The sequence below is a fragment of the Chitinimonas sp. genome (assembly GCF_036568685.1).
Classification (GTDB): domain Bacteria; phylum Pseudomonadota; class Gammaproteobacteria; order Burkholderiales; family Chitinimonadaceae; genus Chitinimonas.
On the sequence record NZ_DATCSC010000021.1, the window covers coordinates 1 to 56,928 of the forward strand.

51 protein-coding genes (1 of these 51 only partly in view) are annotated in these 56,928 nt (G+C 62.1%); 28 read left to right on the forward strand and 23 right to left on the reverse strand.

Annotated elements, in window-relative coordinates; translation table 11 throughout:
• Together VIM95_RS03435 and VIM95_RS03440 are read left to right on the forward strand one after the other, a co-directional pair.
• The coding region (locus VIM95_RS03435) for a methyl-accepting chemotaxis protein (RefSeq protein WP_331983034.1) at positions 1–1,848 on the forward strand (1,848 nt) is incomplete at its 5' end.
• A 184-nt stretch (positions 1,849–2,032) separates the two neighbouring features.
• Positions 2,033–2,812: a hypothetical protein gene (locus VIM95_RS03440; protein ID WP_331983036.1), complete on the forward strand. Its 780-nt coding sequence runs from the start codon at positions 2,033–2,035 to the stop codon at positions 2,810–2,812.
• A gap of 75 nt (positions 2,813–2,887) precedes the next feature.
• Here the strand turns inward: VIM95_RS03440 and VIM95_RS03445 are convergent, their stop codons facing one another.
• Entirely contained in the window at positions 2,888–4,033 is a 1,146-nt protein-coding gene (locus VIM95_RS03445; protein WP_331983038.1) for a PLP-dependent aminotransferase family protein, read from the reverse strand.
• A gap of 112 nt (positions 4,034–4,145) precedes the next feature.
• Positions 4,146–5,603 carry a wax ester/triacylglycerol synthase family O-acyltransferase gene (locus tag VIM95_RS03450; protein ID WP_331983040.1) on the reverse strand — a complete coding sequence of 486 codons (1,458 nt, stop codon included), beginning with the start codon at positions 5,601–5,603 and terminating at the stop codon, positions 4,146–4,148.
• Between the two features lie 214 nt (positions 5,604–5,817).
• On the opposite strand from VIM95_RS03450, the gene VIM95_RS03455 reads away from it, so the two are divergent.
• A complete protein-coding gene (locus VIM95_RS03455; RefSeq protein ID WP_331983042.1) occupies positions 5,818–7,806 on the forward strand; it encodes an SDR family oxidoreductase in 1,989 nt (662 codons plus the stop codon).
• Between the two features lie 68 nt (positions 7,807–7,874).
• On the opposite strand, the gene VIM95_RS03460 is transcribed toward VIM95_RS03455, so the two are convergent.
• Positions 7,875–8,147 (reverse strand): polyhydroxyalkanoic acid system family protein, encoded by a 273-nt coding sequence (locus tag VIM95_RS03460; RefSeq protein ID WP_331983044.1) that lies wholly within the window; start codon positions 8,145–8,147, stop codon positions 7,875–7,877.
• A gap of 104 nt (positions 8,148–8,251) precedes the next feature.
• On the reverse strand, positions 8,252–8,917 hold the full coding sequence (locus VIM95_RS03465; RefSeq protein ID WP_331983046.1) for an FFLEELY motif protein: 666 nt from the start codon (positions 8,915–8,917) through the stop codon (positions 8,252–8,254).
• 345 nt (positions 8,918–9,262) lie between these two features.
• On the opposite strand from VIM95_RS03465, the gene VIM95_RS03470 reads away from it, so the two are divergent.
• Positions 9,263–9,787: a phasin family protein gene (locus VIM95_RS03470; RefSeq protein ID WP_331983048.1), complete on the forward strand. Its 525-nt coding sequence runs from the start codon at positions 9,263–9,265 to the stop codon at positions 9,785–9,787.
• A 131-nt stretch (positions 9,788–9,918) separates the two neighbouring features.
• Positions 9,919–11,154 (forward strand): patatin-like phospholipase family protein, encoded by a 1,236-nt coding sequence (locus VIM95_RS03475; protein WP_331983050.1) that lies wholly within the window; start codon positions 9,919–9,921, stop codon positions 11,152–11,154.
• Between the two features lie 82 nt (positions 11,155–11,236).
• Here the strand turns inward: VIM95_RS03475 and VIM95_RS03480 are convergent, their stop codons facing one another.
• Complete coding sequence (locus VIM95_RS03480) at positions 11,237–11,896, reverse strand: GntR family transcriptional regulator (protein WP_331983052.1); 660 nt, start codon at positions 11,894–11,896, stop codon at positions 11,237–11,239.
• Positions 11,897–12,390: 494 nt separating this feature from the next.
• Here VIM95_RS03480 and VIM95_RS03485 point away from each other — a divergent pair, with 494 nt between their 5' ends.
• Positions 12,391–12,711 carry a helix-turn-helix domain-containing protein gene (locus tag VIM95_RS03485; RefSeq protein WP_331983054.1) on the forward strand — a complete coding sequence of 107 codons (321 nt, stop codon included), beginning with the start codon at positions 12,391–12,393 and terminating at the stop codon, positions 12,709–12,711.
• Between the two features lie 66 nt (positions 12,712–12,777).
• Here VIM95_RS03485 and VIM95_RS03490 read toward each other — a convergent pair whose 3' ends face one another.
• Together VIM95_RS03490 and VIM95_RS03495 are read right to left on the reverse strand one after the other, a co-directional pair.
• Positions 12,778–13,650, reverse strand: a complete 873-nt coding sequence (locus VIM95_RS03490; RefSeq protein WP_331983056.1) for a radical SAM protein — start codon at positions 13,648–13,650, stop codon at positions 12,778–12,780.
• Positions 13,651–14,103 carry a universal stress protein gene (locus VIM95_RS03495; RefSeq protein ID WP_331983058.1) on the reverse strand — a complete coding sequence of 151 codons (453 nt, stop codon included), beginning with the start codon at positions 14,101–14,103 and terminating at the stop codon, positions 13,651–13,653. It lies immediately after the preceding gene.
• 145 nt (positions 14,104–14,248) lie between these two features.
• Here VIM95_RS03495 and VIM95_RS03500 point away from each other — a divergent pair, with 145 nt between their 5' ends.
• From VIM95_RS03500 to VIM95_RS03545, 10 genes are all read left to right on the forward strand, one after another.
• Complete coding sequence (locus tag VIM95_RS03500; protein ID WP_331983060.1) at positions 14,249–14,698, forward strand: thioesterase family protein; 450 nt, start codon at positions 14,249–14,251, stop codon at positions 14,696–14,698.
• Positions 14,695–15,111, forward strand: a complete 417-nt coding sequence (locus VIM95_RS03505) for a hypothetical protein (RefSeq protein WP_331983062.1) — start codon at positions 14,695–14,697, stop codon at positions 15,109–15,111. The genes VIM95_RS03500 and VIM95_RS03505 overlap by 4 nt, the downstream gene beginning before the upstream one ends.
• A gap of 89 nt (positions 15,112–15,200) precedes the next feature.
• Positions 15,201–17,003 (forward strand): methyl-accepting chemotaxis protein, encoded by a 1,803-nt coding sequence (locus VIM95_RS03510; RefSeq protein WP_331983064.1) that lies wholly within the window; start codon positions 15,201–15,203, stop codon positions 17,001–17,003.
• A gap of 128 nt (positions 17,004–17,131) precedes the next feature.
• Positions 17,132–17,983, forward strand: coding sequence for a MoxR family ATPase (locus tag VIM95_RS03515; RefSeq protein ID WP_331983066.1), 852 nt, complete (start codon positions 17,132–17,134; stop codon positions 17,981–17,983).
• The gene (locus VIM95_RS03520) at positions 17,976–18,737 is read left to right on the forward strand and encodes a substrate-binding periplasmic protein (protein WP_331983068.1); all 762 of its coding nucleotides are present in this window, start codon (positions 17,976–17,978) and stop codon (positions 18,735–18,737) included. The genes VIM95_RS03515 and VIM95_RS03520 overlap by 8 nt, the downstream gene beginning before the upstream one ends.
• Positions 18,738–18,739: 2 nt before the next feature.
• A complete protein-coding gene (gene dinB / locus VIM95_RS03525; RefSeq protein WP_331983070.1) occupies positions 18,740–19,825 on the forward strand; it encodes a DNA polymerase IV in 1,086 nt (361 codons plus the stop codon).
• Positions 19,822–20,346, forward strand: coding sequence for a DNA-deoxyinosine glycosylase (locus VIM95_RS03530; protein ID WP_331983072.1), 525 nt, complete (start codon positions 19,822–19,824; stop codon positions 20,344–20,346). Before dinB ends, VIM95_RS03530 begins: the two co-directional genes overlap by 4 nt.
• Positions 20,347–20,508: 162 nt before the next feature.
• Positions 20,509–21,885: an AAA family ATPase gene (locus VIM95_RS03535; RefSeq protein WP_331983074.1), complete on the forward strand. Its 1,377-nt coding sequence runs from the start codon at positions 20,509–20,511 to the stop codon at positions 21,883–21,885.
• Positions 21,882–22,364: a hypothetical protein gene (locus VIM95_RS03540; protein ID WP_331983076.1), complete on the forward strand. Its 483-nt coding sequence runs from the start codon at positions 21,882–21,884 to the stop codon at positions 22,362–22,364. The genes VIM95_RS03535 and VIM95_RS03540 overlap by 4 nt, the downstream gene beginning before the upstream one ends.
• Positions 22,352–22,978, forward strand: coding sequence for a cysteine hydrolase family protein (locus tag VIM95_RS03545; RefSeq protein ID WP_331983078.1), 627 nt, complete (start codon positions 22,352–22,354; stop codon positions 22,976–22,978). Before VIM95_RS03540 ends, VIM95_RS03545 begins: the two co-directional genes overlap by 13 nt.
• A gap of 4 nt (positions 22,979–22,982) precedes the next feature.
• Here VIM95_RS03545 and VIM95_RS03550 read toward each other — a convergent pair whose 3' ends face one another.
• Positions 22,983–23,900 carry a LysR family transcriptional regulator gene (locus VIM95_RS03550; RefSeq protein WP_331983080.1) on the reverse strand — a complete coding sequence of 306 codons (918 nt, stop codon included), beginning with the start codon at positions 23,898–23,900 and terminating at the stop codon, positions 22,983–22,985.
• A 156-nt stretch (positions 23,901–24,056) separates the two neighbouring features.
• Here VIM95_RS03550 and VIM95_RS03555 point away from each other — a divergent pair, with 156 nt between their 5' ends.
• From VIM95_RS03555 to VIM95_RS03570, 4 genes are all read left to right on the forward strand, one after another.
• Positions 24,057–25,046: a glutathione S-transferase family protein gene (locus tag VIM95_RS03555; protein ID WP_331983082.1), complete on the forward strand. Its 990-nt coding sequence runs from the start codon at positions 24,057–24,059 to the stop codon at positions 25,044–25,046.
• 101 nt (positions 25,047–25,147) lie between these two features.
• A complete protein-coding gene (locus VIM95_RS03560) occupies positions 25,148–25,816 on the forward strand; it encodes a glutathione S-transferase family protein (protein WP_331983084.1) in 669 nt (222 codons plus the stop codon).
• Positions 25,817–26,091: 275 nt separating this feature from the next.
• Entirely contained in the window at positions 26,092–26,841 is a 750-nt protein-coding gene (locus VIM95_RS03565; RefSeq protein WP_331983086.1) for an SDR family oxidoreductase, read from the forward strand.
• Between the two features lie 116 nt (positions 26,842–26,957).
• Complete coding sequence (locus VIM95_RS03570; protein WP_331983088.1) at positions 26,958–28,391, forward strand: amidohydrolase family protein; 1,434 nt, start codon at positions 26,958–26,960, stop codon at positions 28,389–28,391.
• 13 nt (positions 28,392–28,404) lie between these two features.
• Here the strand turns inward: VIM95_RS03570 and VIM95_RS03575 are convergent, their stop codons facing one another.
• Positions 28,405–28,575, reverse strand: coding sequence for a hypothetical protein (locus tag VIM95_RS03575; protein WP_331983090.1), 171 nt, complete (start codon positions 28,573–28,575; stop codon positions 28,405–28,407).
• Positions 28,576–28,776: 201 nt separating this feature from the next.
• On the opposite strand from VIM95_RS03575, the gene VIM95_RS03580 reads away from it, so the two are divergent.
• The gene (locus VIM95_RS03580) at positions 28,777–30,204 is read left to right on the forward strand and encodes a PLP-dependent aminotransferase family protein (protein WP_331983092.1); all 1,428 of its coding nucleotides are present in this window, start codon (positions 28,777–28,779) and stop codon (positions 30,202–30,204) included.
• Positions 30,205–30,295: 91 nt separating this feature from the next.
• Positions 30,296–30,460 carry a DUF3149 domain-containing protein gene (locus VIM95_RS03585; RefSeq protein ID WP_331983094.1) on the forward strand — a complete coding sequence of 55 codons (165 nt, stop codon included), beginning with the start codon at positions 30,296–30,298 and terminating at the stop codon, positions 30,458–30,460.
• Positions 30,461–30,466: 6 nt separating this feature from the next.
• Here VIM95_RS03585 and ccoS read toward each other — a convergent pair whose 3' ends face one another.
• Both ccoS and VIM95_RS03595 read right to left on the reverse strand, forming a co-directional pair.
• Positions 30,467–30,640, reverse strand: coding sequence for a cbb3-type cytochrome oxidase assembly protein CcoS (ccoS, locus tag VIM95_RS03590; RefSeq protein WP_331983096.1), 174 nt, complete (start codon positions 30,638–30,640; stop codon positions 30,467–30,469).
• A 4-nt stretch (positions 30,641–30,644) separates the two neighbouring features.
• Entirely contained in the window at positions 30,645–33,101 is a 2,457-nt protein-coding gene (locus tag VIM95_RS03595; protein ID WP_331983098.1) for a heavy metal translocating P-type ATPase, read from the reverse strand.
• Between the two features lie 189 nt (positions 33,102–33,290).
• On the opposite strand from VIM95_RS03595, the gene VIM95_RS03600 reads away from it, so the two are divergent.
• Entirely contained in the window at positions 33,291–34,460 is a 1,170-nt protein-coding gene (locus VIM95_RS03600) for an HD-GYP domain-containing protein (protein WP_331983100.1), read from the forward strand.
• Positions 34,461–34,570: 110 nt separating this feature from the next.
• On the opposite strand, the gene VIM95_RS03605 is transcribed toward VIM95_RS03600, so the two are convergent.
• The 3 genes from VIM95_RS03605 to VIM95_RS03615 form a co-directional block, all read right to left on the reverse strand.
• The gene (locus VIM95_RS03605) at positions 34,571–35,503 is read right to left on the reverse strand and encodes a hypothetical protein (RefSeq protein ID WP_331983102.1); all 933 of its coding nucleotides are present in this window, start codon (positions 35,501–35,503) and stop codon (positions 34,571–34,573) included.
• 35 nt (positions 35,504–35,538) lie between these two features.
• The gene (locus VIM95_RS03610; RefSeq protein ID WP_331983104.1) at positions 35,539–35,991 is read right to left on the reverse strand and encodes a YiiD C-terminal domain-containing protein; all 453 of its coding nucleotides are present in this window, start codon (positions 35,989–35,991) and stop codon (positions 35,539–35,541) included.
• A gap of 135 nt (positions 35,992–36,126) precedes the next feature.
• Entirely contained in the window at positions 36,127–37,545 is a 1,419-nt protein-coding gene (locus VIM95_RS03615) for a DEAD/DEAH box helicase (protein ID WP_331983106.1), read from the reverse strand.
• Between the two features lie 200 nt (positions 37,546–37,745).
• Here VIM95_RS03615 and prmB point away from each other — a divergent pair, with 200 nt between their 5' ends.
• A complete protein-coding gene (gene prmB / locus VIM95_RS03620; protein ID WP_331983108.1) occupies positions 37,746–38,651 on the forward strand; it encodes a 50S ribosomal protein L3 N(5)-glutamine methyltransferase in 906 nt (301 codons plus the stop codon).
• 76 nt (positions 38,652–38,727) lie between these two features.
• Here the strand turns inward: prmB and VIM95_RS03625 are convergent, their stop codons facing one another.
• The 9 genes from VIM95_RS03625 to VIM95_RS03665 all read right to left on the reverse strand — a co-directional run bounded on the left by VIM95_RS03625 (position 38,728) and on the right by VIM95_RS03665 (position 51,142).
• Positions 38,728–39,273, reverse strand: coding sequence for an adenine phosphoribosyltransferase (locus tag VIM95_RS03625; protein ID WP_331983110.1), 546 nt, complete (start codon positions 39,271–39,273; stop codon positions 38,728–38,730).
• Positions 39,274–39,343: 70 nt separating this feature from the next.
• Positions 39,344–40,633, reverse strand: coding sequence for an NCS2 family permease (locus VIM95_RS03630; RefSeq protein WP_331983112.1), 1,290 nt, complete (start codon positions 40,631–40,633; stop codon positions 39,344–39,346).
• Between the two features lie 231 nt (positions 40,634–40,864).
• A complete protein-coding gene (locus VIM95_RS03635; RefSeq protein WP_331983114.1) occupies positions 40,865–41,341 on the reverse strand; it encodes a low molecular weight protein-tyrosine-phosphatase in 477 nt (158 codons plus the stop codon).
• A gap of 188 nt (positions 41,342–41,529) precedes the next feature.
• Positions 41,530–42,096, reverse strand: coding sequence for a chalcone isomerase family protein (locus VIM95_RS03640; RefSeq protein ID WP_331983116.1), 567 nt, complete (start codon positions 42,094–42,096; stop codon positions 41,530–41,532).
• A gap of 124 nt (positions 42,097–42,220) precedes the next feature.
• Positions 42,221–43,426 carry an acetyl-CoA C-acyltransferase gene (locus VIM95_RS03645; RefSeq protein WP_331983118.1) on the reverse strand — a complete coding sequence of 402 codons (1,206 nt, stop codon included), beginning with the start codon at positions 43,424–43,426 and terminating at the stop codon, positions 42,221–42,223.
• Positions 43,427–43,564: 138 nt separating this feature from the next.
• A complete protein-coding gene (locus tag VIM95_RS03650; RefSeq protein ID WP_331983120.1) occupies positions 43,565–45,934 on the reverse strand; it encodes a 3-hydroxyacyl-CoA dehydrogenase/enoyl-CoA hydratase family protein in 2,370 nt (789 codons plus the stop codon).
• Positions 45,935–46,271: 337 nt separating this feature from the next.
• The gene (locus VIM95_RS03655; RefSeq protein WP_331983122.1) at positions 46,272–47,738 is read right to left on the reverse strand and encodes an OmpP1/FadL family transporter; all 1,467 of its coding nucleotides are present in this window, start codon (positions 47,736–47,738) and stop codon (positions 46,272–46,274) included.
• 265 nt (positions 47,739–48,003) lie between these two features.
• Positions 48,004–50,454 carry an acyl-CoA dehydrogenase gene (locus tag VIM95_RS03660; protein ID WP_331983124.1) on the reverse strand — a complete coding sequence of 817 codons (2,451 nt, stop codon included), beginning with the start codon at positions 50,452–50,454 and terminating at the stop codon, positions 48,004–48,006.
• 19 nt (positions 50,455–50,473) lie between these two features.
• Complete coding sequence (locus VIM95_RS03665; protein WP_331983126.1) at positions 50,474–51,142, reverse strand: TetR/AcrR family transcriptional regulator; 669 nt, start codon at positions 51,140–51,142, stop codon at positions 50,474–50,476.
• 347 nt (positions 51,143–51,489) lie between these two features.
• On the opposite strand from VIM95_RS03665, the gene flhA reads away from it, so the two are divergent.
• The 4 genes from flhA to VIM95_RS03685 form a co-directional block, all read left to right on the forward strand.
• A complete protein-coding gene (flhA, locus tag VIM95_RS03670) occupies positions 51,490–53,574 on the forward strand; it encodes a flagellar biosynthesis protein FlhA (RefSeq protein WP_331983128.1) in 2,085 nt (694 codons plus the stop codon).
• Between the two features lie 65 nt (positions 53,575–53,639).
• Positions 53,640–55,337 carry a flagellar biosynthesis protein FlhF gene (gene flhF, locus VIM95_RS03675; RefSeq protein ID WP_331983130.1) on the forward strand — a complete coding sequence of 566 codons (1,698 nt, stop codon included), beginning with the start codon at positions 53,640–53,642 and terminating at the stop codon, positions 55,335–55,337.
• A gap of 8 nt (positions 55,338–55,345) precedes the next feature.
• The gene (locus VIM95_RS03680; protein WP_331983132.1) at positions 55,346–56,236 is read left to right on the forward strand and encodes a MinD/ParA family ATP-binding protein; all 891 of its coding nucleotides are present in this window, start codon (positions 55,346–55,348) and stop codon (positions 56,234–56,236) included.
• A 122-nt stretch (positions 56,237–56,358) separates the two neighbouring features.
• Positions 56,359–56,928: the 5' portion of an RNA polymerase sigma factor FliA gene (locus tag VIM95_RS03685; protein ID WP_414648465.1), read on the forward strand. 171 nt of this gene lie beyond the right edge of the window; only the first 570 of its 741 coding nucleotides appear in the window; its start codon is at positions 56,359–56,361; its stop codon lies off the right edge, out of view.

The window sequence follows — 56,928 nt, forward strand, 5'->3', positions numbered from 1 at the left end:
GCCAGCACCGAGAGCCGCTGGATCCACGAGCAGGCCAAGGCGCAGGCCCAGGTCCAGATAGGCAACCTGGTCGACCAGCTGGGCATCATCGACCAGCAGATGCAGGCGCGGGTCAAAGCCTCGATGAAGCTCTTGAAGTCACGCGGCGAAGCGCTGGGTGTGGCCAGCGCCGGCCCTGCCGTGACGGTCAAGGACAAGAGTACTCCGGATCTGCTTTTGGGCGGCCAGGCACAAGCCAATCAGTTCGGCTTGGTCGACGGCGTAGTCGAGGTCATGGATGGTACCGCAACCCTCTTCTCCCGCGCCGGTGACGATTTCGTACGCATCTCCACCACGGTGAAGAAGGACGGCAACCGCGCCATCGGCACAGTACTGGACCCCAAGGGCCGCGCCATCGCCGCGATTCGTCAGGGCCAGCCCTACTACGGCCAGGTCGATATCCTCGGCAACCCCTACATCACCGGCTATGAGCCCATCAAGGCTGGCGACGGCAACACCGCCGGCATCTGGTACGTCGGCTACAAGGTTGATCTGCAGCCGCTGCAGGCCACGCTGGGCCGCGCCAAGTTGCTCGATAGCGGCTTTGTGGCAGTCGTGGATGACAAGGACAAGGTCCGCTTCCACTCCGAAGCTCAGAGCGATGAGGCGGCACAAGCGCTGGCCAGTGGCAAGTCGCAAGACTGGGTGCGCTTCGAGCAGAGCTTCCCCGCCTGGAACTTCAAGGTTGTGGCCATGTATCCGGCCGAAGAGGCCAACCGTGCCGCCCGCCAACGGGCCTGGATGATCTTTGCCGGGGGCGTGGCTTTGGCGATCATCCTGCTCGGCGTCATGCTGCTGCTTCTGCGCAAGCTGGTACTGCAGCCCATAGGCGGCGAGCCCGCGGAGGCGGTCAAGGCCGCCAAGGCTATCGCCGACGGTGATCTATCGGCGCAGCTGCGCGTCAACGGCGCTGCAGAGAGCAGCATGATGGCCGCCATGGCCCGCATGCAGAGCTCGCTGCGCGAGATGGTCGCCGAGATCCAGGGCGAAGCCGCCCAGGTCAGCGAGATCGCCGAGCGCTTTACCGCCACCTCGCGCCAGATCGCCGAAGGCTCGGCCCGTCAGAGCGATGCCACCACCACAATGGCTGCGGCACTGGAAGAACTCAGCGTCAGCATCAGCCACATTACCGACAATGCCCAGGCCGCCCTGCGCGCTACCGAGCAGAGCGCCCAGTTGTCGCAAACCGGCGAAAAGGTGATTGACCAAACCGTGGGAGAGATCCGCGGCATTGCCGACCAGGTGGACCAGACTGCCGGTGTGATTTCCGACCTATCCAAGCAGACCGGCGAGATCGTCAGTGTGGTGCAGGTGATCAAGGAAGTGGCCGAGCAGACCAATCTGCTGGCACTCAACGCCGCCATCGAGGCCGCCCGCGCCGGCGAGCAAGGCCGCGGTTTTGCCGTGGTGGCCGACGAGGTGCGCAAGCTGGCAGAGCGCACTGCCAGCTCGACCCAGGAAATTACCCGCACCATCGCCGCCATCCAGACCAGCGCCGACAATACCTCGCAGACCGTGCAGCAGGCCCAGGCCCGGGTCAGCCAGGGGGTGGGGCTGGCCAACCAGGCCGGCGAGGCGATCAAGCATATCGAGGCCGCGTCGGGCGAGGTGCTGCGCGTCAGCACCGAGATCAATACCGCGCTGCGCGAGCAAAGCCAGGCCAGCAACGAGATCGCCATCAACGTCGAGCGCGTGACCCAGATGATCAGCCAGAACGAAGCGGCATCGCGCGATGCCGCCGAGGAGGCGGAAGAGATGCACCAGGTCGCACAGAATCTCAACCAGACCCTGCGCCGCTTCCGGCTCTGATCCCAGTACGTCAATCGCATCGCCAAGGGGCGTGGCGGCAATGCCACGCCCTCGGTCTTCGCCCCCTCCCGCCAACCAGTTCCAAGCAAGCGTCTGTCTATAATGGCCAGGCAACCTTCTCGAAACCGGTGCCCGCCTCGCGGCGGCTAGAACAAGCAGGCCCACCCTGCATGCGGAGACCACGATGAGCAACTGGAAGGCCTTCCCCCACGACGCAGCCGCGTTCAACTACTCCCGCGACGACCTCTGGAAACACTGGGAACGGCTGCATGCCGGTGACCAGGAGCCCTGGCCGGAAGACGAAGCCAGCCAGGATGCCTGGCGCGCCTACCACCGTGGCGACTTCCAGAACGCGGTAGCACTCGGACTCAAAGCCGAGACCGCCTCCGGCATGAATGCCGCCAATAAGGCGCAATCGATCTACGCCACCTATCTGGTCGCGGACGAGGACGAGAAGAAGGAATTGTTCGAGGAAGTGGTCGACCGGGCCGAGATTGCCACCAAGGAATACCCCAACAGCATCAACGCCCACTATCAACATGCCTATGCACTGGGTCGTTACAGCCAGGCCATCTCGATCGCCAAGGCATTGACCCAGGGATTGGCCGGCAAGTGCAAGGCCAGCCTGGACCATACGCTGGCACTGGCGCCAGAGCACGCCGAGGCGCACATCGCGCTGGGCGCCTACCATGCCGAGATCATCGGCAAGGTAGGCAGCATGGTGGGCTCCTTGACCTATGGCGTCTCCAAGGATGCCTGCGAGGCCCACTACCAGCGCGCCCTGGAGCTGATTCCGGGTTCAGCCATCGCCCGTATCGAGTACGCCAACGGCCTCTTGACCATCTTTGGCAACAAGAAGATCAAGGACGCCACCGCGCTTTACGAAGAAGCCGCCGAGAGCACCCCGCTCGACGCCATGGAGAAGCTGGACGTCGAATTCGCCAAGTCCGAACTGTCAGATTGACCCTGCCTACCCTCACCGGCAAGGAAGCAAAAGGCCGCTCCAAAGAGCGGCCTTTTTAGCTTTGGCGTTCCGTGCTTACAGATGTGCGCGGATCACGTCGGCCAGGGTCTTCACCCCTTCCTCGATCTTTTCGGGCGAGGCGTGGCTGAAGTTGAGGCGCAGCTCGTTGGAGACGCGCTCCTGGGCATAAAAGGGCTTGCCCGGCATAAAGGCGACCTTGCGGTCCAGTGCCGGCTGCAAAAGGCCATAGCTGTCGATATTGGCCTTGAGCTTGACCCAGAAGAACAGGCCACCGGGCGGCACGGTCCATTCGGCGATGTCGTGGAAGTGCTTATCCAACGCCGCGGCCATGATGTCGCGCTTCTGATGGTAGAAGGTGCGCAGGCGGGCGATGTGCTCGGGATACTCGGCCGAGGTCAGCAGCTTGTGCATGGCCCACTGGCCGGCACGGTTGGTGTGCAGGTCGGCGGCTTGCTTGAGCTTGTAGAAGTGCGGCATCAGGTCCGGGTGGCAGGCCAGGTAGGCCACGCGCAGGCCAGGGATGGCGGTCTTGGAGAAGGTGCCGAAGTGGACCCACTTGGCCTTCTTCAGGCGCGAGCAGATCGGTGCGCGGTCGCAATCGTCGTACACCAGCTCGCGGTAGGGTTCGTCTTCCAGCAGGGTGACGTTGTATTCGTCGAACAGATCGGCCACACGCTGGCGGGCAGTTTCGTCGTAGCAGACACCGGACGGATTCTGGAAGGTCGGGATCAGGTAGGCGAAACGCGGGCGCTCTTCACGCAGCTTGCGCTCCAGTTGCTCCAGGTCCGGGCCGTTCGGGGTCAGGCCGACTTCGACAAAGCGGGCGCCATAGAGGCTGAAGCACTGCACGGCGGCCAGGAAGGTCGGCGCCTCGACGAGGACCGGGGTGTCATGGTCCACGAACAGCTTGGCAGAAAGGTCCAGGCCTTGTTGCGAGCCGGTCAGCACCAGGATCTGGTCGGCGGTCACCGGCACGCCGTTCTTGCTCATCTCGGCGGCAACGGCTTCGCGCAGCCACTTTTCGCCTTCGCTCGGGCCGTACTGGCTCAGGTTGTCGGGCAGGCCGTTGAAGTCCAGCTTGGGCATGGCTTCAGGCGCGGGCAGGCCACCGGCGAAGGAGATCATGTCCGGTTGGTTGGCGACGGCGAGAATCTCGCGGACCAGAGAGCCTTGCAGGCGGTTGATACGTTCAGAAAACATCGTCTCAGCATCTTTGGGGAGGTCGTAACCCTGCCACCCTGAAGCAAAACGCGCCGCCCCACAAGGGACAGCGCGTGTGCCGAGCCGGAAAACCGTACCGGTCGCGCGGCGACTACACTTCTCCCGCCTGCATCCGCAGCACGCCCAGATGCAGCTCGGCGAGTTCCGGGTCGGGCGGGCAATCGAGCACGCTGAGCAGGGTTGCAAGCACCAGCTTTTCGAATTCGGCCGCGAATCCGTCGATGATGCGGGCTGGGTCCGGCACCAGCTTCTTGTCGGTCATCACGCCGAAATTGACCCGGTCGTTGTAGGAGAGGATGGACACGCCCATGCCGATCTCGCCCGACTGCGGCACCCAGAACTGCAGATCGTGCACCTTGGCACCAGCCATATAGATAGGTTCGCGCGGGCCGGGCACGTTGGTCATGACGGCGGTGGATTTGGTGCTGAAGTATTCGATCGCGGGTTGCTCGATCATATTCGGCAGCGAGCCGACCACGCTCAGAAGGCCCAGGGTGATGATGGCATCGTAGCCACCCTTGATCTCCTCCATGCGTCGCTTGACCTCGTAGACCCGCTCGATCGGGTTCGCCACGCCGATGGGCAGCGGCAGAAAGACCAGCCCAAAATAGTTGCCCAGCTTGTCGAGCTTGTTCTCCGGTCGCAAATTGACCGGTACCGAGGCACGGATGGTCAGGCCATCGACCTTCTGCCCCCGCTCCAGCAAATAGCTGCGCAAGGCGCCGGCCACGCAGGAGAGCAGTACGTCGTTGATCGAGCAGCCCAGCGCCTTGCCCACGTGCTTGACCTCAGGCAGGGGGAGCGACTCGGACCAGGCTATGCGCTTGGTGGTGGAGAGCTTGCCCTTGAACTTGGTGCGCGGGTCGGCCGGCATGGCGGCGAGGCGGGCCAGCCCCTGCCCCAGCCCTAGGCCGGTCTGGGTATATTCGGCCAGTTTGCCGGGGTTGCTCATCAGGCCGTAGCTGGTACCCAGCACCTTGGCGTAGCTCTTGAGCATGCCGGCGTACATCTTGGCCACCGGCTTGTAGAGTCGCATAAAGGGGTCGTCCGGCTCACGCTCATCGGCCAGGAAGCGGGGCTTTTTCACCTCAGCCGCGGTCGTCCCCTGCTCTTCCTTGTCGGTCAGACCCAAGAGCACCTGGATCAAGGCAATGCCATCGGCAATGCAATGGTGGATGCGCGCCACCAGCACGCTGCCACCCTGGTAGTTCTCGACCACATAGAACTGCCAGAGCGGCTTGGAGAAATCCATGGGGATGGAGATCAGCTCGTTGACCATGGTCTCGAGCTCCCCCTTGTCGGCCGGAGCCGGCAGGGCCACCCGGTGCAGGTGGTTGGTGATGTCGAAGTCCGGGTCAGCCTCCCAGGCTGCATTGGTGCCGTTGCGCACCACCCTTTGCTTGAAGCGCGCGTGTTTGAGCAGGCGTTGCTCCATCACCCGGCGCAGCTTGTCGTAATCAATATCACCTTCGAAGAACATGATGCCGGTGATGACCATCAGGTTGGTCGGCCTGTCCATCCGCAGCCACGCGGTGTCAACCGCGGACATGGCCTCCCGGCCGCCGGCGAAAAGATTCAACAACATATTTCCCCACTGTGTATGGATTCTGTTTGTTGTAATGGGCCCAAACGGCCGCTCGCTTGACTAGCCCTGCTACAGGATTATAGAACACAGCTTGGCGCCACCCGCCAGCGCTGGCGCGGCTTACAGCGGCCTTACTGCAACAAACCCACAAGCATACAAAATCGAGGAGCACGCCCCCATGACCTATTTCGTGACCGGTGCGACCGGTTTCATCGGCAGCCATCTGGTTCAAACCCTGTTGCAAAAGCGCAAGGGCAAGATCTATGCGCTGGTGCGCAAGGAGTCGCTGGACAAGTTCGACAAGGTCAAGACTCGCTGGGGCAGGGATGCCGACCGGGTGATCCCCGTTGTCGGCGAGCTCGGCAAGCCCAAGCTCGGCGTGGCCGCCAAGGACATTGCCGAGCTCAAGGGCAAGATCAAGCACTTCTTCCACCTGGCGGCGCTGTATGACCTGAAGGCCAGCGCAGAGGAACAGCTGGAAGCCAACGTCAACGGTACCCGCCACGCAGTGCAGTTTGCCGAGGCGATCGAGGCCGGCATCTTCCACCACACCAGCTCCATCGCCGCCGCGGGTCTCTATGAGGGCGTCTTCTCGGAAGACATGTTTGAAGAAGCCGGCAAGCTCAACCACCCCTACTTCCGCACCAAGCATGATTCGGAAGCCATCGTCCGGCGCGAGTGCAAGCGCAACTGGCGTGTCTACCGCCCCGGCATCGTGGTCGGCAGCTCGCAGACCGGTGAGATCGACAAGATCGACGGCCCCTACTACTTCTTCAAGGTGCTGCAGAAGATGCGCCGCATCCTGCCCCCCTGGATGCCGGCCATCGGCATAGACGGCGGTCGGATCAATATCGTGCCGGTGGACTATGTGGTGGGCGCCATGGACCACATCGCCCACCTGAACGGCCACAACGGCGAATGCTTCCACCTGACCGACCCTGACGCCAAGCGCGTGGGCGAGGTGCTGGCCATCTTCGCCGAAGCGGCACACGCCCCCAAGCTGACGGTGCGGATCAACCCCTCGATTTTCGGCTTTATCCCCAATATGTTCCGCCAGGCCATCGCCTCACTGACCCCGGTGCGCCGCGTGCGCGACGCGGTGATGCGCGACCTCGGCCTGCCGCCGGACATCATGAACTTTGTCTCCTACCCCACCCGCTTTGATAGCCGCCAGACGCAGAAGCTGCTGGCCGGCAGCGACGTCAAGCTGCCGCCGCTGGAGGACTACGCCTGGAAACTGTGGGACTACTGGGAGCGCCACCTCGACCCGGACCTGTTCATCGACCACACCCTGGGCGGTGTCTCGCGCGGCAAGAACGTGCTGATCACCGGCGGCTCGTCCGGCATTGGTCAGGCCAGCGCGCTCAAGCTGGCAGCAGCTGGCGCGCATGTGATCATCGTGGCGCGCGATATGGAAAAGCTCGAGGCCACCAAGAAGGAGATCGAGGCCTGCGGTGGCAAATGCTCGATCTATTCCTGCGATCTATCGAGCCTGGAGGCCATCGACGAACTGGCCGCCAAGGTGCTCAAGGACCATGGCCATGTGGACGTGCTGATCAACAATGCCGGCCGCTCCATCCGCCGCGCGATCGAGAACAGCTACGACCGCTTCCATGACTTCGAACGCACCATGCAACTCAACTACTTCGGCAGCCTGCGTCTGACCCTGGCATTGCTACCCAGCATGAGCCTGCGCAAGTCCGGCCAGATCATCAACATCTCCAGCATCGGAGTGTTGACCAACTCGCCGCGGTTCTCGGCCTATGTCGCCTCCAAGGCGGCGCTGGATGCCTTCACCCGCTGTGCCGCCAGCGAGTACGCCGACCGGGGCATCTATTTCACCACCATCAATATGCCGCTGGTGCGCACACCCATGATTGCACCGACCGATATCTACAAGAACATGCCCTTTATCATCGGGCCGGAAGAAGCGGCCGACATGGTAGCCCAGGCAGTGATCTACAAGCCGGTGCGCGTAGCCTCGGGCCTCGGCATCTTCGGCCAGATGATCCATGCACTCGCCCCACGCGTGGCGCAGATCATCATGAACACCGCCTATCGCATGTTCCCCGACTCAACCGCCTCGCAGGGCAAGAAGGAAGGCGGCCAAGAGCTGACGGCCGACCAACTGGCCTTTATGCAGATCATGAAGGGCATCCACCTGTAAGCGAGGCGCGCAGCAACAAAAAACGCAGGCTCAGGCCTGCGTTTTTTTGTTTTGGGAGCTAACAAGCTTCAACCGAACTGCTGGCGCAGAAAGCGTCGTACCTCTTCCTCGATCTTGGGCTGCAAGGCGCTGAGCAGAAAGCCCAGCTTGGCATCCACCACCACCTCATCCGAACCTACCGTCAGCTTGCCGTCCACGCCCGAGCGCTGGAAATGCAGCACATCCCCTTCCCAGCGATAGCTCATGGAGAATTCCTTCTTCATTTCTTCCGCCACCCGCTGGGCGAGCTGACGGGCCTCATCATGGGGTTTGCTATGTGGGTACTGGATATGGATGGCCATGAAAGACTCCGGATAAAAAATAAGCTCCGCCACAGCGGAAACAGACGATTGCCGTCAGCATAGCGCCAAAAACGCCTGCTGCCAGCCCTTGCTGCAGGCGGCACTCAGGCAATGGTGAAGGGGTCTGCGACCCCGGCGACGATGCGCTCAAGAATGATGGTCTCGCGCTCACGTATGGTCGCAAGAAAGTCCTCGGCTCCCTTCATGTGCAGGAAAGCCGCCACGCCGCGCTCCAGAAAATCCTGCAGTTCCCCAAGCCCTGCCATGTGAGCAGGTCGGTGAGCGAGCTTGAGCGCCATCTGTACCAGCGGTTTCTTCACTACGACATCGAGCTCGCGCCCCAGTTCGTCTACAAGCTCGATCTGCTCGCGCCGCTCGGCCTCATTGCCACAGCGCCGATAGGCTTCGGCATAGTGTTGTGCGGTGATGTGTTCCACGGCCATCTCGTCAAACAGCATGGCTGCCAGACGGGCATCGAGCTGATGGCTCAAACGATTGAGGTGCAGCGCCCGCTCTATCGCCGCCATGGCACGCGCAGGCAGTAGCGCGCGCATCTTGGCGACGATGCGCTCGCCATCCTGATCACGGCGGGAAAAATCGCGGGGACCGTATAGATCGGTCAGGAAGAATTCTGCCGCCTTGCCGTAGCGCACGCTGGCCAATAGGTCGGCGTATGTCTGGCTCAGGCGCTCGGCCTGCCAACGCGCCAGCAGGTAGCGGTGGCGGGTCAGCCCACTCTGGGCTATCGCGTCGTCAAGCTCGGTGCTCATGTTGTCGCAAAAATGAAGAGGGCATAAATCGGACAGCGTGGTAGCCACGCCAAGCCTCGATGCGTGCATTGGCGGGCGTTGGCACTATTTTGGGGCATGAATGCAACGTTGCACATCCACAACAGTGTGGTTAACACGTCAAAACAGCACAAGGAAACTCAATAAAAAACTGGCACTTAGCGCAACTCAATTCCGATAATCCACTCCAAGACGAGCCGCTTAGCGCCAAGCGCAGGGCCGATTATAGAGAGCTGCCGATTGAGCAGCACCTGGGAGCAAATGATACGGGAGTGAGTTTCACCCGCCCTTTCAGTTACGACATTTTCAATTACACAGGAGCCCACCATGGCCAAATCCCTCAAGAAAGCTTCCGAAGAAAAGCAGTACGCCCACGTGATTCTCGAATCCGCCAACCAGATCTGGCTGGCTGGCCTCGGCGCCTTCGCGAAGGCGCAGGGCGAGGGCATCAAGGCGTTTGACGGCCTCGTGGAGGCTGGCAAGCAAGTAGAAGAGAAGAGCCGCAAGTCGGCAGAGGAGAAGGTAGTGGCCGTGACCAGCAAAGCAACCGAGACCTGGGACAAGCTCGAGCAGGTCTTCCAGGACCGTGTGGCCCGTGCCCTCAATGCCTTGGGCGTGCCCAGTAACAAGGACCTGGCCGATCTGAACAAGCGCATTGACGAACTGAACAAGAGCGTCAATGAGCTCCTGAAAAAGCAGGTTGCCAAGCCGGCTCCTGCCAAGGCCGAGGCCGTCAAGCCGGCCGCCAGCAAGAGCGTTGCCGCCAAGCCCGCAGCCAAGGCTGCTGCCAAGCCGGCCGCCAAGGCAGAAGTGAAGGCGGCTGACAGCAAGGCTGCCGACAGCAAAGCCTGATCACCGCGGTAAGACAATAGCGGGGCGGTGCGCGTAGCGGCCGCCCCGTTGTCGTTTCTACGGTCCGCCGTGCGGCCACCTTCAATCAAGCATTTGCTCTACAATTTGCCCTTCACGTCCCGGAGCCGTCCATGTCTCGCCGCAGCCATGCCAACCCACCCTCTTCCATCGGCCTGAATCTGGCCGCTGGTGGTCCGCTGGGTGCCATCTATGAAGTAGGCGCGCTGTGCGCACTGGACGAAGCACTGATCGACCTCGACTTCAACAAACTCGACGTCTACGTTGGCGTCAGCGCCGGCGGTTTTATTTCGGCCGCATTGGCCAATGGCATCACGCCGATGCAGATGTACCGCATCTTCATCACCAACACCGCCCGCGACATCCCTTTCAAGCCGGACCAGTTCCTGCGCCCGGCCTACCGGGAGTACTTCCAGCGTACGCTGGCGGTACCGGGTTTGGTCTTCGATGCGCTGCGCGAGTTCTTCAGCAGCCCACGCCAGGTGGGCCTGACCGGCGCTTTTATGCAGCTGGCCAATGCCATTCCCACCGGGCTGTTCGACAACAGCGAGATCGACCGCTTCCTGACCCGGGTATTCACCAGCAGTGGGCGGACCAATGACTTCCGCAAGCTCAAGAGCAAGCTCTATATCGTTGCGACCGACCTCGATACCGGCAATTCGGTGAAGTTTGGCGGTGCGGGCCATGATCACGTGCCCATCTCCAAGGCCGTGCAGGCCTCGGCCGCCCTGCCCGGCCTGTTTCCGCCGGTGGAAATCGAGGGTGAGCACTATGTGGATGGCGCCCTCAAAAAGACGCTGCACACTTCGATCAGCCTGGATGAAGACGCGCAGTTGGTCATCTGCATCAATCCCATCGTGCCTTTCGATGCCCGCCAGGCACCGCACGGCCATCCGAATAACCGCGACCGGCTGATCCGCGGCGGTCTGCCGGTGGTGCTCTCACAGACCTTCCGCTCCATCATCCACTCGCGCATGCGGGTAGGCATGCAGCGCTACGCCCAGAGCTACGAAGACGCCGATGTGCTGCTGTTCGAGCCCAGCCATGGCGACGAGGAGATCTTCTTTTCCAACGTGTTCAGCTATTCGGACCGGGAGAACATGTGTGAGCACGCCTACCAGCACACCCGGGAGGACCTGCGCCGACGTGCTGATGAGCTGGAGCCGCTACTGGCGCGCCACGGCATAGGACTGGACCGCGCCTGCCTGGCCGAGAACCGCTGGTTATCCAAGCAGGCGAGCAAGAACTACTGGCGCAAATGGGACGACAAGCAGCCCGACACGCCCATCGACAAGCTCTACCAGACCCTTGAAGAACTTGACGACTACCTGGCCAGACAGCGCACCTGAGCGCTGCTTGAAAACTTGAAAAACCAAGAAAAAAGCCGGCACACATGCCGGCTTTTTTCTTGGTCAGGGAGGCGATACGCGCTCAATCCTCGAAGTGCGCCTCGATATAGCTCACATAGGCCGCGTGCAACACCTGCATACACTGCTCCAGCTGGACCATATCGCGCGCCTTGAGCGCTTCGATATAAGTACGCCGGGAGGGAGCATTGGCCAACCGGCCATTGCTGGTACGCATCACCTCGGCGTAGTAGCGGATCGCCCGCTTGAGGTTGGTTTGGATCATATCCAGCAACAATGGCCGCTCAGCCTTGGACAACAGCACTGAGTAGTACTCGTTGAGCCTCTCCATCATCAGGCTGGCGTCGGCCGCGCGGGGTGACTCCATGTCTTCGGTGAGCTCAGCCAGCCTGGCGATCTGGACTTCGTCCAAGAGCGGCATGGCGATGCGGAAGGCCAGCGCCTCCAACGCATTGCGGATATCCGCAATATCGGCCGCTTCGCCGCGCTTGAGGCGCGCCACGATGGCACCGCGGTAGGCAAAGTATTCAACCAAGCCCTCAACGTGCAGGCGCTGCAGCGCCTCGCGCAAGGGGATCGGGCTCACACCGTAGCGGTTGGCAAGCTCAACCTGCTTGAGCGGTTCGCCTGGGGCCAAGACTCCGCGGTAAACGTCTTCACGGATTGCCTGGACAATTTTGTCGACCAATGTACTCATCGCGTGGGAGGGCTGCTGAGGCCGCATGCTGCTGATTGGAAAGCGTTCCAGTGTAACAAACCATCGGGTATTTTTACTCGCCAAGGCATAAGGGTTTACCCCTATCCTGGAAGTTATTTAAGGTATTGTTAATAAACCTCATGGCCGCGGAGCTTTAGCCGCTACCGCATATGAACTTGCGCAAGCGCCGGCCGCTTCAGGTAAGCTATCGCGCTCGCCCTGCGGGAGCGGGCGGAGGAGAGCCGATTTATCCTTTAAAATCATCGACTTGACAAGCATGGCGCCAGATATGTCAAAGCATAAGAAAAAATGCGCTGCAACATGCCTCGCGCATATCGTTCAAGCGCAGTAAGATGAGGTCAGCAAGACCTTTTCTTGCGCATTCGTGATGTACAAGCGAACTTGGGTATAAATCGGATATCAAACGTAGGACTCTGGCCGGCCAGGCACATTCGACATAAGGATACCGGCGGCCAGAAATGACAGACCGATAACACAGGGTAATCCGGCGGGAAGCAATCATGAAACTATTCGACAAGATACTTAACCCTCGCGACGTACGACGCAAATTGGGCATGAACCAGCAAGAGTTCTGGACCAAGATCGGCGTGACGCAGAGCGGTGGCTCCCGTTACGAGAGCGGTCGCAACATGCCCAAGCCTGTGCGCGAGCTGTTGCGACTGGTGCACGTTGAGCAAGTCGACCTATCGCGCGTGCGCCGCGAAGACTTCGAGATCATCGACTATCTCAAGGAACACCACCCCGACCTCTACAAGAGCCTGCAAAAGGCGGTGAAGACGCGCAGCGAGACCAGCGGCACTGGCGAGGAAACCCCGAGCTGAGCGCCACGGATTGCGACGTAAAAAACGCGCATCGATTGATGCGCGTTTTTTATTGCCCCCTCAGGATCAGACGCTCAACTTGACCCTCAGGCCCAGTTGTTCGATCCGGCCAGCAAAGGCCTGCATCCACGCTGCCGGCAAGGCCGACAAGCGCGGCGCCTCGGGTTGCGTGGACGCACGAGCCAGGCCGTAGAGCAGTACACCAGCAGGTTTGGCCCCCTCCTCCATCGCCTCGGCCAGCAGGTCCAACCAGGCTTGCTGCTCCGACTCTGACGGCGCCTGGCCATCGATGGCAAACATGCAAGTCTGTATCCAGGTTTCGCAACGCTCCGTCGCAGCCAGCAGATGCCGCTTGATCTGCGTCGGAGTCAGCGCAATCTGATTGACCTCGCTCATGCCATCCACAGGTGCGCGGTCGAACTTGAACCATACCTCGCCATTCATGGCCTGCATGCGCGCCACCGCCTCCTGCACCGCCGGCTTGTAGAGCTGGCTACCATTGGTGATCAGTACCAGCTTGATCTTGCCCATCAGCTCATAGGCAGCCAACTGGCGGCCGATCAGCTCGATCACCGCAGCGAATTGTTTGCTGGAGGTCGGCTCACCATTGCCGGACAGGGCGATATCGTTAAGCCGGCGCGCTTCCTCCGGCACATTACGCTGCATGAAATCACCGTTGACGATCTCATCCAGCATGCCGGCCAATTCCCCCTCCAACTGCACGAGGTCAAGCTCAGGTGCATTGCCACGGATCAGGTTCGGTACCTGGCAGTAGATGCAGCGCCAGTTGCAGGCGTTGTTGGGGTTGAGGTTCACCCCAACCGACACCCCGCCGGCGCGGCGGGAAACGACTGGATAGACATAGGTAAGGCCCAGGATATCGCGCCGGTGGTCGGTAACGGCCAGCGGAATGAGGGGTTTGGAGCTGCGGTCGGACACTTATTTCTTACGCTTGATCGGGATAATGAGTACGGGTACGGGGGCATGCCGAACCACCCCTTCCGCCACACTGCCAAGAAGCAGGTGGTCCAGGCCGGTCCAGCCGTGTGAGCCCATAGTGATGATATCAGCCGGCCAGGTTTTGGCATCCTCGATAATGGCGGCGGCAATCGACCCGCCCCAGATCTCGATCAAGGCCGTCTCCACCTGCACGTCGTTTTCCTGCATCAGTTGCTTGGCACTCTCCAGCACCTTGCGACCGCTATCGCGCAGATTGCTCTGCAACTCGCCCACATCGACAAACTCCGCCCCACCCCAGGTGAACTGGGCCAGATCGATCACGTGGATCAAGCGGGTCTTGCCGTGCTGGTCGCAACAAAAGCGCGTCGCCTCTACCAAGGCCTGGCGCGAAGTATCGCTGTCATCCACGGGTACAAGTATGCGCTGGTACATGGTGAGCCCCCGATCTGGTTGCGTTGATGCCGCTTAGCCGGTCTCCACTTCAATCAGTAGACGGCCAGTCACCTCCACTATAGTCCGCTGGTTGCCGGCCAGCCGACAAGCGGCTTACACTCGGCCACAAACAAGGACTCTCGGCATGGCACGCGTCAAACTGGAACTTCCCGAGCACTTCCCCTACGTCACGCCGATCGAGATTGGCATAGGCCAGATCAACTATGGCGGCCACCTGGGCAACGACTCTGCCCTGACCTTGATCCATGAGGCCAGGCTACGCTTCCTGCGGGCTGCCGGGCTGACCGAATTGGACATAGGCGGGTTGGGCCTGATCCAGAGCGACGCCGTCATCGTCTACAAATCGCAAGCCTTCTGGGGTGAGACCCTGCTCGCAGAGGTTGCCGCCGCCGACTTCAACAAGTACGGTTGCGATCTGTTCTACCGTTTCCGCCAACAAACCAATGGGCGGGACGTGCTGCATGCAAAGACCGGCATGGTCTTCTTCGACTATGGCAGCAACAAGCCTGCATCGGTGCCAGCCGCGTTCCACAATGCGCTCAAGGTATTTGAAGCTCAGGAGACTCCAGCATGATGAAGCGATACGCCGCCAACAGCCCCGAAGCCATGGCCAGAATCCTGGTCGTCCTGATGATGAGCGATGGCAATATGGACCCGCGCGAGATCGATAGCCTCGAATCGCTCCATGTCTATGAGGCACTGGATATCAGCCGGCAGGGCTTTATCGAGGTATTGCATGATTACTGCAATGACCTCAGCGACGAAGCTGACGACACCGGCTGCATCAAGCTGGTGGACCGCCAGCGTATCGACGACCTGCTCGACTCCGTTACCGAACCCAAGAAACAGCTGTTGGTTGCCACCCTCGCCCTGGACATGGCCAAGGCCGATCGCACCATCTCCGACCCGGAGCTGGCGATCTACACCCATATGCTGGAACGCTGGCACCTGACCCTGGACGATATCGAAGACGCTTATGCGCGCTGAATGATCGAGGTCAAACCTCGGCGACAGGGCCGACAGTAGTATCTGCACCGAAAAAAATGCCGCCCTCGGCGGCGCCAGGAGACATGCAGATGGAAGGGCTACAGGCCGCCTACACCAGCTTGGAAAAGCTGGTCTTCAACACGCTTACCCGTAAGTTTGCCGGCCTCTTCGTGCTGGTCGTCATCGAGCTAGCCCTCTTGCTGCCGGTGTACGCCAGCGGCGACGCCGCCCTACAGGCCCTCAAAGCCGCCGGCGTGGAGGGCGAGGCCTTCCGCACCGTAGCCGGGCGTATCGACTCCCTGATCCAGGCAGTGTGGTGGCTGGCCCTGGCCAGCGCCGCCTTTCTGGGCTTCATGGTCTGGTACTACCGTCACCTGATCGTGCTACCCATCAAACGCATGATCGCTTCGCTGGACGAACTCTCGGGCAACGAGGGCGACCTCTCGCACGACCTGCCGGCCACCACCCATGACGAGCTCCGCGACCTGGCAGCAGCCTACAACCGCTTCCTGGCCCGCCAGCGCGAGATCATTGCCAATGTGCAGGGCCTGACGGTGCAGATCGCGGTGGAGTCGGCCAAATCGCTCAAGAACATCAATGATTCCACCGCCAGTACCCAGCACCAGGCCAGCTTTGCCCAGGAAGTGATGGCTGCCAGCCAGGCCGCCACCGGCCGCATCGACGAGGTAAGCCGCGAGACCCAGCATATTGCCGCCACCACCACCCAGAACCTCACCCTGGCCCGCGACAGCTATGCCGAGCTGCTGGACGTGACCGGCAAGATCAAGCAGATCAGCGACGAGATCAGTGCCTTCAGCGCCGTGGTTGAAGGCCTCAACAGCCGTTCGGCCAGCATCAAGACAGTCGCCGACCTGATCCGCGAGATTGCCGACCAGACCAACCTCCTGGCGCTCAATGCCGCCATTGAGGCAGCCCGCGCCGGAGAGGCCGGCCGTGGTTTTGCCGTGGTCGCCGACGAGGTCCGCAAGCTGGCCGAGAAGGTACGCGGGGCAACCGAGGATATCTCGGCCAATATCGACGCCATGCTGGCCGAAGTCGCCGCCACCCATGCCCAGACAGTGACCATCAACCAAAGTGCCGGCGCAACCCGCACCGTGGTGGAGCGCGCCTCCAGCCACTTCGGAGTGCTGGTCAGCGACTTCGAGACCACCAGCCGCAGCCTCCTGGAGATTGCCGGCCATGTGGACGATTTTGCCCGTACCAATGGCGAGAACAACCAGCGGGTCGAACATATCCACGCCGACAGTCTGGCGATCAACGAGCGCATGCAACGCTCGGCGGCAGCCACCCGCGACCTGAGCAAGGTGGCGGACTCGGTGCAGGAGTTGACTGGCCGTTTCGTGCTCGGCCACGGCCCGCTCGATGCCGCCATCAGCCGCGCCATCGCGGTGCGGGACAAGATGCAGGACCGCATCGCCGCCCTCGCCCAGGACGGCCTGGATGTCTTTGACCAGCGCTACCAGCCTATTGCCGGTACCGACCCGCAGAAATTCCTGACTGCCTACACCGAGCGTTTCGCCCGCGAATTCCAGCCCGGCTACGACGCCCTGGTCAAGACCACCCCCGGCGGTAAGTTCTGCCTGCTGGTGGACAACCAGGGCTACGGCCCCAGCCACAACAGCTGGTATTCCAAGGCGCCGACTGGCGACAGGGCCACCGACCTCGTCAACAGCCGCGACAAGCGCCTCTTCAACGACCCGGCCGGCCTACGCGCCGCGCGTAACAAGCAGCGCTTCTTGCTGCAGACCTATGTACGCGATACCGGCGAGATCATGACCGAGCTGGACCTACCCATTATGGTGGGTGGACGGCACTGGGGTGGTTTGCGGTTGGGGTTTGATGCGGCGATCTTGTTGGCGGCGAAAGCCTAGAACTGCCAGGCGACAACAATACGTGTACGCGTTGAACAGCTCCGCAGCCCGTCATCACTCCACATACACGTTCTAGCCGCGCCACAGCAGACTCCCTACAATTGCGGGCATACGCCAAGGATGCCCCAATGAGTCAGACGCAACGCTTTACCGGTACCGACAACTACATCGCCACACCCGACCTGATGCTGGCGGTGAACGCCGCCATCACCCTGCAACGTCCGCTGCTGATCAAGGGAGAGCCGGGTACCGGCAAGACCTTGCTGGCCGAGGAGGTGGCGCGCGGCCTGGGCGCCCCCTTGATCAGCTGGCATATCAAATCCACCACCAAGGCCCAGCAGGGCCTCTATGAGTACGATGCGGTATCGCGCCTGCGCGATGGCCAGCTGGGCGACCCGCGGGTGAACGAGATTGCCAACTACATCGTGCGCGGCAAGCTGTGGGAAGCCTTTGAGAGCGAGCAGCAGGCGGTGCTCCTGATCGACGAGATCGACAAGGCCGACATCGAATTCCCCAACGACCTCTTGCGTGAGCTGGACCGCATGGCCTTCGACGTCTACGAGACGCGGCAGACCGTGACGGCGCGGCACCGGCCCTTGATCGTGATCACCAGCAATAACGAGAAGGAGCTGCCGGACGCCTTTCTACGGCGCTGTTTCTTCCATTACATCCGCTTCCCCGACAAGGGCACCATGCGGCAGATCGTGGATGTCCACTTCCCTGCCCTGCACGAGGCCTTGCTGGCCGAAGCACTGGAGCTGTTCTACGCGGTACGCGAGCTGCCGGGTCTCAAGAAGAAGCCTTCGACGTCGGAGCTGATCGACTGGCTCAAGCTGCTGCTGGCTGACCAGGTACCTCCAGAGGCGCTCAAGCTCGGTGACGGCCTGCCACCCATGGCCGGCGCCCTGCTCAAGAACGAGCAGGACCTGGGTCTGATGGAGCGGCTGGTCAAGATGCTGCGCGCCCGTGGCCATGCCTGATCTGCGCCGAGGCTGGCACCTGGCCGGCCTGTTGGCGTTGTGCTTGCCTGCCTGGGCGGAGTCGTACGTGGTGGGCGTAGAGGATGTGGACTACGCCCCCATCTACAGCAATGCGGGGGGCCGCTACCACGGTTACGCCCGCGATCTGCTCGACCTGTTCGCCCGCCACGAGGGCATCACGCTCAGTTATCAGCCGCTGCCGATCAAGCGCATTGCGCTCTATAACCGGCAAGGCAAGATCGATCTGATCTACCCGGACAACCCGCGCTGGAATGTGCAGGAAAAGCGCGGTGCGGTGGTGCATTACTCGGCCGCCACCCTCACCTTCCAGGATGCGGTACTGGTCAAGCCTGAGCGGCAGGGCCTGCCCATGCGTAGTCTGGGTATGGTGCGCGGCTTCACCCCGTGGAAGTTCCAGGACGATATCCAGGCCGGCCGGCTGCGGATAGAGAACGCCCCCGGCCCGCAAAACCTGGTGCAGATGGTGCTGCTGGGGCGGGTGGATGGCATCAACCTGGCGCAGCAGGTGGCGCGCTACCATCTGAACCAGCTTGGCCAACCAGCGGCACTGATGCCGGACACCCGGCTGATGCCGATGCAAAACAGCCAGTACTTCCTCTCCAGCGTGCGCCAGCCGGAGCTGATTGCCCGCTTTGACCGCTTTCTCAAGCGTGAGCACAAAGCCGTCGAAGCCTTGCAGCGACAGTATGGCTTGCTGGAAGCCGCCACCACGGCCAAACCGGGCAAACCCTGAGCATGCGCAAGATCATCCATGTCGATTGCGACTGCTTCTACGCCTCGATCGAGATGCGCGACAACCCGCGTCTCTTCGGGAAGCCGGTAGCCGTCGGCGGCCGGCCGGAATCGCGCGGGGTGATCGCCACCTGCAACTACGAAGCGCGTAAGTACGGCGTACGCTCGGCCATGGCCTCCAGCCAGGCGCTGCGTCGCTGCCCAGACCTGATCCTGCTGCCACCGCGCTTTGATGCCTACCGTGCCGCTTCGCGCCAGATCCACGGCATCTATGCCGACTTCACCGCGCTGATCGAACCCTTGTCGCTGGATGAGGCCTATCTGGATGTCAGCGAGGTCACCCTGCACCGCGGTAGCGCCACCTTGATGGCGCAGGCCATACGCGAACGCATCGCCGCCGAGGTTGGCATCACCGCCTCGGCCGGCATTGCGCCCAATAAGTTCGTGGCCAAGATCGCCAGCGACTGGAACAAGCCCAACGGCCAGTTTGTGGTACGGCCCGAGGAGGTCGACGCCTTCGTCGCCGCCCTGCCGGTTGGCAAACTGTTCGGGGTAGGCAAGGTCACCGCCGCCAAGATCAATGAGCTGGGCGCACAGACCTGTGCCGACCTGCGCGACTGGCCCATGACCAAGCTCACCCGCCATTTTGGCCGTTTTGGGGTACGTCTTCATGAACTATGCCGGGGCATAGACAATCGGCAGGTCAGCAACGACCAGCCGCGTCGCTCACTCTCGGTAGAGACCACCTATGTGCACGACCTGCTGGATCTGGCGAGCTGCCAACGCGAGCTGCTGCCACTGATTGACGACCTCTATGCCCGGCAAAAACGCAGCGCTGAGGACATTCGACCACACAAGGCCTTTATCAAGATCCGCTTCGACGACTTCAGCCACACGACTGCCGAATGCAGCTATCAGCCGGGCGACACGCAAGTCTGGGCCCGCTTGCTGGCGGAAGGCTGGCAACGCCAGGGCAAGCCGGTGCGGCTGCTGGGTGTAGGTTTTCGGTACGAGGAAGAAGAAAAGGCGCTGGGCCGGCAGCTGGCGCTGTTCGATACCGATGACGACACGGATGAGCCTGCGGCATGAGTGAGCGCAAGCGCAGCTTTCCGCCGGTGGTCGATAGCCAGACCCGGCTTTTGATCCTGGGCAGCCTGCCCGGCGATGCTTCGCTCGCCAAGGCGCAATACTACGGCCACCCGCAGAACAAGTTCTGGGAGCTGGTCGGCGCCGTGATCCATGTCGACCTGCGCGCCTTGCCCTACGAGGCACGCTTGGCCAGCTTACTTGCGCATGGCATAGGTCTATGGGATGTGATTGCCGAGGCGGAACGCAAGGGGAGCCTAGATGCGTCAATTCGCGACGAGCAGCCCAACTCAATTATGGAGCTTGTGTACTCACTACCCGCTCTTAAGGCAGTAGCGTTCAATGGTGGAACTGCGGCCAGAATCGGACGACAACAGTTGAAGCAACTAGATGGCAGCATCATCCTGTTTGATCTCCCATCGTCCAGCCCGGCCCATGCAGTTAGATTTGAGCAGAAGGCTCAGAAATGGGCAGCCATCGGCCAGTCACTGACAGGAGCAATAGGAAATTCCGATGACTTTTAGGACAGATCAGCGCCAAAATGTGAGACCCTTCTCGATCACTCTCGTGGTATGCGGGGTGTAGTTAAAGGAGTCCTCGCTCACGGCAAGAGAAGCCGCTTAATCGCTGACCCCAAGGAACAGCTACGATGCGCGGCAACACTCATTTCCTACTCGAAGGCAGCGATGCTAGACAGACTTATCATCAATAACTTCAAAGCCTGGCGCAGCCTGGACATTGAGTTCGGCGCCGTTACCGGGCTATTTGGGACCAACAGCTCCGGTAAGAGCAGCGTCTTACAATTTCTGCTTTTACTGAAGCAGACTAAGAATGCCACTGACCGGGGACTCGTTCTGGATTTCGGCGGACCGGAGCAATTCGTTAACCTCGGCAGTTTCAGCGATGCCGTTCACCTTCATCGCATAACAGAGCAACTTGAGTGGAAGGTAAGATGGAAGTTACAAAAAGAGATTTCGATAGCCAACCCTAGTGGTAAGCGGACAGACATACTCTTTAGCGGCTCAACCATATCCGCATCATCTATCGCGAGGATGAAAGATCGTTCGCTAGTCTCGGATCGCCTAGAATACTCGTTTGGTGGCTACAAATTCCGGATCGAGCCGAAAAAGGAGGGTGCAACTGAGTTCGATCTTACTGCGGAAAGTAAGGAACCGAAGCAGCCGTTCCACTTCGTCCGAAATAAAGCACGTGCTTGGGCACTCCCAGGCCCAGTAAAAACCCATCTTTTCCCCGATCAGGCAAAGACGTACTTTCAGAACTCTGACTTTCTAGGGGTTCTTGAATCAGAATACGAGACGATGATGGATTCCATCTACTATCTCGGACCATTACGTGCACCTCCGCGTAGAGAGTACCCATGGTCAGGCGCTAGCCCCAGTGACGTCGGCCTCAGAGGGGAACGAGCCGTCGAGGCACTTCTCGCGGCAACAGTTCGCGGAGAAACGCGCAATCTGGGAGGTAGAACGCATTACAAACCATTCCAGGAAATGATTGCTTATTGGCTTAAGGAGCTTGGCCTTATTCACTCGTTCCGGATCGAGGAAATTGGTAGCGGTGCGAATCTGTATCGCGCCATCGTTCAAAGAGACGTAAAGGGACCAGAGGCACTCTTAACAGACGTTGGATTTGGGGTATCACAAGTGCTTCCAGCACTGGTGCTCCTTCACTATGTCCCCTCAGGCAGTACTGTCCTCATGGAGCAGCCAGAGATTCACCTGCACCCAGCTGTTCAGTCTGGTTTGGCGGATGTCATCCTCACCGTCGCGCGCGTCCGTAAGCTCCAAGTTATTGTGGAAAGTCATAGCGAACACATGCTCAGAAGGTTTCAGCGTCGGGTAGCGGAAGAGAGGTACTCGGCGGACAGCCTAAAACTCTATTTCTGCGACACAGTCGATGGGGTTGCCACTTTAGATAACTTGGAGCTCAACATGTTCGGGGAAATTGGCAATTGGCCTGAGAGCTTCTTCGGCGACGAAATGACGGAAATTTCTGAGACACGAAAAGCTGTGCTGAGAAGGAAAACCTCGGCCAGGACATCATGAAGCTGGCCATCGACACGAACGTACCCATAGCGGCAAATGGACGAAACACTCATGCTGAGCCGGGGTGTCAGATTCGGTGCATCGAACTCTTGGAGCAAATTGCGACGGGAAAGCTGGACGCTGTCGTCGTACTCGATGAGGGTGGACAGCTGATGGATGAGTACTCGCCGTATCTCAATTTTCGTGGCCAGCCAGGTGTCGGGGATCTGTTTTTCAAGTTCTTGCACGATCACATGTATGGAGGCAAGCGAGTCGAGCTAGTTCAAATCACCCCAATCCAAGATGAAGATCGGGGGTTCGAAGAGCTCCCAGCGAACGAAATGGACCCGAGCGACCGAAAACTATTGGCCATCGCCGTGACAGCCGACGCTGACGTCGTTAACGCTTTGGATACCGATTGGTTTGAGCAAAATGAGCTGCTTGCCCAACTAAACGTAGCGGTAAAGCAACTATGCCCCGAACACGCTTGCGCAGCGTAAGTGAACAAGCAGCTTCGACCAATGGCAAGGAGACTGTCGGAACTCTCAAATGGTCATGCTTTCAGACTCCACCTGCGCTGCTGATCGTAGACCTGCAACATGCTATCGACGACCCAAGTTGGGGGCCGCGCAACAATCTGGGCGCGGAGGTCTGCGTAGCGCGCCTGCTGGCTGCCTGGCGGCGGCAGGGCTGGCCCATCATCCATATCCGGCATGATTCGACCGAACCCACCTCTACCTACCGGCCCGGCCAGCCTGGCAACCGCTTCAAGCCCGAAGCCATGCCACTGGATGGCGAGACGGTGATCGCCAAGCGCACCAATAGCGCCTTTATCGACACGGAGCTTCAGACCCATCTACAGGCCAAGGGGATCGATACCTTGGTCATCGCCGGGGTATCGACCAGCAACTCGGTGGATGCAACGGTACGTATGGCAGGCAACCTGGGCTATAAGGCCTATCTGGTGGAAGACGCCTGCTTCACCTTTGCCCGCCGCGACTGGAGCGGCCTGGCACGTACGGCTCAGGAAGTGCATGACATGGCGCTCGCCATACTCGATGGCGAATACTGCACCGTCATCCGTTCAGCCATGCTGCCGGGCATGGCCGACTGAACCCCTAGCGCTCGATGCTGATGCCGTTGACCAGGCGCTTGGCCAAGGTGGGTTTCTTCAGTTGCTCCAGCCACCAATTGAGCGCCCTACCCTCCTGCTCGCCATTCCAACCCAGGTAGAGCACATTGGGCTCACGTGGGTTGGCGGTGAGCTTCTCCACCAGCTCACCCCGCTCCAGCAAGCCTTGCACCCGCTTACGCGGCAACCAGCCCACGCCCAGGCCATCGCGCTGAGCCAGTATCTTGGCACGCATGGTCGGTACCGCCAGCACCGCCTGGCCGCCCAGCACGCCATAGGCCCGCCCCTCGTTGCGGCGCGAAGAGTCTGCCACCACCACCGAGCGGTGACGGGTCACCTCGCTACGCGGCAAGGGTTCCTGCACTTTGGCCAAGGGATGCTTGGGCGAAATGGCGAACACCCAATCCATCACCCCAAGCTCAGCCCAACGCAGATTGGGAATGGCTGGTGGCTCATTGGTGGCGCCGATCACCAGATCTGCCCGGCCATCGCGCAGCGCCTCCCAGGTGCCCCCCAGTACCTCGTGGGTAATGCGCAGGCTCACACCGGACTGCAGCGCGTCAAAGTCCTTGATCACCGGCAAGAAGGTCTCCCACTCGAGTATCTCGTCCGCCACGATGCGTAGCCGGTCTTCCCAGCCACTGGCCACCTGCCGCACCCTTTGGGTCAGCCTCGATACATCGACAATCAACCGCGCCGCCTCTTGCGCCAGCAGGTGGCCGGCTGGGGTGAGTTGCAAGCGGTAGCGGCGACGGTCGAACAAGAGCGCGTCGAAGCGCGACTCCAGCTGCCGCGCCGCATGCGAGATAGTAGAGGGCGCCTTGCCCAGCTTGGCGGCGGCCCGCGAGAGGCTACCGGCCTCGCGTATGGCCTCCAGCAGGGCCAGTTCGTCTTCAGACAACATGTACGATCCTTTCGCACGAGTTCGCCGTGAATATGGTACGGCAAGCGAAGAATGTCCATTCAATATGGCGGCATCCTGGGCTGCCTGTGCGCCGCCCCTAACCGAATGCAGCGCGTTGGCAACATGCCGTGCGCTTGAGAGTGATGGAGGCTGTAGATGGGTTTGCTGGTCGATGGCGTGTGGCGGGACGTGTGGTACGAGACCCAATCAACCGGTGGCCGCTTTGTGCGCCAGGACGCGGCGTTCCGCAACTGGATCACTGCCGACGGCAGCCCCGGCCCCAGCGGCACTGGCGGCTTCAAGGCAGAGCCGGGTCGTTACCACCTGTACGTGAGCCTGGCCTGCCCCTGGGCCCATCGCACCTTGATACTGCGGGCACTCAAGGGCCTGGAGGACATGATCAGCGTGTCGGTGGTGCACTGGCGCATGCTGAGCGAAGGCTGGACCTTCGAGGCCGGCCCAGGCGTGATCCCCGACACCGTCAACGATGCGCGGGTGATGCATGAGGTCTACCGTGCCGCCAAGGCCGACTACACCGGCCGGGTGACCGTGCCGGTGCTGTGGGACAAGCAGCGCGGCACCATCGTCTCGAATGAGTCGTCCGAGATTATCCGCATGTTCAACAGTGCTTTCGACAGTGTTGGCGCCCAGCCGGGTGACTATTACCCGGAAGCCCTGCGTTGCGAAATCGACCGTATCAACGCCCTGGTCTACGACACGGTCAACAATGGCGTGTACAAGGCCGGCTTCGCCACCCGCGCGGCCGCCTACCGGGAAGCACTCTACCCGCTGTTCGATACCCTGGACTGGCTGGAGGACCGCCTTACCAGGCAGCGCTTCCTGCTGGGCGATGCGCTGACCGAGGCGGATATCCGGCTGTTCACCACCCTGGTGCGCTTCGACGCGGTCTATGTCGGCCACTTCAAATGCAATCTGCGCCGCATTGCCGACTATCCGCAGCTCTCAGCCTATGTGCGCGACATCTATCAGCTGCCCGGCATCGCTGCCACGGTGAATATGGACCACATCAAGGGTCACTATTACGAGAGCCACCGCACCATCAACCCCAGCGGCATAGTCCCCTTGGGCCCCGTATTGGACTTCACCGCAGCACATGACCGTCGGCAGCTGCGCGCCGCCAGCTAAGCCCTCTTTTCACGCCTTCGCTTTAACGTTCGTGCCCCTGCGCCAGTGCAGGGTCACCGGCTTATTTCGTCTCTACTTTTATCTACCTTCGAGGAAACACCATGCTCAAGTTCTACTTCCACCCCTCCCCCAACCCCATGAAAGTCGCCCTGCTGCTGGAAGAATTGCAGACGCCCTTTGAGTTGATCGCCGTCGATACCTTCAAGGGTGAGCAGCACACCGCGGCCTTCCGCCGCATCAACCCCAACGGCAAGGTGCCGGCCATCGAGCAACACGGCCAGGTCACCTTCGATTCGCACGCCATCCTCTTGCAACTGGCCGAGCAACATAGCCGCTTCCTGGCCCCGGCGGATGCAAAGGGCAAGATGCTGTCCTGGCTGTTCTTTATCGCTACCGGCCTCTCGCCCTTCTCGGGCCAGGCGGTGCACTTTCTGCACCATGCCCCCGAGGCCCTGCCCTATGCCCGCAACCGCTACCTCAAGGAAGTGGAGCGCCACTACGCGGTACTGAACGACCATCTGGCTACTTCACGCTACCTGGCTGGAGACAGCTACACCATTGCTGATATGGCGCTGTGGGGCTGGGCCAATTTTGCTGGTTACATCCTTGGCGAGAAGGGCCTGAGCGACTACCCACACGTGCAGCGCCTGGTGGCCGAGATCTCCGAGCGCCCGGCCGCCCAGCGCGCCGGCAAGCTCAAGGAGAGGCTGACTCTGAAGGCAGACTTCGACGAAGAAACCCGTCGCGCCCTGTTCCCGCAAAACGCCTGATCGGCAGCAAGATACAGCAGGCCGGCTGATCGCCTGTTTGGTTGCCCACTGCTGATCACTCCTCGGTACCACCCGCCTGTGCGCGGTTAGGCGCCGCCCCCTCTAAAGGGGGTGGCGCCTTGTCATTGTGGCGCCCACCATGGCAGCAGAACGTTACCCCACAACACGTTCGATGAAATCGCACGAATCTAACACCAAGCTGGTACGGCAAGCGAATAGCGGCGGCGCATGATGGCCTCACCGTAACGCAACACCCCACCTAAAGGAGATTCATCATGCAACGCTTCGAAAACAAAACTGTTCTGGTCACCGGCGGTAGCACTGGCATTGGCCTGGCCGCAGCACAAGCCTATGCAGCAGAGGGCGCCACCGTGGTCATCACTGGCCGCGACACCACGGCACTCGACAAAGCCGTCGCCGAGATCGGTAGCAAGGCGATCGCTATCCGCAACGACGCCAGCACCGTGGCAGGGGCAACCGAGCTGGCTGCCGCTCTCAACGCTCGCCAACTCACCCTGGATGCCGTCTTCATCAATGCAGGGGCCGCCAAGTTCTCTGCCTTCCAGGACGTGACGCCGGACTTCTGGGACCAGATCTTCAACGTCAATGTGAAGGGCGCCTACTTCCAGATCCAGGCCCTGCTGCCAGTGCTTAACAAGGGCGCCTCCGTTGTGCTGAATGGCTCGATCAACGCCCATATCGGCATGCCGAACTCCTCGGTCTATGCCGCCAGCAAGGCCGCGCTGATCTCCCTGGCCAAGACGCTTTCTTCCGAGCTGTTGCCGCGCGGTGTGCGCGTCAACGTGGTCAGCCCCGGCCCGACCACCACCCCCCTGTATGGCAAGTTGGGCATGGATGCCGATACCTTGCAGAGTGTGGCTGCCCAGATCCAGAGCCAGGTTCCGCTTGGTCGCTTCGGTACCCCGGCCGAGGTTGCCTCGACCGTGCTGCACCTGTCAGCAGCGGAATCGGCCTTTATCGTCGGTACCGAGATCATCGTCGACGGCGGCATGAGCCAGCTCTAAGCACCCAGCAAGCCAGCCGAAACCGGGCTTCATGCCCGGTTTCGGCTTTTATGGACCGTTCGCCCGCGGGTCGGATGCAGTAGCATGGCGGCTCCCCGACGTAGCGGAACCGAACCATGATTAAGCTGCTCCCCCTGTTGCTGGGTCTGAGCCTGACAGGCGTCGCCGCACGGGCCGCCGGCAGGATCCCCGCCGACCTGGTCCTCAAATCCGCCACCCTGATCGACGTCGAGCATGGCCGCCTGCTCCAGGGCAAGGCTGTGGTCAGCCGTGGTGGTGAGATCATTGCCGTGGTCGACGAAAAGCAGCTGAAAGCCTACCAGGCACGCCAAGTGGTGAGCCTGCCAGGCAAGTACCTGATGCCGGGGTTGTGGGACAGCCATGTGCACTTTGGCGGTGGCGACACGTTGATCGAAGAGAACAAGCGCCTCCTGCCGCTCTATCTCGCCAACGGCATCACCACGGTACGCGACTGCGCCGGCGACCTCAGTAGCACCGTGCTCGCTTGGCGGCAGGCGATCAAGGAAGGCAAGCTGCAAGGCCCGACCATCTTTGCCTCCGGTCCCAAGCTCGAAGGCTACAAGCCGCTCTGGAAGGGCACGATAGAGGTCGGTACACCCGAGGAAGTCAGCCGCGCGCTCGACAGCCTGCAGGCGCAGCAGGTGGACTTCGTGAAGATCACCGAGAACACGCTCAAACCCGAGATCTATCTGGAAGCGTTGCGCCAGGCCAAGGCCCGCGGCCTGAAGACCTCCGGCCACATACCCGCGCAGCTACCGCTGGCGCAGATGTTCGAAGCCGGCCTGGGGACGGTGGAACACCTGCCCTATCTGCTGCGCGCCGCTACCCCGCGCGAAGCAGAACTCACCGCACAGGTGGCAGCCGGCAAGCTGAGCGGCCGGCAGGCCATGGTGGAGACACTGCAGAGCTACGACGAGGCGACAGCTCGCGCCTCCTTCCGCCAAATGGCCAAGCTCGGTACGGCGGTGGTGCCTACACTGTCGGTCATCCGTATCACGGCCTACCTCGATCAGGACGACCACAGCCAGGATGACTATCTGAAGTACATCGGCCCTGGGCTCAAGCAGACCTACGGCTGGCGGGTGAAGCGCGCGTCGCTGGATGAACCCGACGCCATCGCCTTCCGCCACGCCAGTTATGAGAAGGCGGCCAGCCTGCTGCCCTTGCTATTGCAGGAAGGGGTGACCGTGATCGCCGGCACCGACGCCGGATTTCTGAATTCCTACGACTACCCTGGCCCCGCCCTGCATGACGAGATCGCCTTATATGTGAAATACGGCATGAGCCCACAGCAGGCGCTGCAATCGGCGGTGATCAACGGCCCACGCTTTTTGGGCAAGCTGGATCGCTATGGCGATCTCGCCGCTGGCAAGGTCGCCGACATGCTCGTACTCGATGCCAATCCGCTGGCCGATATCGGCGCCACCCGGCAGATCCGTGGCGTCGTCAGCAAGGGGGTATGGCTAGACCGGCAGCGACTGGATGGCATGCTGGCCGACACCGCAGCATGGGTAGCCGGCCAGCGTTAAGTTAACAACCGGGTCAGAAGCCACTCAGCATGTTTTCGGCCCGGCGATCCAGCACCCGTTCACGTGGTTCGGCCAGAGGGTGATCGCTTGCCCAGCAGCGCTGCTCCGGCGGGGCGATTTCGGTGCGTTCCCGCTTGGGCAATACCGGGCTGGTATCTATCCAACGCAGCAATCCTTGCAACATGGCGTACTCCTCAGGTGATGAGAAACGCCGCCCATTCTAGGGAGCCGGGCCTGTGCCGATTAGACCCATGACCAGGGAGTTTTGATCGATACAGGAACCGGATTTCCACTCCTGTGCTGATCAAAATTGCGGTTTGCTGTGCTGATACGGCACAGTAGTACTGGCTCTATCATCCCTCATCGCCTCCACACGACCGCCGCCATGACCACGCCCCGCTACCAGCAGCTTGCCGACGACTTGAGCCACTGCATACGCAGCGGGGTGCTGAAGCCGGGTGACCAGGTGCCCTCGGTGCGGCAGCTCTGTGCACTGCACGACGCCAGCCCAGCCACCGTGACCCATGCCCTGCATATCTTGGAAGACCGTGGCCTGATCGAGGCTCGGCCACGGCAAGGCTTCTTTGTCCGCACCCAGTCCTTTGCCTACCCAAGCCAGTGCGCCCTGCCCGGCCGGCCCAAGGCCATCGAGCTGGAGGGCCACCGCAAGCTGGTGATGGAGTTTGCCCAGACCTGTGGCAACCACTTCCTGGGTATGTCGGCCATCGACGACAGCCTCTTTCCGACCAAGGCGCTCAAGAAGCTGCTGGTGCAACAGCTGCACCGTAACGACAACATCGTGAACGATGCGTCCTATACCGGCGATATCGCGCTGCGGGAGCAGATTGCCCGTCGTTCGCTGCTGCTGGACTGTGACTTCCTGCCCGATGAGATCGTGCTGACGCATGGCGCAACGGAGGCCTTGGACCTGTGTCTGCGCCTTCTCACCAAGCCGGGCGACATTGTGGCGATTGCCGCCCCAGGCCCCTTGCGTACGCTGGAGATGCTGGAGGGCCAGGGTCTGCAGGCCCTCGAGATACCTTCCCATCCCTGTGACGGGCTGTCGGTCGATGCGCTGGAATTTGCCCTGCGCCACCACAAGGTGGCCGCCCTGGTGGTCAACGCCAATTTCCCCAGCCCCACCGGCAGCCTGATGCCGGACAAGGAAAAAGCCCGCCTCGCGGAGCTGACCGGCCGGCATGGCGTGCCGGTGATCGAGATCGATATCTTTGGCGAACTGACCCATGGCCCGCAGCGGCCCAAGCCGGTCAAGGCCTTCGACCGCCACGACAATGTGCTCTACTGCGGCGACTACCGCTATGTGATCAGCCCAGGTTTCAGCGTCGGCTATATCGCAGCCGGCCGGCACCGACTGACCCTGCAGGCCTGCCGTAAGGTACATGGCGAGCCGGTAGCGGCCTTGATCCAGCAGACCTTGGCGAGCTTTATGGCCAGCGGCCAGTACGAACCGCACCTGCGACGTCTGCGCAGCCAACTGGCGAGCCAGATGGCGGCCTACCGGGCAGCAGTATTCCGCTACTTCCCCAAGGGCACGCGTGTCGCCTGTGCCTCCGGCGGCATGCTGCTCTGGCTGGAACTGCCCGAGGGTACCGACATGACCGAGCTGCAACGCCGCAGCCATTGCGAGGGCTATGTATTCGCACCGGGTGCGCTATTTAGCCAGGGGGAGAGTTTCAACAATTGCCTGCGCATCAACACCGGCCACCCCATGACGGTAGAGCTCGAACAGGGGGTGCGGGTGATCGGCGAATTGGCGCATGCCGTGCAGGCAGAGGCCGCCGTACTGGCGTGAGCGATGGCGGCCGGGCTTGACCTGGGTCAAGACCCTCTGCGGCGCTTAGGAGTGCAATAGCCCTGAAGACCATTGCATAGGGGATTGCACCATGAACGTCGCGCTGACCGACCTGTTTACTACCGATATCGGTATCCTGAGCCTCATGACCATCGGCTTTATCATCGGCATGGCCACCTACATCTTCATCTTCGTACGTCGACACGTGCTGGATGCGGAGGCCGCAGAGGCACGTCGCGTTGCCAACAAGCAGTAAGGCGTTTTACCGCGGCGATCCGTGATCATCAGGCTTGGTGCTGTCGTCGTCCTGCAGGATGCGATGCGCCGGGCCTTCCAGATCGTCGAACTGACCACCACGGGTAGCCCACCAGAACAAGAGGCCACCGCCGACCGCGACCAGGACAGAGAGAGGGACGAGCAGATAGAGGCTTTCCATGGCACTATTGTCCCGCTTTCCGGCGGGGTGCCGCCAGCCTGATCGCATTGACCACCACCAGGAGCGAGCTCAGCGCCATACCGAGACTGGCCAGCCAAGGTGTGACCCAGCCAGCCAAGGCCACGGGTAGCGCCACCAGGTTGTAGCCCAGCGCCCACCAGAGGTTCTGGCGTATTACCTGCCTAGTCCGTTTGGCCACGTGCAGCCCCTCGCCCAATGCCGTCAGCGGCCCCACAAGAACCAGATCGCCCGCTGCCTGTGCCGCTTCTGCACCGCCGCCTACCGCAACAGAAACATCCGCCGCCGCCAGTACTGGCGCATCGTTGACGCCATCGCCCACCATGATCACCCGCCGACCCTGCGCTTGCAGGGCCTGCACGTAGGCGAGCTTGTCGGCCGGCATTGCCGCCGCCCGCCAATTGGGGATCTCCAGCTGCTTGGCAATCACCTCGACCGGGCCGACTGCATCGCCACTCAATACATGGACCGTGAGGCCTGGGCCGGCCTGCAAAAAAGCCGCCGCCTCCGGCTTGAGCGCATCACCCAGCGCAAAACCTGCCAGCCAGCGCTGCGCATCGGCCAACCAGACCACCGTGTCGTCCCGCCGCCATTGGGCGGCATCGACTGGCATGGGGGCCCGGCAGAAGGCAGCCACGAAGTCCGGGCGGCCCAGGCGGTAACGGGTGCCCTCCACGGTGGCCTCAACCCCACCACCTGGATGGTTGGCGTAGTCGCTACCGGCAAGGCCGGCCAGATCTACGCCCGCCTGCAAGGCATGGGCGATGGGGTGCTCGGAAGCAGCCTCCAGCGCTGCCGCCAGGCGGCGCAGCATCTGCTCGTCCATGGTCACGCCATCTGGCCGATAGACCGCCAGCAATACAGGACGACCGTGGGTCAAGGTACCGGTCTTGTCCATGACCAGATCGGTCGCATTGGCCAAGGTCTCCAGTGCATGGCCACGGGTAACCAATAGACCGGCCCGGGCCAGGCGGCCGGTGGCAGCGGTCAGGGCCGCGGGCGTGGCTAGCGACAGCGCGCAGGGACAGGAGATCACCAACACCGCCACGGTGATCGGCAAGGCGTGTTGCGGGTCGTGCGCATGCCACCAGAACCAGCCTGCAGCGGCGATCAAAAGCAGTACAGCCACGAACCAGCCGGCCACCCGGTCGGCCAGCTGCGCCAGTTGGGGCTTCTCGGCCAGGGCACGGTCCAGCAATCGCACAATGCCGGCCAGCTGCGTTTCCTGGCCCACATGGCTCACCTTGACCAGCAGCGGTGCATCGAGGTTGATGGCACCGCCGATCACCGCATCGCCCACCATCTTGGCAACGGGCCGCGATTCACCGGTCAGCAGCGCTTCGTCGGCCTGGCCGTTGCCTTCCAGTACTGTGCCATCGGCCGGGTAGTGCTCACCCGGCTTGACCAGCAATACGTCCCCCAAGCCAAGCTGGGCAACCGGCACCGGCGTTGCGTCGCGCGCTTTCGGCCAGCCATCGAGCCGATTGGCAATGGCCGGGATCAGCTTGACCAGCGACTCGGCGGCCTCGCCGGCTCGACGGCGGGCCATGCCTTCAAGATAGCGACCACCCAGCAGCAGGAAGACGAACATGGAGACCGAATCGAAATACACCTCGCCATGCCCGGTCAAGGTGGCATGGCAGCTGGCGATAAAGGCCGCCCAGACGCCGATGACCACTGGCGCATCCATACCCACCCTGCCGCGCTTGGCGTCGCGCCAAGCGCCCTGGTGGAAAGGCTTGCAAGCGTAGAGCACTACCGGCAGGGTCAGCACCATGCTGGCCCACTGCATGAGGTTGAGCATGGAGGGCGAGATCTCGCCTACAGGTGCCAGGTAGACCGGTACCGCGTACATCATCACCTGCATCATCGACAGCCCGGCGATCCACAGCCGCGCCAGTGAGGCCTTGCGTTCCTTCTGCCGCAACTGGTCCTGCCGACCGGGGTCGTAGGGGTGGGCGCGGTAACCGATATTGGCGACAGCGGCTAGGATGTCGGACAGCTGCACCTGATCAGCCCGCCAGCGCACTCGCGCGCGGTGGGTGGTGTAGTTGACGCTGGCTTCCAAGACGCCGGGCAGACGCATCAGTTGCCGCTCGTTGAGCCAGATGCAGGCCGCGCAGGTGATGCCCTCGAGTATCAGTGCCGCCTCGCGTACCTCACCATCCTCCAGCTTTACAAAGCTGGCTTGCACCTCGGCGGCGTCGTAGAGCCTGAGCTGTGCCTGCAGATCATCCGGCAGCGGCGTAGCGCGGTCGGCCGGCTGCTCGCGCTGCTCGTAGTAGCTATCCAGCCCGGCAGCGACGATGGTCTGCGCCACGGCCTGGCAGCCAGTACAGCAAGTGGCGCGCTCAATCTGGCGATAGGTGACGGGGTAACGGATGGGGGAAATATCCCCGGCTGCGACGACTTCGCCACAGTGGAAACAAGAGACGGCTTGCATGGAGACGAATTCTACCCGGCGCAGGGGCGACTCCGCCTATCATTAGATCCTGGACTGCGGTATTCCCTGACCTGGCGCAAAAGCGGATCATGCCGCCCGGCGTAGCAGGAATTGCCGCAACACCAGCACGAAACAATAACGGCGGGGAAGCCGACGCGCCCGACAGGCGTGTCGCGACAGGAAGTCTGGATGGAATTCGAACAGGTAGGGACCAACGATGTGGTGGCGGGCGATCGTACGCTCTGGAATATGTACGATGAGGCCGGCAAGCTGCTGATCCCCAAGGGCAAGATCATCGGCAACGAGCAGCTGCTGGCTCGGCTGATCGCCATGGGTCTGTATGCGGACCGCGAGGAACTGCTCAAGAGCCGCGAGGAGTGGCGTGCCGCCAAGGTGCGCGCCATCCAGGCCACCAACAAGCCGCCCTCGACCGTCGGCGTGCTGATGGCCGCCCGGCGCAAGCTCGACACCATGGTCACCCAACTCGACCGCAGCATCCACGGCCGCTGGCTCAGCGAGAAGGTTGAGGAGATGGCAAGCGAGATCATCCAGGCCTGCGAGGTCGACGGTGACGTGGCCATCGCCATGATCCTGCTGCGCCAGGAAGGAAAGTACGCGGTACGCCATATGGTCAACGCCGCCATCGTAACCGCCCTGGTCTGCCGTTCATTGGAACTCACGCGCGCCGAGTCCCGCTCCATCGTTGCTGCCGCGCTGACCATGAATATCGGCATGATCGAGTTCCAGGATCAGCTCAAGGAACAAACCACCCCGCTTACGCCGGCCCAACGGGCACGGCTGGAGCGCCACCCCATGATGGGTGCCGACATGCTGCGCGAAGCCGGTGTGAAGGATGCCCTCTGGCTGGGCGCGGTCGAGCAGCACCATGAATGCATAGACGGCAGCGGCTACCCAGGCGGGCTGTGGGAGGACCAGGTCAGCCAGGGGGCGCGCATCATCGCCCTGGCCGATCTCTTCTGCGCCCGGGTCACTCCGCGATCCTACCGCCCGGCGGTCGCATCCAACGTTGCGCTCAAGGGCATCCTGCTCGAGCGCGGTAAATCACTCGACCAGACCGTCGCCTCGCACTTCATCAAAACCCTGGGCATCTTCCCGCCTGGCATGCTGGTGCGCCTCGCCAATGGCGAGATCGGCGTCGTCACCCGTGCCGGTGGCAAGGTCAACACCCCACAGGTCAAGAGCATATTAAGCGCCGATGGCCAGAAGCTTGGCCTGGCGGTAGCGCGTGATACCGGCATAGACCAGTTCGCCATCAAGGAGACGGTAGACCCCAAGCAGCTCTCGGCCTACGTCAATATGGAAGCGATCTGGGGCAGCAGCGCGGCGTACCGGGGCTAAACACCCTTTAGGAACCGCTGAAACCCCACTGACACGCGTCAGGGAGGGTTCCCTGGTGTCAGTGCGGCGGGGCGGTATCGTTTGGGATTACCTCCTTGCGCGGAGCATGCTCAACGCTGCTCCCGGCTGCCGGGGCGGCGTACCTTGAGCTCTTCGGCCAGATCATCCCACCAACGGGTATTGCCCAGCGGTGTCTCAGGCGAGAGCGTGGGGTTGGGCAGGCGCAGCACACGCCGACCAGCCAGCGACAACCCCGCCAGGGCCTGCTGCTTGTAGGCCATATAGCGCCGATCGAACTCCCCACTTTGCATCAAGCGCAGCAGGCCGGCCTCCAGTCGGGCAGCAAGCCGTTCGCCCTCTGGTGTGCGAGAGACGAAGAAATAGCGTGGCAAGGGGTAGTAGAGCAGCAGATGGCGCTCAATCGCCAGCGCTTGGTGCTGCTGACGGGCGCTGGCAAGCTCACCGCTGATCTCATTCACCCCGCGCGAGAACAGCTCGAAGCGCCCTGCCCTGAGCATCTGGAAAAGCCCGTCATAGGTCTCCCCTTCCACCACCTGCAAGCCGGACTCGCGCAGGATCTGCACATCCACCCAGCCCTTGCCCTGGCCGATCTTGAACGGGGCCAGGTCTGAGAGCTTGTCGACCTTATCGAACGCGCCTTGCGATTCACTACGGACGAGGAATAACCGGTAGCCGGTCAGGCCTTTGTCTAGCGGTATGCGCACAGGTCGCAACTGTTTTTCCAAGGCCGGCGAGGTGGTCCGGACGATGATGTTGATCTGCCCACCGCTCTCCACCTCCAGCGCCGCACGAGCCGGGCTCATGCTGACACCGCTGGGCGTCATCAGATAAGGACCCTGTTCGGCACTGGTCGCCTTGAGGGCCGCATCCAGCAGGCCCCAGTAATATTCATAGCGACGGTCGGCCAGGCTTTGACCCAGCAGGTAGCGAACCTCCGTTGTCTCGCCGGCCACACCGAAAAGCGGCAACAGGAACAAGAGGCCAGCGAAAAGACAGGACAGGGGAGCGGAACGTGATGCCATCGTTTTCAGCATAGCGGGCAGAGATGCCAGATGCGTTACGCCGCATTGCGGCTGGCGACATAGTCGCCGCCAAACTGCGCCACGTGCTCACCCTGGCAGTGCACTTCCACCGTCAAGGCCAGGCGAGCCAACCCCTTGCGGGCATAGAGACGCAGAAAGCGCTCAAGCTCAGTCGCATCCGGCAATATGGCGCATGCCTCGAAATCATTGCGGATGGGCTTGAGATAGTGCGTCTCCCCACGTTGGATCACGATCTCGACGCCGGAAGCAGGCGCGAACTGATCCAATTGGCGCTGCACCTCTACCCAACCGGCCAGGGTCGCCAGGGTGGCGACGCTGCCACCAAAGCCGGTCCCCTTATCGTTCACATTCGGGCCAAGTGGCACCGCCAGGGCAATACGACCGTCAGGCAGCGTTTGGGCCGTCACGGCCATGGCATCGGCCAGCGGCATGCTGGAGCGCAAGAAGGAGGTCCAGTCTCGGGACATGTGAAGCAGGGCTCCAAAGTAGGAGCGTCCACTGTACGGGGCCCTCTGCAATGGCGCAAACATGTTTACCGGTAAGCAATCACCGGTAACACGGTAGAAAAGAAAAGGCGCACCGAGCGGTACGCCTTTCAGGCCTTACTTCGATACCGTATAGCGCGGCGGCAGCAGCAGTGCCGGCAGCTCGCGCGCAACGTCGCGCGCACGGTGGAAGTGGGTGATGGCACCGGCCACGCGACCGCCCAGGGCGGCCGAATGGTTGGTACGGCGTCCTTCAACCAGTGGCGTTTCCACCTGGTGGATATCACTGCGACGACCACCTTCACGCGGCGTGCGCGGTTCGCGCTCGGCACGCGGCTCGCGGCTTTCGCGGTACTCGCGGACAGGGCGCTCGCGGCTTTCACGGTTTTCGCGCTGCGCCGGCTCACCCGGCACGGCGGTGACTTCCAGCGCCTTGCCGGTCAGTTTGCGGATCTGACACAGCGACTTGTCTTCGTCGGCACCGACCAGGGAGATGGCGATACCGGTGGCACCGGCACGGCCGGTACGGCCGATACGGTGCACATAGTCCTCGGCATTGGTCGGCAGCTCGAAGTTGACCACGAAGGGCAGCTCGGTCACATCCAGACCACGCGCCGCCACGTCGGTCGCTACCAGCACGCGCAGGCTGCCGTCCTTGAAGGCGGCCAGCGTTTCGAGGCGCGACTGCTGGGTACGATCGCCGTGGATGGCTTCGCAATTGAAGCCATCGCGCTTGAGCTCGCGCGAGAGGCGCTCGGCCATCAGCTTGGTGCGGGTGAAGACGATCACCTGCTGCATATCATGATGGCGGATCAGGTGGGCCAGCACACGGCGCTTCACTGCCGGCTCTGCAGCGTGCAAGTACTGGGTCACCGATTCGTTGGTGGCATTGCGGCGGGCAACCTCGATCAACTCGGGGTTGCGCATGAAGTCTTCCGACAGCTTCTTGATCTCGGGCGCGAAGGTGGCCGAGAACAGCAGGGTCTGCCGGTGGGCCGGCAGCAGGCTGAGAATGCGGCGGATATCGAGTATGAAGCCCATGTCCAGCATGCGGTCGGCTTCATCGAGCACCAGGATCTCGACCTGCGAGAGATCGATGGACTTGGCCTGCACATGGTCCAGCAGGCGACCAGGGGTGGCCACCACGATCTCGGAACCACGACGCAGCGATTCGGTCTGCGGCTTCATGTCCACGCCACCGAACACGGCAGTAGCGCGCAGCGGCAGGTATTTGCCGTAGGTGGTCACGCTGGCGAACACCTGGTCGCACAACTCGCGGGTCGGCGTCAGGATCAGGGCACGCACAGGATGACGGGCCGGGGATGCGCTGGTATTGGCATAGGGCTGCAGCTTGTGCAGCATGGGCAGCGTAAAGGCTGCCGTCTTGCCGGTACCGGTCTGGGCGCCGCCCATGACGTCGCGGCCGGCCAGGACCACGGGGATGGCGCGTGCTTGCACCGGCGTCGGCTCGGTGTAGCCGGAATCCAGAACGGCACGCAGAATCTCGGCGTGGAGGCCGAGGCTGTCAAAAGACATGCGGGTGAATCTCCAAGACAAAAACGGGCCATGCGCCCGTGAGGTCGCCACTATACGCGTCTGCGGCAACGATTGAAACCGCTAAGCCACGAATTCCAAAGGAAAATCCCCGAACTCGCGGTTAACGCCACCGGCTCCGGTAGAATGACAGCCTTGCCGGCCTTGCCGGATCGCCTTTCCACCATTCAAGCGCCACACCTATGTACACCGCAGCCCGCCAACATCTGCTCACCGTGCGCGACCTTCTGCGCTTTGCCGTTTCCCGCTTCAACGAGGCGGAACTGTTCTTCGGCCACGGCAGCCACAGCGCCTGGGACGAGGCAGCCTATCTGATCCTGCACAGCCTCAAGCTGCCGCTGGATAAGCTTGAGCCCTTTCTGGACGCCCGCCTCCTGCCCTCCGAGCTCGATGCTGCGCTGCAATTGATCGAGGCCCGCGTCAGCAGCCGCAAGCCGGCCGCCTACCTGACCCGCGAAGCCTGGCTGGGCCCCTACCGCTTCTATGTGGATGAGCGGGTGATCGTACCCCGCTCCTTTATCGCCGAGCTCTTGCCCGAATCGCTGACGCCTTGGATCGAATACCCGGAACTGGTGCACCGCGCACTTGACCTCTGCACGGGTTCCGGCTGCCTGGCCATCCTCCTGGCCGAGCACTATCCCGACGCCGAGGTCGATGCCGTCGATCTCTCGGCCGACGCATTGGCAGTGGCGGAGATCAACGTCGAGCAATACGGCCTCTCCGAGCGCCTGCGGCTGCTGCGCTCGGACCTCTACACCGCGGTCGAGGGCGAGACCTATGACCTCATCATCTCCAACCCGCCCTATGTGGATGCCCCCTCGGTCGCCGCCCTGCCCCAGGAATACCTGCACGAGCCGGAACTGGCGCTGGGTAGTGGCGAGGATGGCCTGGACGCTACCCGCACCATCATCGAAAACGCCAGCCGCTTCCTCAACCCGCACGGCGTGCTGGTGGTTGAGATCGGCCACAACCGCGAGGTGCTGGAGCCGCAGTACCCAGAACTGGAATTCATCTGGCTCGATACCAGCGGCGGTGATGGCTTTGTCTTCCTGCTGACCCGCGAGATGCTGATCGAAGCCGGTTATTGATACACCAGGCGCGTATCAAGAAAAAAGGGGCCTGCCGGCCCCTTTTGTTTTGCTGCACGACGGTTTCCGCACTGGCTCAGTGGCCGGCGAAATCACAAACCGTGAACAGCGGTATGCCCTGCTCCTGGATCAGGCGCGAGCCGCCCAACTCGGGCAGGTCGACAATGGCAGCAGCTTCAAACACTTCGCCGCCCAGCTTCTTGATCAGGCGCGAGGCCGCGATCATGGTGCCACCAGTGGCAACCAGGTCATCGATCAACAGCACGCGCTGGCCAGGGCGAATGGCATCCGAATGCAGCTCTACCGTCGCCGAGCCGTACTCCAGCTCGTATTCCTCCGCCACCGTGTGGAAAGGCAGCTTGCCCTTCTTGCGCACCGGTACAAAGCCGCGGTTGAGCTCGTAGGCGATCACCGAGCCGAGGATAAAGCCACGTGCATCCACACCGGCCACCACATCCACCTGCATGTCCATATAGCGGTGCACAAAGCAGTCGACCAGTACGCGGAAGGTCTTGGGGTCCTGCAGCAGTGGCGTGATGTCACGGAACTGCACGCCCGGCTGTGGCCAATCCGGCACGGTACGGATGCGCTCGCGGATATAGCTGGTTGGGTCTATCAACATGGGTTTACGTCTCGGCAAAAGTGCGACGGGCGCCCGGCCCGGCCTCGGGCCGGGCGGTTACCGGCAAAAATCAGAACAAAGCGAACTTGACGATCCACAGCACCGCAATGACCACCACGGTCGGCGACAGGTCGCGGAAGCGCCCCGACAGCAGCTTGAGGCCAGCATAGCTGATGAAACCGAAGGCGATACCATCGGCGATCGAGAAGGTGAAGGGCATGGCCAGCGCGGTGATCGCAGCCGGGGCTGCCTCGGTCAGGTCGTCCCAGTTGATCTCGGCAAGGCCACGGGCCATCAGCACGGCCACATAGCACAGCGCCGGCGCGGTCGCATAGGCAGGTACGGCACCCGCCAGCGGCGAGAGGAAGAGCGCGGCCAGGAACAGGATGGCCACCACCACGGCGGTCAGGCCGGTACGACCACCTACAGCCGTGCCGGCAGCCGACTCCACATAGGCGGTGCAGCTCGAGGTGCCCAGTGCGGCACCAGCCACGATGGCGGTCGAATCGGCCATCAGCGCGCGCTTGAGGCGCGGCAGCTTGCCTTGGCTGTCCAAGAGGCCGGCACGGTGCGAGACGCCGATCAGGGTACCGGTGGTATCGAACAGGTCAACGAAGAAGAACACAAACACCACACCCAAGAGGCCTGCGGTCAGCGCACCCTTGATGTCCATCTGCAGCAGCGTGGGGCTCAGATCAGGCGGCAGGGAGAAAACACCGTGGAATTGCTGGTAGCCCAGCAGCATGGCCAGCACGGTTACCACCAGGATGCCGATGATCACGCCACCGGTGACCTTGCGGTACTCCAGCGCCAGGATCAGCAGAAAGCCGAAGATGGCCAGCAGGGCCTTGGGATCATGCACATTGCCCAGCGTCACCAGCGTGACCGGGTGGCCGACCACGATGCCGGCGTTCTTGAGCGCGATGATGGCCAGGAACAGACCCACACCCGCCGAGATCGAAAGCTTGAGCGAATGGGGAATGGCGTTGACGATGGCTTCCCGCACCTTGAAGAGGCTGATCACCAGAAACAGGATGCCCGAAAGGAAGACGGCGCCCAGCGCAACCTGCCAGCTCACGCCCATGCCCTTGACCACCGAGAAGGTGAAGTAGGCATTGAGGCCCATGCCCGGCGCCAGCGCGATCGGATAGTTGGCCACCAGGCCCATGACGGCCGAACCCAACGCAGCAGCGATACAGGTGGCCACGAAGACGGCCTTGAGATCCATGCCAGTGGCCGACAGGATTTCCGGGTTGACGAAGATGATGTAGGCCATCGTCAGGAAGGTGGTGAAGCCGGCCAGCACCTCGGTCTTTACGTCGGTACCGTGCTCACGCAGCTTGAACAGCGTTTCGAGCATTCGTAGTTCCCCAATCAGTTAAATATTTGAATGTCGCAATTCGTGGGTGTTGCGACGCAGCTTGCTTATGGCTAACTGCGATCAGACAGGCAAACCTTGCCGCTGCGTTTAGCAGCCGCTAACAGAACCCATCTGGCGTTGTTGTGCGAGCTTGCCGTACTAGTTGTCCTGTCTAAGCTCGCACGCCTAGCCAGAACCACCTCGCTGGGTTTTGTTAACGGCTCGTTATTATTAGGTGCTGCGCAGTTGGCTGATCAAGCCGTCGGCTGCATCTTCGATCAGATCCAGTACCCGCTCGAAGCCGGCGTCGCCGCCATAGTAGGGATCAGGCACTTCGCCCCCCTTGTCCAGCGAGCCAAAATCCAGGAACAGTTGCAGCTTGTGGCGCTGCGGCAGCGGACATTCCGCGCGCAAGGCGGCCAGATGGCTGCGGTCCATGGCCAGGATCAGATCAAAGCGGTTGAAGTCGATGGCGGCGAACTTGCGCGCACGCTGGCGCGAGAGATCGTAGCCACGCTTGAGTGCATGTTGCTGAGAGCGCCGGTCTGGCGCTTCGCCCACGTGGTAGTCCTGGGTGCCGCAGGAATCAATCTCAAGGTTCAGCCCGGCTTTCTCGGCGCGCGCGCGCAACACGCCCTCCGCCGTTGGCGAACGGCAGATATTCCCGGTACAGACCATCAGGACTGACTTGATTTCCTTGCTATTCATCACCTTGCAATTACAGCCCAGGGCGCGAAAAAGGGGCGCAATGTAACATCGGATGTCCCTCGAATCAAACACTTGCTTGGATTGTGGCCCTGTTGCCGCAGGGGGGCCACTCCCTTGTCCTGAAAATGCCGACGCCGCTACGTCGGTAGCGGCGTCGGGCTTGCCAAACAGCGGCAATCTGGTGCGGTTTACTTGCTGCCGAGCAGATTGCTCTTGAGGCTGCTGCTGGCCGGGTTCTTGCCCAACCAGACCTTGAGCAGCGCGCGGGCGAAATCGTCACCGGCGATCACGTCCTTGACCTGACCACGCATGGTGATCTGGGTACCCTTGCCAGGCAGGAAGTCCAGCGCAATCACGTCGCCCTGCTTCACTTCCGATACCGATTGGAAGATGGCATTGAGTTCCTTGATGCGCGGCTGCAGCGCGGCCAGTTCGGCCTCGCTGCAGTTGGCTTCCAGACCATCGAGCAAGGATTCGTGCAGCTTGTCGGTCGGGACCGAGCGCAGCATGGTCAAGGTCATGCGGCGCGGCTTGGCGTCGCCGATCACGGCGTCGCCATTGGCGGTCCGCTGGGCGGTGTAGAGCGCACCCACATAGACCTTGGCCACGCCCCACTTGTAGCGGACACCGCCGCCGTTGAGGGTCAGATCCTGGCCAGCCACCTTGACGGTGTCGTCAACCCGGACTTCGCCGATCTCGGCCGCGCCGGCCCACAGGCTGGCAGCGGCCAGCAGCATCGCAAGAGTAGTCTTCATTGTTGTCTCCGTTCCTGCAGATAGGCATCCCGTTCCGGCCGGCCACTCGCCTCGCCGCACGGGAATGTTCAAGGCCGGCGGTGATCTACACCGTCGGCCTTGACGAGCTTGCTAGCGCAACGCTTTACAGCGCCTGAATGATGCCTGCGGCGCCCATGCCGGTGCCGATACACATGGTCACCATGCCGTACTTACCTTGCTGGCCGTGGCGGCGCATGCCGTGGACCAGGGTGGCGGTGCGGATGGCACCGGTGGCGCCCAGCGGGTGACCCAGGGCGATGGCGCCGCCCAGGGGGTTGACCTTGCTGGTGTCGAGGCCCAGATCACGGATCACGGCCAGCGCCTGTGCGGCGAAGGCTTCGTTCAGCTCCATCCAGGAGATGTCGTTCAGGGTCAGGCCAGCCACCTTCAGGGCAGCCGGAATGGCTTCCTTGGGGCCGATGCCCATGATTTCAGGTGGCACACCCTTGACGGCGAAGCCGACATAGCGCGCCAGCGGCACCAGGTTGAACTGCTTGAGGATCTTCTCGGACACGATCACCACGGCAGCAGCGCCGTCGGACATCTGCGAGGAGTTACCGGCAGTTACCGAGCCTTTGGCGGCAAACACGGTCTTGAGCTTGGCCAGACCTTCCAGCGTGGTGCCGGCGCGTGGACCTTCATCGGTACCCAGCATCTTCTTGACGATCTCGACCTCACCGGTGCTCAGGTTGGGGTTGCGATAGATCGCTTCGATCGGGCTGATTTCCTGCTTGAATTCACCAGCTTCGATAGCTGCGAGGGCGCGGCGGTGCGATTCGACGGCGAAGGCATCCTGGTCTTCGCGCGACACATTCCACTGCTCGGCCACCTTCTCGGCGGTCAGGCCCATGCCGTAGGCGATGCCCACGTTTTCGTCCTTGGCGAAGATATCGGGGTTGAGCGAGACCTTGTTGCCCATCATGGGCACCAGCGACATGGATTCGGCGCCACCGGCGATCACCACGTCGGCCTCACCCATGCGGATGCGGTCGGCAGCGATCTGCACGGCGTTGATGCCGGAGGAGCAGTAACGGTTGATGGTCAGGCCGCCGGTGGTGTACGGCAGGCCGGCAAGCAGCGCGGAGATACGGGCCATATTGAGGCCCTGCTCGGCTTCAGGGAAGGCACAGCCGGCGATCACGTCTTCAACCAGGGCCGGGTCCAGGGTAGGCACCTGGGCCATGGCTTCACGGATGGTGTGGGCCAGCATGTCGTCCGGGCGCACGAAGCGCATCATGCCGCGGGGGGCCTTGCCGACCGGCGTACGCGTTGCGGCGACGATGTAGGCTTCTTGAACTTGTTTGGTCATTTCAAAATCTCCAAATTCCTGAGGATTTCTCTGGAGAGAGGGCTGCCCGGCCTAGCCTGGGTAGCCACCCTCCCCCTTCGCCAGGCCCGGGGCCGGCAGCGCCGGCCCAGACGGGCACGAGAAAGGTGAGAGGGTCGATTAGTTACGCAGCGGCTTGTTGTTCTGCAGCATGTAGGCGATACGTTCCTGGGTCTTCTCGTTCTTGAGCAGCGCCAGGAAGCCCTTGCGCTCCAGATCGAGAATCCACTGCTCGTCCACCAGGGTGCCGGCTTCCACATCACCACCGGTGATGATGTCGGCGATCAGCGCGCCAATGTGGTAGTCGTGCGCCGAGATGAAGCCGCCTTCCTTCATATTGGTCAGCTGACCCTTGATCGAGGCGGCGCCCGAGCGACCGGCAACCGGGAAACCCTTGATCTTGAGCGGAGCACGGTAGCCGGACTCGGCCATGGCCAGTGCTTGCTGCTTGGCTACAAACAGCAGTTCGTACTGGTTGAACACGATCACGTCCGACTCACGGAAGAAGCCCAGTTCCTTGGCTTCCTCGGCGCTCTTGGCCACGTTGGCGGTGGCGATGGTCATGTAGCGGTCCTTCAGCGCGGCGAAGATATCGCCACGGGCCTCTTGCGCAGCACGCAGGGCGAATTCCTTGGTGCCACCGGCGCCAGGCAGCAAGCCGACACCGACTTCCACCAGGCCGACATAGCTCTCGAGGTGCGAGACCACGCGGTCCGAGTGCAGGCAGACTTCGCAGCCGCCACCGAACACATAGCCACGGGTAGCCGAAACCACCGGGATCTGGCTGTAGCGCAGGCGCATGGTCATGGCCTGGAATTCTTTCAACATCTTCTCGATGGCAGCCCAGTCACCGGCCATGAAGGCAGGCAGCATGGACGACAGATCGGCACCGACCGAGAACGGCTCTTCCGGATGCCAGATCACCAAGCCCTTGAACTGGGCTTCAGCGATCTCGATGGACTTGTTGATGCCTTCGAGCACGGCCGGACCAATGGCGTGCGCCTTGGACAGGAAGCTCACCACCAGCACGCCGTCACCACTGGTCCAGGCGCGCACGCCTTCGTTCTCGAAGACGGTTTCGCCGTAGACCGGGGCAGCTTCGCCGACCAGTTGGGCCGGGAACAGCTGGCGCTGGTAGACATCCAGCGTGGAGCGCGGCACCAGGGCGTTCTTGCTAGCGCTGTAGGAGCCGGCGGCTTCATGCACACCGTCACGCTCGAATACCCAAGCGGGCAGCGGGGTATTGACGATGGTCTTGCCGGCGTCGATGTCGGCCTTGACCCACTCGGCGACCTGCTTCCAACCAGCAGCTTGCCAAGTCTCGAACGGGCCTTCGTTCCAGCCGAAGCCCCAGCGGATGGCCAGGTCGACGTCGCGGGCGTTATCGGCCACGGTGTCGAGGTGGACAGCAATATAGTGGAACACGTCGCGGAAGCAGGCCCACAGGAACTGGGCTTCCGGATTGGTGGATTCCTTGAGCTTCAGGAGACGCTTGCCCGGATCCTTGATCTTCATCAGTTCCTTGACCGCGTCATCGCCCTTCTTGTTGGCTTCGACGTACTGGCCGGCGGCCGGATCAAGCACCAGCTTGGTCTTGCCTTCACGCTTGTAGATACCGACCTTGGTCTTGGCACCCAGGGCACCGGCTTCGATCAGTTTCTGCAGCCAGACGGGCGACTGGAAAAGGGCATGCCACGGATCGTTCGGCAGGGTGTCCTGCATGGTCTTGACCACGTGGGCGAAGGTATCGAGACCCACGACGTCAGCGGTACGGAAGGTCGCCGACTTCGGACGACCCAGGCGCGGGCCGGTCAGGTCATCGACGATGTCGAAGCGGATGCCGAACTTCTCGGCATTGTGGATGGCAGCCAGCATGGAGTACACGCCGATGCGGTTGGCCACGAAGTTCGGAGTGTCCTTGGCGCGGATGACGCCCTTGCCCAGCGTGGTGGCCAGGAAGCCTTCCAGCTGATCCAGGGTGCTGGCATCGGAGGTCACACAAGGGATGATCTCAACCAGGTGCATATAGCGCGGCGGGTTGAAGAAGTGGATGCCGCAGAAGCGTGCACGCATTGAGGCCGGGCAGCCTTCGGCCAGCTTGTTGATGCTGAGGCCGGAGGTGTTGGTGGCGAAAATGGTGTTGGCGCCCAGGTGCGGGGCAACCTTTTCATACAGGCCCAGCTTCCAGTCCATGCGCTCGGCGATGGCTTCGATGACCAGGTCGCAATCCTTGAGCAGATGCAGGTGCTCATCGTAGTTGGCCGGGGTGATGAAGTCGGCACGGCCCTTGGAGGCCAGCGGTGCCGGGTTCTGCTTCTTCAGTGCCTCGATGGCCTTGAGGGCGATGCCGCTCTTGGGGCCTTCCTTGGCCGGCAGGTCGAACAGGATGGCTTCCACATTGGCGTTGGCGAGGTGGGCAGCGATCTGGGCGCCCATCACGCCGGCGCCGAGAACGGCCACCTTGCGTACGATGAATTTGGATTGGGACATGGTGTTCCTCGATGGGGATGTCAATCGGGGCTCGCAAAATTCAACCGCAATTCGCGCGCTTCGGGTCTTGTAGGGCCTTTCATGGACGCCTTCCCACCCTCTTGGCGCCGGGCCCGCAACCCGGTTGAAGGCGTTCATGACAGGCCTAAGCGTAGACCATTAATGCAAACGTTTGTTTCAGCCTAGCGCTTGCTTGGTTGCTAGAGTACATCAAGCGCCAAAAAAATCCCAGCCGTCTGTCTGGGCGGTCGGCTGCGTGCAACAGATGCAGCCGGCAATGTACAAGAAAAAACGGCGCGAGCCAAAGGCCCGCGCCGTTTTCAGCCCATCGCTCCGATCAGAAGCGGTGGTTGTATTGCAGCCCCAGAATGTGCGAATAAACCTTGTATTCGCCGATCAGGGTGGCGCAGCTGGAGGTGTTGGCAGCCTGGTTACAGGTTGCAGCACCGCTGGCCGTGGTCTGGCCACCGTTGTCAAAGATATTGACCTTGGGCTTGCCGACCTGCACGAAGGAGTAGGCGAAGTCGAAGGAACTGTCCTTGCTCACGGCCCAGTTGGCACCCAGCGAGATCCACTTGCGATTGTTGTCGGGGATGGACGGGGTACGGTTGCTGTCATCGACCGGCGACTGGTCGTAGGACAGGCCGCCGCGCAGCTTGATGGTGTCGTTCAACTGGTAGGTACCACCCACCGAGACCTTGGTGGTGTCGTCCCAGCGCTCGGGAGTGTTGGAGTCGGCCAGGCCGTTGGCGAAGTCGACGCGCAGCTCTTCGAAGCGCGAGTGGCGGGTACGGGTCACGTCGGCCATCAGCGCGACCTTGTCGTTGATCTGCTTGAAGGCAGAGATCGACAGCGACTCGGGGGTATCTACGTTCAGGGTGGCGGCGCTGTTGCTGTAGCGGGCGTTCAGGCTACCTTGCACCAGGGCACCAGCCGGACCGAAGGGCGAACCCGCGGCGGCAAAGGTCTGCGGCACGGTCCAGACGGCATCGCCTTGCAGTTCATGCTTGATCTTGGAGCGGTAAGCAACACCGATACGGGTGGCCGGATCGATGTTGAACATCACGCCCAGGTTCCAGCCGAAGGCCCAGTCGTCACCCTTGATATCGACCTGACCCGAGTACTTCGGGTTACCGGCAACACCGGCGACGTTCAGGAGGGCATTGGCGGTCGCGGCGCTGATCGCGCCCTGCTGCAGCAGCAGGCCGACCGCGCCCGAACCGAAGTCGGCACCCTTGATCAACTTGCCGTGGATGTATTGGGCGGTGATACCACCACCAACACTGACCATCTCGGACGCCTTGAAGGCGAAGGACGGGTTGATGGCAACGGTCTTGAGTTCGGTCTTGATGATGTTGTAGCGGCCGACCCAGTCATCGTTGTATTCGGTCATCGAACCGAAGGGCACGAACACGCCCAGGCCAACGGTGGTGGTGTCGTTCAGTTGGTGCGAGAAGTAAGCATGCGGAACGGCGGTGGTCTTGACGAAGTCGCCGCCGTTGCTGCCACCGGTGGCACGGCCCGGGATCAGGGTCTGGCCGGTCGCGGTGTTGATGACGCCGGAGGTATGGCTGCCGCCGTCACGGAATTCGGTATGGGGTACGACGAGGTCAAGCACGCCCGAAACGGTCGTGCCCTTGACCAGGGTCAGACCAGCCGGGTTGTAGAAAATGGTGGAGGCATCTTCGGCTGCGGCACCGGAGGCGTTGGCCGTACCCTGTGCGCTTACCGACTGGGTGCCAAAGTGATAACCCGAGGCCAGAGCCTGCTGGGCGAAAGCGGCGCCAACCAGCAGCGCGGACATACGGAGTGCGTGCATCCTCATTGTTTTATGTCTCCATTCATGGGGCATGAGAAGGTTTTGCTTTAGTTTATTCCGGCCAAATCAAGCGCTCGGCCGACGGAATTCAGAATATCACAGGCATTAGAGTAAACAGTCGAAAAGCAACAGACCACTACGCGAATCCCCAGCTTGACGACATTTTTGTAACAGTGTTGCGCAACGGACACATAAAAAAATCCCCGGCCTGGCCGGGGATTTTTTGTACTGCGGCAACGCTGGGGCGGCTTTAAACCGGCTCGCGCGAGCTGATCTCGGTGTCGTGCTTGTCGAGCATCTTGTCGAAGTCATCGACCATGATGACTTCGCGCTTGAGGCGACGGGCACGGGTCACTGCATTGAACTCCTGCTCGGTGATCAAACCGGCCTTGAGTGCCTCGTCCAGACGACCCTTGGCATTCAGCGCCTTGAGCTTGCCATCGCGCTGAGCGCGGCGCAGCTTGCCTTCGGTGCTCTCTGCCTCGATATGGGCGTTCAGCGCATGGTTCAACACGCCAACGGCATCGGTTTCCTCCTGCGGAATGAACACGTCGCGGGTCAGACGGTCACGGGCAGCACCCGGTTGCATCAGGAGGCGAGCGATCTTGGTGCCCAGACGGTCACGCGGGGTGGTGAAGTGACGGCCCAGCGGGAAGATGATCCAGCGCAGCACGAAGGCCAGCGGGCGGTTGGGCAGATTGGCCAGGAAACCGGTCATGGCTTCCTGGGCGTCGTGCAGGGCCTGCAGTACCGACCACTTCAAGAGCGGCAGGTCTTCCTTCGGACTGCCATCGTCGGCGAAGCGCTTGAGCGCAGCCGTGGCGATGTAGAGATTGGACAGCACATCGCCCAGGCGGGCCGAGATCTTTTCACGGAACTTGAGCGAGCCACCCATGCTGAACATGGCCATGTCGGAAGCCAGCGCGAAGGCTGCGGACAGACGCTCCACGTCCTTGTAGTACTGGGCGATGTCGCCGCCGACCGGCGCCGAGGCAATCTTGGAGCCGGTCAGACCCAGCACGAAGCTGCGGATGGCATTGTCGAACACGAAGCCGATGTGGCCAGAGAAGGCCTTGTCGAATTCGACCGCGTCGTTACCCATGGCCGCCTTCATTTCGCGCAGCACGAAGGGATGGCAGCGGATGGCGCCCTGACCGTAGATGATCATGGAACGGGTCAGGATATTGGCACCTTCCACAGTGATGCCGACCGGGATGGTCTGGTAGGCATTGCCCAGATAGTTGCGCGGGCCGAGCACCACAGCCTTGCCGCCGTGGATGTCCATGGCGTCGTTCAGCACCTTACGCATGCGCTCGGTGTTGTGGTACTTCAGGATGGCCGAGATGACCGAGGGCTTTTCGCCGCTGTCGAGGCCAGCCAGAGCCAGGCGCTGAGCCGAATCCATCTGGTAGGTGTAGCCACCGATACGAGCCAGGGCCTCATCCACACCCTCGAACTTGCCGATCGACAGACCGAACTGTTCGCGGATACGGGCATAGGCGCCGGTCACGAAGCTGGCGAACTTGCCCGAGGCCACCGACATGGCCGGCAGCGAAATGGCACGACCCACCGACAGACACTCGACCAGCATGCGCCAGCCTTGGCCAGCGTAGTCCTTGCCACCGATGATCCACTCCAGCGGAATGAACACATCCTTACCCATGGTCGGGCCGTTCATGAACACCGAACCCGGCGGGCAGTGACGACGGCCGATCTGCACACCTTCGTGCTCGGTCGGGATCAGCGCGCAGGTAATGCCGATGTCTTCCTTGTCACCCAGGATGTGTTCCGGGTCGTACAGCTTGAAGGCCATACCGAGGATGGTGGCGACCGGGGCCAGGGTGATCCAACGCTTTTCCCAGCTCAGGCGGATACCGACCACGTTCTCATGACGCTCGCCAGTGCGCGGGTCGGTATAGGAACCACGGGTCACGACGCCGAAGTCAGGAATGGCGCCAGCGTCGGAGCCGGCGTAGGGGCTGGTCAGCGCGAAACAGGGGATTTCCAGGCCCTTGGCCAGGCGCGGGAGGTAGTAGTCCTTCTGGGCTTCGGTACCGTAGTGCTGCAGCAGCTCACCCGGGCCGAGCGAGTTCGGCACCATCACGGTCACCGCGGCCGAACCGCCACGGGTGGCGATCTTGGTGACAATACGGGCGTGCGCGTAGTTGGAGAACTCCACGCCACCGTATTTCTTCTTGATGATCATGCCCAGGAAGCCATTGTCCTTGATGAACTGCCAGACATTGGGCGGCAGGTCCTTGAGCTCATGGACGATCTTCCAGTCGTCGATCATGCGGCACAGCTCTTCGGTCGGACCGTCGAGGAAGGCCTGCTCTTCAGGCGACAGCTTGGGCGCATCGTAGGCATGCAGCTTGTGGAAGTCCGGCTTGCCGGAGAACAACTCAGCATCCCACCAGACGGTACCGGCGTTGATCGCCTCTTGCTCGGTCTGCGACATAGCCGGGGTGATCTTCTTGAAAATGCCGAAGATCGGACCGGTGATCAGGGCACGGCGCAACGGGGTGAGGTTGAGGATCAGCGCGATCACGCCCGCGCCGATCAGCCAGCCGATATGGCAGCCGTGGCCGAACACGCCGTAGGCGATGCCGGCCAGGGCCGCGACAGTCCAGGCTATCAGAGGCGCACGCAGATAGCCGAGCGCCAGGATGGCCAGGATAACGATCAGGATGGTGAGTGCCATGAGATCTTCCTTAGCAGGGTTAAGCGCCCTTTGCGGTGGCTGGCGCTATGAGGCCAGCCACGACGAAGGGCACGAGGTAGGTGGCGATCAGGCGCGGGTCGCGCGCATTGACCACCGGGTCGCTGACAAACAGTCGCAGGATGTTGTTGCCTGCGAATGCATTGAAAATGGCCGAGAAGGCAAAGCTGAGCCGCCATTGCAGCTCATTGCTGTCGATATGCGGCAGCGCCTTGGCGGTCGCCTGCGCATAGCGGGCGACCAGTTCCTCATAGTGGCGCGGCAAGCTCTCGCGCAATGCCGGGTGCGACTCGACAAAGGTGCGGCTCAACAAGCGCACGAAGATCACACCGCCGCGCTTGGGGTCATGGGCGATATCGAGCGCTGCATCGACAAAAGCATGCATGATGGCGTCGACCGACGGAGCATTCGGACCCGCCTCTGCCTCAAGCTTGTCGAGGTTCTGCACTGCCAGGCGGGTCAGCGGCGTGAGCCGGCGGGTGAACACCCCCTGGAACAGCGCGTCCTTGCTGCCAAAGTGATAGTTGACCGCCGCCAAGTTCACCTCGGCCCGCTGGGTGATCATGCGCATGGAGGTCGCTTCGAAGCCGTGCTCGACAAACAGCACCTCAGCCGCATCCAGGATCCGGGTTGCGGTATCAACTTGCCGTGCTTCGAGTAGATCGCTCATGTGTCTTGCCGTGGTGAGAGGAACCGTTGTGCTTGAGCCAGGCTCTGCCGGGCTACCGGCTTAGCATAGCGCATTCGATCAAACGGTTGTTTGAAACATACGTCTCACAGACCCATCTGTCAAGCAAGCGCTCGATTGCATCGCAGCAAAATGGTCAGGCGTTGCGCCCGTCCTACGCCCTAGCCCGCCCAATGTCGCCAATAGGACACAGCAGGACGCGTTGCGCTTTTCTCCACAGCCCACATTGAATAGGTGACAAAGCAGAAAAAATGAGATAATTCAAAGAAGAAGCGCGGTTTGTGCAACCGCTTTATCAAGATTCACAGGCGCCCACACAAAGCAACCGCATGTTTTCCCGGCTAAATCTCTCTTCGCTGGCAGGCCCCATCCTCGTCCTGATGGTGCTGACGTTGTTCATCTTGCCGCTACCGGCGTGGCTGCTCGACCTGTTCTTCACCTTCAATATCGCCGTCTCCATCATCGTGCTGATGGTGGCTATCAATACCAAGGAGCCGCTGGACTTCTCGGCCTTCCCGGTCGTGCTTCTGATGACCACGCTCCTGCGGCTGGCGCTGAACGTGGCCTCTACGCGGGTGATCCTGACCAATGGCAACAAGGGCGAGGACGCCGCCGGCAAGGTGATCGAGGCCTTCGGCCACTTCCTGATCGGTGGCAATGTCGCCATCGGTATCGTGGTGTTCGTCATCCTCACCATCATCAATTTCGTGGTGATCACCAAGGGTGCCGGCCGGATCGCCGAAGTGAGCGCCCGCTTCACCCTGGACGCCATGCCCGGTAAGCAGATGGCGATCGATGCCGACCTCAACGCCGGCCTGATCGGCGAAGACGAAGCCCGCCGCCGCCGCAAGATCATCGCCAACGAGGCCGACTTCTTCGGCTCCATGGATGGTGCCTCCAAGTTCGTACGTGGCGACGCCGTGGCCGGCATCCTGATCATCGTGATCAACCTGGTGGCCGGCATGATCGTCGGCATGATCTCGCACGACATGCCCTTCGCGCTGGCGGGCAAGACCTACACCCTGCTGTCCATCGGTGACGGCCTGGTAGCGCAGATCCCCGGCCTGATCATCTCCACTGCGGCCGGCCTCGTGGTATCCCGCGTCGGCGACGGTCAGGATCTGTCCGAACAACTGCTGGGCCAGCTGTTTTCGCGCCCCACCACCCTCTATATCACTGCAGCGGTGATCGGCGTGTTTGGCCTGATCCCCAATATGCCGCACATCGCCTTCCTGCTGATGGCATCGAGCTTGGCCGGCCTTGCCTGGTGGCAGGAGCAGCGGGCAAAGAAGAAGCTGGAGCGTGCCCCCGAGGAGCAGGCCGCAGCGGCGGCACAGGAAGCCCAGCAGGCGCAGGAGGCCCAGCAGACCCAGGAAGTGGGCTGGCACGATGTCTCCAGCGTCGACCCGGTGGGTCTGGAGGTGGGTTACCGCATCATCCCGCTGGTGGACCGTAACCAGGATGGCGAGTTGCTGCGGCGCATCCGCGGCATCCGCAAGAAGATCGCCCAGGACATGGGCTTTCTGGTGCCGCCCATCCATATCCGCGACAACCTCGAACTCAAGCCCAACGCCTACCGCATCCAACTCAAGGGCGTGGACGTGGGCAATGGCGAAGCCTGGCCCGGCCAGTTCCTGGCCATCAACCCCGGCCGGGTGATGGGTCCCATGCCTGGCACGCCGACCACCGACCCGACCTTTGGCCTGCCCGCCATCTGGATCGATGCCCACCTCAAGGAGCAGGCCCAGTCGCTGGGATATACCGTGGTGGATGCCAGCACGGTGGTGGCGACCCATATCTCCAACCTCTTGCAGAGCCACGCTTCCGAATTGCTGGGGCGCGAGGAGGTCCAGCAATTGCTGGACCATCTGGCCAAGGAATCGCCCAAGTTGGTCGAGGACATCGTCCCCAAGCTGGTGCCGCTCAATGTGCTGCAGAAGGTGCTGCAGAATCTGCTCGACGAGAGCATGCATATCCGCGATATGCGCACCATCCTCGAGACCTTGGGCGAGCATGTGGCCAAGACGGCCGACATCGACGAACTCACCTCGGCCGTGCGGGTTGCCCTGGGCCGCGCAATCGTGCACCAGCTTTTCCCGGGCGAGAGCGAGCTGCAGGTCATCGCGCTCGACCCGGGCCTCGAGCAGGTCTTGCTGCAGGCCAGCCAAGGCCGTGGCGGCGGCCTGGAGCCCGGCCTTGCCGAAACCCTGCTGCAGCAGGCCAGCCAGCTCACCGAGCAGATGGAGAACCAGGGCCTCAACAGCGTGCTGATCACGCCCTCGCAACTGCGCCCGCTCCTGAGCCGCTTCCTGCGCCGCTCCATCCCGCAGTTCAGGGTGCTGGCGCATAGCGAGATACCGGACAACAAGACCATACGCATCGTTGGCGTACTGGGCGGGCACGCCCCCGCCTGAAGCCACAGCGTAGCAAATAAGCCATAACAGAGCTGTTTAGAACATCGACCACAAAGGACAGGATCATGGTCGTCAAGAAATTCCACGGCGCCAGCACCCGTGAAGTACTGAAGCAGGTGCGCGATGAGCTTGGGCCGGATGCACTCATCTTATCGAACCGGCAGTTGCCGGACGGGCATATCGAGATCATGGCGGTGGCCGACACCGAAGTCGCCCAGTTGAGCGGTGAGAGCAGCTTGGCATCGCGCCCCACAAGCCGCCCGACCGAGCCGCGCCCGGTGGCGGGCCACCCCGCGGATAGCCGCCCTGCGGCCCAGCCACCGACGCCCAACCGGCCAGCCGTTACCCCGCCGCGCCCCCCTGCCGGTGGCAACCGGGCCGTACAGCGGACCTATGCCCTGCCACCGGAGCTGGACGACGATGACGAGCCCAGTCTTGACGACATCCAGCCCACGCTGCGGCCCAGCAACCCGCTGCCGACCATGATGGCTTCGCCGCGTATCGGTGGCGATGTGGTGCCGGACGATCACCCGACCGCTGCCGACAGTGGCTTCAAGCCCCGCTACCGCTACGAACCGCCCGAGGCGGACCTGGATGAGGCCGTGGTGCACAGCCCGCGCCAGGAACCGACGCTGGATACCCGCGACCTGCCGCCACTGGCTGCCGCCCCAGCCCCCGCACCCGTCGCCGCCGAGCCCAGCCCGCCGCCGCTGGCGCCAGCGCCGCCCTCGGCCAAGCCGACTGCACCGGCCAGCCTGGACCTGGGCGCGCAGGATCGTCGCATCGACAATATCGGCCAGGAGGTGGAAGACATCTCCAGCGAGATCAAGATGCTGCGCAATCTGCTCGAAGGGCAGTTGGCCGGCCTCGCCTGGAACGAACTCAAGCGGCACGCACCTGAGCGGCTGGAGGTGCTGCGCCGGCTCTTGAGCGTGGGCTTCAGCCCGGCGCTGAGCCGCCAGATCGTCGAGCACATGCCCAGCGGCTACAGCACCGAGCGCGGCATGAAGTGGGCACGCACCGCCCTGCAGCACAACCTGCCTACGGTCGGCCCCGGCGCCGATATCGTCGAGGCCGGCGGTGTCTATGCCCTGGTGGGACCGACCGGCGTGGGCAAGACCACCACGGTGGCCAAGCTGGCCGCCCGCGCCACGCTCAAGCACGGTGCAGCCAAGGTGGCCCTGATCACCACCGACGGCTACCGGGTGGGCGCCCAGGACCAGCTGCGCATCTACGGCAAGATCCTCGGTGTACCCGTCTATGCGGTCACCGACGACACCGACCTGGCACAGACCCTGGCCGACCTGCGCAACCGCCATCTGGTGCTGATCGATACCGTCGGCATGGGCCAGCGCGACCAGCGCGTGGTGGAGCAGATCGCCCTGCTGGCCGGCCAGACCACCCCGGTCAAGCGCCTCTTGCTCCTGAGCGCAAATGCCCAGGGCACCACGCTGGATGACGTGGTCAAGCGCTACCATGGCGAAGGCTTGTCGGGCTGCATCTTTACCAAGACCGACGAAGCCTTCTCGCTGGGTAGCGGGCTGGACGTGATCGTCCGCTACAAGCTGCCGCTCTACTACATCACCAACGGCCAGCGCGTGCCGGAAGATCTGCATGTGGCCAGCAGCCTCTACCTGGTGGACCGGGTCTTCAAGACCCCGCCCGAGGCACCCGCCTACCGGCTCAAGAATGAGGAATACCCGCTGTTCCTGGGCTCGCAACAACCTTCGTTGGACTTCTCCTGGCGCGAGGCTGCCGCCTGAGCATGGCCATGGATAGGTTCAATAATCTGGTCCCCACGGTCGCGCTCGATCAGGCAGCCAGCCTGCGCAAGCTGGTGGGTGGCCCTGGCGGTCGCGCCATGGCCCTGACCGGCGGTAGCGGCACCGGTGTCACCACCCTGGCACTCAATCTCGCCGCCGCCATCGCCGCCACCGACCAACGGGTGTTGCTGCTGGACGAGGACGACAGCCCCCATAACGCCGTGCACCGGCTGCAACTTAGACAGCGCTTCAGCTTCGAACATGTAGCGGGCCGCGAGGTGCGGCTCGATGAGCTACTGCTGGCGGCACCAGGCTTCGAGTTGATGCCGGTCAAGCTCAATGCGTCGCTGGCCGGCCATCTGCCGCCCGGTCGCGCCAACCAACTCGCGGACGAGTACGATTCCCTGATAGCGCGCATAGACTGGGTGCTGGTGGATGCCCGCCCGGTGGCGGATGACAATGCGCCGGGCCTGGCGCTCTCCGCTGACGAAGTGATCGTGGTCATCACCCCGTCCGGGGAATCCATTACCGCCGCCTACGCCGCCATCAAGCGCCTGCACACCGAGTACGGCCGCCGGGACTTCCGCCTGCTGGCCAACCGGGTGCGCACCCTGGATACAGCCATGGCCCTGTTCCAACGCGTCAAGGAGGTAGCGAGCCGCTATCTGGATGTGAAGATGAAGCTGGTGGGTTTCGTACCCGAAGATGAACAACTGGCTCGTGCCGACAAGCTGGCCCAGCCAGTAGCGCATGTCTTTCCGCAAAGCGAGGCCAGTGTGGCCTTTGCCCAACTGGCCAATGCCATGCGCCGCTGGCCCCGCAAGATTGCCAGTGCTGATCGTGCCAATCTGCTCTACCGCGCGCTGGATGTCAGCCGCCGGCTTGCCTCAATTCGCTGAAAGCCGCGTATTGCCTCATTGTCAGCTATAGCAGCGATTGCTAATCTTCGTCTCACCCGTTGGCAAACCCGCCGACGTGGCGCATAAAGAAGTCATTCCTCCGATCCATGTCCCGCATGACCATGTCCCGAGCCATCGGTGCCTACAAGCAACACGCCGCAGACCCTGTGGAAGCGCGAGTCACTGCTTATGCGCCCCTGGTCAAGAAGCTCGCCTACCATATGGTGGCCCGCCTGCCGGCGAGTGTGGAGGTGGACGACCTGATCCAGGCCGGTCTGATTGGCCTGATGGATGCAGCACGTAATTTCGATCCCGACGCCGGCGTACAGTTCGAGACCTACGCCACCCAGCGTATTCGTGGTGCCATGCTGGACGAACTGCGCGAGGCGGATTGGATGCCGCGCCAGCTGCGCCGCTCCATGCGCGATATCGAGACAGCGCTCAGCAAGCTGGAGCACCAGTTGGGACGCCCCGCCACCGAGACCGAGGTGGCTCAGGCCATGGGCATGCCGCTGGCCGAATACCAGGAGCTGCTGGCTGACGGCCGTGGCCACCAACTGATCTACTACGACGACTATGACAACGAAGAAGACGGCCGCAACGCGCTCGACAATATGGCCGCCGACCATGATGCCGACCCGATCAGGGGCATAGATGACGCCGACTTCAAACGCGTGCTGGTCGACGGTATC

Excerpts from the sequence above, each read along its gene's own strand:
- VIM95_RS03440 (WP_331983036.1), top strand. The coding sequence starts at position 2,033 with ATGAGCAACTGGAAGGCCTTCCCCCACGACGCAGCCGCGTTCAACTAC.
- VIM95_RS03570 (WP_331983088.1), top strand. The coding sequence starts at position 26,958 with ATGATTAAGCTGCTCCCCCTGTTGCTGGGTCTGAGCCTGACAGGCGTC.
- VIM95_RS03575 (WP_331983090.1), bottom strand. The coding sequence starts at position 28,575 with ATGTTGCAAGGATTGCTGCGTTGGATAGATACCAGCCCGGTATTGCCC.
- VIM95_RS03460 (WP_331983044.1), bottom strand. The coding sequence starts at position 8,147 with ATGGCCATCCATATCCAGTACCCACATAGCAAACCCCATGATGAGGCC.
- VIM95_RS03630 (WP_331983112.1), bottom strand. The coding sequence starts at position 40,633 with ATGCTCGAAACGCTGTTCAAGCTGCGTGAGCACGGTACCGACGTAAAG.
- VIM95_RS03615 (WP_331983106.1), bottom strand. The coding sequence starts at position 37,545 with ATGTCTTTTGACAGCCTCGGCCTCCACGCCGAGATTCTGCGTGCCGTT.
- VIM95_RS03655 (WP_331983122.1), bottom strand. The coding sequence starts at position 47,738 with ATGTCCGCGCTGCTGGTTGGCGCCGCTTTCGCCCAGCAGGCTCTGGCC.
- VIM95_RS03475 (WP_331983050.1), top strand. The coding sequence starts at position 9,919 with ATGTCTCGCCGCAGCCATGCCAACCCACCCTCTTCCATCGGCCTGAAT.
- VIM95_RS03550 (WP_331983080.1), bottom strand. The coding sequence starts at position 23,900 with ATGTTGTCTGAAGACGAACTGGCCCTGCTGGAGGCCATACGCGAGGCC.
- VIM95_RS03560 (WP_331983084.1), top strand. The coding sequence starts at position 25,148 with ATGCTCAAGTTCTACTTCCACCCCTCCCCCAACCCCATGAAAGTCGCC.
- VIM95_RS03485 (WP_331983054.1), top strand. The coding sequence starts at position 12,391 with ATGAAACTATTCGACAAGATACTTAACCCTCGCGACGTACGACGCAAA.
- VIM95_RS03635 (WP_331983114.1), bottom strand. The coding sequence starts at position 41,341 with ATGAATAGCAAGGAAATCAAGTCAGTCCTGATGGTCTGTACCGGGAAT.
- VIM95_RS03480 (WP_331983052.1), bottom strand. The coding sequence starts at position 11,896 with ATGCGGCCTCAGCAGCCCTCCCACGCGATGAGTACATTGGTCGACAAA.
- VIM95_RS03625 (WP_331983110.1), bottom strand. The coding sequence starts at position 39,273 with ATGTTGATAGACCCAACCAGCTATATCCGCGAGCGCATCCGTACCGTG.
- VIM95_RS03540 (WP_331983076.1), top strand. The coding sequence starts at position 21,882 with ATGAAGCTGGCCATCGACACGAACGTACCCATAGCGGCAAATGGACGA.
- flhF (WP_331983130.1), top strand. The coding sequence starts at position 53,640 with ATGGTCGTCAAGAAATTCCACGGCGCCAGCACCCGTGAAGTACTGAAG.
- VIM95_RS03505 (WP_331983062.1), top strand. The coding sequence starts at position 14,695 with ATGATGAAGCGATACGCCGCCAACAGCCCCGAAGCCATGGCCAGAATC.
- VIM95_RS03605 (WP_331983102.1), bottom strand. The coding sequence starts at position 35,503 with ATGGCATCACGTTCCGCTCCCCTGTCCTGTCTTTTCGCTGGCCTCTTG.
- VIM95_RS03445 (WP_331983038.1), bottom strand. The coding sequence starts at position 4,033 with ATGTTTTCTGAACGTATCAACCGCCTGCAAGGCTCTCTGGTCCGCGAG.
- VIM95_RS03595 (WP_331983098.1), bottom strand. The coding sequence starts at position 33,101 with ATGCAAGCCGTCTCTTGTTTCCACTGTGGCGAAGTCGTCGCAGCCGGG.
- VIM95_RS03530 (WP_331983072.1), top strand. The coding sequence starts at position 19,822 with ATGAGTGAGCGCAAGCGCAGCTTTCCGCCGGTGGTCGATAGCCAGACC.
- VIM95_RS03470 (WP_331983048.1), top strand. The coding sequence starts at position 9,263 with ATGGCCAAATCCCTCAAGAAAGCTTCCGAAGAAAAGCAGTACGCCCAC.
- VIM95_RS03515 (WP_331983066.1), top strand. The coding sequence starts at position 17,132 with ATGAGTCAGACGCAACGCTTTACCGGTACCGACAACTACATCGCCACA.
- VIM95_RS03555 (WP_331983082.1), top strand. The coding sequence starts at position 24,057 with ATGGGTTTGCTGGTCGATGGCGTGTGGCGGGACGTGTGGTACGAGACC.
- VIM95_RS03585 (WP_331983094.1), top strand. The coding sequence starts at position 30,296 with ATGAACGTCGCGCTGACCGACCTGTTTACTACCGATATCGGTATCCTG.
- VIM95_RS03495 (WP_331983058.1), bottom strand. The coding sequence starts at position 14,103 with ATGTACCAGCGCATACTTGTACCCGTGGATGACAGCGATACTTCGCGC.
- VIM95_RS03450 (WP_331983040.1), bottom strand. The coding sequence starts at position 5,603 with ATGTCCGCGGTTGACACCGCGTGGCTGCGGATGGACAGGCCGACCAAC.
- VIM95_RS03535 (WP_331983074.1), top strand. The coding sequence starts at position 20,509 with ATGCTAGACAGACTTATCATCAATAACTTCAAAGCCTGGCGCAGCCTG.
- VIM95_RS03465 (WP_331983046.1), bottom strand. The coding sequence starts at position 8,917 with ATGAGCACCGAGCTTGACGACGCGATAGCCCAGAGTGGGCTGACCCGC.
- VIM95_RS03645 (WP_331983118.1), bottom strand. The coding sequence starts at position 43,426 with ATGACCAAACAAGTTCAAGAAGCCTACATCGTCGCCGCAACGCGTACG.
- VIM95_RS03565 (WP_331983086.1), top strand. The coding sequence starts at position 26,092 with ATGCAACGCTTCGAAAACAAAACTGTTCTGGTCACCGGCGGTAGCACT.
- VIM95_RS03660 (WP_331983124.1), bottom strand. The coding sequence starts at position 50,454 with ATGGCACTCACCATCCTGATCGTTATCCTGGCCATCCTGGCGCTCGGC.
- VIM95_RS03680 (WP_331983132.1), top strand. The coding sequence starts at position 55,346 with ATGGATAGGTTCAATAATCTGGTCCCCACGGTCGCGCTCGATCAGGCA.
- VIM95_RS03520 (WP_331983068.1), top strand. The coding sequence starts at position 17,976 with ATGCCTGATCTGCGCCGAGGCTGGCACCTGGCCGGCCTGTTGGCGTTG.
- VIM95_RS03600 (WP_331983100.1), top strand. The coding sequence starts at position 33,291 with ATGGAATTCGAACAGGTAGGGACCAACGATGTGGTGGCGGGCGATCGT.
- VIM95_RS03640 (WP_331983116.1), bottom strand. The coding sequence starts at position 42,096 with ATGAAGACTACTCTTGCGATGCTGCTGGCCGCTGCCAGCCTGTGGGCC.
- VIM95_RS03580 (WP_331983092.1), top strand. The coding sequence starts at position 28,777 with ATGACCACGCCCCGCTACCAGCAGCTTGCCGACGACTTGAGCCACTGC.
- VIM95_RS03500 (WP_331983060.1), top strand. The coding sequence starts at position 14,249 with ATGGCACGCGTCAAACTGGAACTTCCCGAGCACTTCCCCTACGTCACG.
- flhA (WP_331983128.1), top strand. The coding sequence starts at position 51,490 with ATGTTTTCCCGGCTAAATCTCTCTTCGCTGGCAGGCCCCATCCTCGTC.
- VIM95_RS03455 (WP_331983042.1), top strand. The coding sequence starts at position 5,818 with ATGACCTATTTCGTGACCGGTGCGACCGGTTTCATCGGCAGCCATCTG.
- VIM95_RS03650 (WP_331983120.1), bottom strand. The coding sequence starts at position 45,934 with ATGTCCCAATCCAAATTCATCGTACGCAAGGTGGCCGTTCTCGGCGCC.
- VIM95_RS03610 (WP_331983104.1), bottom strand. The coding sequence starts at position 35,991 with ATGTCCCGAGACTGGACCTCCTTCTTGCGCTCCAGCATGCCGCTGGCC.
- dinB (WP_331983070.1), top strand. The coding sequence starts at position 18,740 with ATGCGCAAGATCATCCATGTCGATTGCGACTGCTTCTACGCCTCGATC.
- prmB (WP_331983108.1), top strand. The coding sequence starts at position 37,746 with ATGTACACCGCAGCCCGCCAACATCTGCTCACCGTGCGCGACCTTCTG.
- VIM95_RS03510 (WP_331983064.1), top strand. The coding sequence starts at position 15,201 with ATGGAAGGGCTACAGGCCGCCTACACCAGCTTGGAAAAGCTGGTCTTC.
- ccoS (WP_331983096.1), bottom strand. The coding sequence starts at position 30,640 with ATGGAAAGCCTCTATCTGCTCGTCCCTCTCTCTGTCCTGGTCGCGGTC.
- VIM95_RS03665 (WP_331983126.1), bottom strand. The coding sequence starts at position 51,142 with ATGAGCGATCTACTCGAAGCACGGCAAGTTGATACCGCAACCCGGATC.